This window comes from Nonomuraea sp. NPDC049655 (genome assembly GCF_044465465.1).
Lineage (GTDB): Bacteria > Actinomycetota > Actinomycetes > Streptosporangiales > Streptosporangiaceae > Nonomuraea.
Window position 1 is genome coordinate 395,561 of the sequence record NZ_JBITLS010000008.1, and the last position, 54,293, is coordinate 449,853.

The window sequence follows — 54,293 nt, forward strand, 5'->3', positions numbered from 1 at the left end:
ACCTCGCGGTAGGAGCCCTCCAGCGTCGCCTCGAACCCCTCCTCGCCGACGAGCGTCGCGCGCCACCGGCCGCCGGGACGGGCGTCGAGGGTGATCCGGCCGACCGGCGTGGCCAGCATGCGGGGGCCGAACCAGCGGGAGAAGCGCTCGGGCTGGGTCCAGGCGGCGTAGACGTCCTCGCGGGGGGCGTCGAAGGTGCGGACGATCTCGTACTGCGCGGTCTGCGTCGTTGTCATGCCTCTACGATGCGGGAGCGGCCTTACGGTCCTCTTCCCGTGGCCTTACGGTGATCTGCCGCACCGGCCGCAGGGACAGCAGCGCCAGGCAGCCGGCGACCGTGACCAGCGCGGAGAAGCCCAGCACCTCGCGGGAGCCCGCCAGGGCGGCCACCGGCCCGGCCAGCGCCTGGCCGATCGGGAGCGACATGGTCGAGCCGCCGATCTCGTACGCGCTGACCCGGTTCAGCGCCTCGGCGGGCACCAGCGTCTGCACGCTCGTCGCCCACATCACCGACCAGAACGCCCACCCCGCCCCGCCCACCACGTGGCAGGCCATGATCACGCCGAGCGGCACGCCGGCCGCGAAGCTCAGCGGCTCCAGCGCGAACAGGAACATGCCGATCCCGCCCGCGACCAGCGGCCTGGCCGGCCTGATCCGCAGCGCCACCAGGCCGCCCACGATCGTCCCGGCCCCGCTCGCCGACATGACCAGCCCGTACGCCGTCTGCCCGTACGCGTCGGTCACCAGCACCGAGCCCAGCGGGATCAGCGGCCCGAACAGGGCGATCCCGAAGGCCACCCAGATCAGGATGACGCTCCACATCCACGTGCGCGACCGGAACTCCCGCCAGCCCTCCCGCAGCCGCACCAGCACCGGCTCCTCGCCGGAGCCCGCCACCCGCACCCGCATGAGCAGTAGGCACGCCGCGCTGATCGCGAACCCGGCCGAGTCGGCGGCGAACACCACGCCCACCCCGGCCAGCCCGACCAGCGCCCCCGCCAGCCCCGGCCCGAGCAACTGCATGATCGCCTCGGACATGCGCAGGGTGGCGTTGGCCCGCTGCACGTCGGCCGCGATCCGCGAGATGGTGCCCGCGACGCCCGGCGTGTACATGGCGGCCGCCGCCCCGGCGACCGCCGACAGGGCCACGACCTGCCACAACTCCGGCCGGCCCAGCCCGAACAGGGCCGCCGTGCCCGCCTGCGTCGCCGTCCTGGCCAGGTCGGCGCCGACCATCATGCGGCGGGGCGTGAACCGGTCCATGAGCACGCCGCCGAACAGGATGAGCCCGGCCATCGGCACCATCCAGGCGGCCAGCGCCAGGCCGACGCCGGTGGCGCCGTAACCGGCGTCGTGCATGCCGAGCGCGGTGGCCACCGGCATCATCGCCGAGCCCAGCATCGACACCGTGCGGGCGGTGAAGAAGAGCACGAAGTCGCGCGTCCACATGGACGGCCATCATGCCGTAATAAGTAAACCTTCTTATCGATTGGGGTGGTCCTGTTTCCGGCGGGGCCGCCTGTGGCACTGTGGAGGCATGCGGATCATCCGTGCCGGCACGGTGCTCACCGGGCGTCCCGGAGAGGTCATCACGGACGGCGAGGTGCTGATCGACGGCTCGCGCATCGTCTCGGTGGGCCCCCGCGGCAGCGCGGGCCAGGCCGCGGAGACGCTCGACCTGCCCGGCCACACCTTGCTGCCCGGCCTCGTCGACGCGCACGTGCACCTCGGGTTCGACGGCACGGTCGACCCGGTGACCGGGCGCAGCGCCGTGAGCGACGGCCAGCTGCTGCTGCGCATGGCCGAGAACGCCCGCAAGCTCGTCTCCGCGGGCGTCACCACGGCCCGCGACCTCGGCGGACGCGGCTTCCTCGACCTCACCCTGCGCGACGCGATCGAGGACGGCCTCGCCGTCGGCCCCCACCTGATCGCCGCGACCCGGCCGATCACGGTCACCGGCGGCCACTGCTGGTACATGGGCGGCGAGGCCGACGACGAGCCGTCCGTCCGCCGGGTTGCCAGGGAGAACCTGCGGGCCGGCGCCGACTGCCTCAAGGTGATGGCCTCGGGCGGCGAGATGTCACCCGGCTCGGTGCCGAGCTGGCGGGCCCAGTACCCGGCCGCGCTGATCAGGGCCGCCGTGGAGGAGGCCGCGACGCGCGGCAGGACCGTCGCGGCCCACGCCCACGCCCCCGAGTCGATCGGCAACGCGCTGGAGGCCGGGGTCACCACGATCGAGCACTGCACGTTCCACACCCCGGCGGGCCCGGCCTACGACGCGCGGCTGGCCGACCGCATCGCCGCAAGCGGCACGTACGTGTGCCCGACCGTGCACGGCCAGTTCTGGAACCTGCGCGCGCTCGTCGGCGCCGAGCCGATGGACCGTTGGCTGGGCAACCTCGCCGCCATGCGCGAGGCCGGGATCAGGCTCGTCGCCGGGACCGACACCGGGTTCGCCATCGCCGGGCTCGACAAGCGCACCGACGACTACGTGTCGGGGCTGGAGGTCTTCGCTGAGGCGGGGTTCGGCAACGCCGAGATCGTCGAGCTGGCCACCGTACGCGCCGCCGAGGCGTGCGGGGTCGGGGCCGAGACCGGCAGCCTGGAGGCCGGGAAGCGCGCCGACGTCATCGCGGTCCGCGGCAACCCGCTCGACCGCCTGGCCGACCTGCGCGCGCTCGACCTCGTGCTGGTGTCGGGGCGTTCGGTCAGCCAGAAGCACGTGGACACCGTGACCTCGTCCGTCGGCTGAGCCGGAGGGGGAGGCCCGGCAGCTCCGGTTCCTGGCGTGGCTCGCCCGCGGCCTGTCCGCCTGACGGGACGCCGGGCGCTAGGCTGCCGCGTGTGGAGTTGAAGGATCAGGTACGCGAGCTGCGCGCCCAGGGCAGGTCTCCCAAGGAGATCGCGCGGGCGCTCAAGGTGTCGCCGTCGGTCGTCGCGCCCCTCGTGCGCGCCATCGCCGCCGAGAACGTGACGTCGGCCGAGCCCGAGGTGGTCGGCTGCTGGATGAACGTCGGCTGGAGCGCCGGGCTGGGCGTCGACCCGTCCAAGGGCTGGATCGACGAGGCCCCGGAGTCGGGCGCCGGCGGCATGGTGTGCGTGCTGGTCGCCCGGCGCCACACCTGGGACCGGATGACGGTCTGCGGCTACCTCGCCGACGTCTACTGCCTCGGCATCAAGAACACCATCGGCCCCGACGTGCTCGACGAGCGCGACCTGCGCAGGTTCCGCGAATACTTCTTCGGCGAGTACGCGGGCTACCAGGAGGTGCCGATCGAGCTGGCCCAGCACCTGGTCTTCGGCTCGATCGACTACGCGCGCACCCTCGGCTTCGAGCCCCACGAGGACTTCTCGCCCGTCAGCGACCTGCTGGGCAAGTGGGAGGGCGGCTCGGCCATCACCTTCGGCCGCGACGGCAAGCCCTTCTACACCCCGGGCCCGCACGACGACCCGGGCAAGGTCCTGCGCATCCTGCGCCGCACCCTCACCGACGACCAGTTCGACTACTTCATCGAAGACCCGTCACCCGCATCGTCACGTTGAGGCGCCCGGCGGCCAGGCCCGTGGCCGGGTCGCCGGTGCCCGGGTAGACCTTCGGCACGCCGTGATAGGCGAAGCGGGACGCGCCGCCGAACACGAACAGATCACCCGAGGCCAGCTCGACGTCCGTGTACGGCTTGCCGCGCGTCTCGGTGTTGCCGAAGCGGAACAGGCACGTGTCGCCGACGCTCAGGGACACCACCGGGGCGTCGGAGCGCTCGTCCTTGTCCTGGTGCATGCCCATCCTGGCCTGGCCGTCGTAGAAGTTGACCAGCGCGGTGTCGGGGGCGTAGCCGTCGTCCGGGCGGCCGTAGGCGTCGGCCAGCGCGCGGCGGCCGAGGTCGCCGAGCCACGTGGGGAAGGCGGCGACCCGCCGCCCGTTCACGTCGTGGGCCAGCCGCGTGTACCGGTACGGCTGCCAGTGCCAGCCGACGCACACCGTCCGCACCGACATCACGCCGCCGCCGGGGAGCACGGTGTGCCGGATCGGCACCGGGCCGGTCGCCCACGCGCGGCAGGCGCGCACCAGGTCCTGCTGCTCGGCGAGGGACAGCCAGCCGGGGACGTGCACCGCGCCCGGGGCGATCTCCCGCATGGGCAGGGGGATCACGATGGTTCCCGAAATATCAGGTTTCGTCCTATTCGCCAGGTCGTGCCGTCGGTGTCGGCTCCGCGCATGCCTTCCAGTGTCCCAGGAGCGGCCAGGGCGACCGCGCGGGCCGTTGCCGCCGAACCGTACGTCCGGCGCGGATCCCAGTCGGTGCTGCGGCGCAGGCGCTCGCTCATCCCGGCCCATCCCGCCGGCGCGCCCGCGACCACCCAGGCGTCCGGTTCGCCCGCCGTGAACCGCCTGGCCTGGCGCAACCACGACGCCGCCGTCTCCGGCCAGGCGACCACCGCGAGCACCGTCCCGTCCCAGGCGTCGGCGAACGCCTCGGCCAGGCGGGCGCCGTCCCGGCCGTGGCCGACGACGACGGCCCGCGCCCGTGGGCGCTGGGCCCGGACGAGGGTGAGCAGCGCGTCCAGCTCGGCCGTTCGCACGCTGGTCATGTCGCGTCGTGCAAAACCAGGCCGAGGGTGTGCCGCAGCCCCGAACGCACGGTGCTGACCCCGTGCCGCACCGGCGAGGCCGACCAGCCGCGCGAGGAGCGCACCGGCCGGTCGCGGGTGGTGAAGATCAGCCCGTGACCCTGCGGCAGCGCGGTCACCGTGCCCCGCGACTGGGCCCTCGGCCGCTGCTCCACCAGCAGGAACTCGCCCCCGGTGTAGTCCTCGCCGGGCCGGTCGAGCCCGATCACGACCTGCAGCGGGAACACGAGGTCGCCGTACAGGTCGCGGTGGAGCGCGTTCCAGTCGTTCTCCCGGTAGCGCAGCAGGATGGGGGTCGGCTTGGTCTGTCCCGCCGCGTGGCACATGTCCAGCCACTCGGCGAAGTCGTCCGGCCAGGGCGCGGGCTGCCCCAGCCGGGCCGCCCAGTCGCGGGCGATCGGCAGCAGACGCGGATAGAACGCCGCCCGCAACTCCTCGACCAGCGGCGGGAACGGCCGGCGGAAGTACCGGTACTGGCCGGAGCCGAACCGGTGGCGGGCCATGTCGACCGTCGAGCGGAACCGGCCGGCCTCGTCGTACAGGCCGGAGATCTCCGCGCACTCCCCGGGCGAGAGCAGCCGCGGCGTCAGCGCGCAGCCGTGGGCGTCGAGCTCCCCGGCCAGCCGCTGCCAGTCGGCCCCGTCGACCTGCGGCGTCATGACGACACGCTCCAGAGCTGCGGCTGCAGGACGCCTTCGAGGGTGAGCAGGTCGCACTTGCGTTCCAGGCCGCCCGCGTAGCCGGTCAGCGCGCCGTCCGCGGCGACCACCCGGTGGCAGGGGACCACGACGAGCAGCGGGTTCGCGCCGATCGCCGCGCCGACCGCGCGGACCCGGTCCCGCGCCACGCCGGCGCGGGCGGTCAGCTCGCCGTAGCTGGTCGTCGTCCCGTACGGCAGCGCCGCCACCTCGGCCCACACCCGCTGCTGGAACGCCGTCCCGCGGGTGGCCAGGGGCAGGTCGAACGAGGTACGCCCACCCGCGAAGTACTCGCCGAGCTGCCGTTCGGCCTCCCCGAAGGCGGCCAGCTCCCGGCGTCCGGGCGGCGCGCCCACGTCGAACGACACGCGGGTCAGCCGTCCCACGCCGTCGCCGACGAGGAGAATCTCGCCCAGCGGACTGTCGATGATGGTGTGGATGTCCATACTCTCTACAACACCGGCGCGCCCGCGGAAGTCAGCGGTTTTCGGACGTCGTGGCTGGATGGGAGAGGAAGTTCATGGCCGAGTCGAGAGAGCACACCTTCACCGGCACGCGGGGGCTGAACGTCGTCCGCGAATGGCCGCACGACCGGCCCCGCTACCTCGCCCTCCTGGTCCACGGATACGGCGAGCACATCGGCCGTTACGAGTACGTCGCCGACCGTCTCGTCCGGCACGGCGCCGCCGTCTACGGACTCGACCACATGGGCCACGGCAGGTCGGCGGGCGAACGCGTGTTCGTCGAGGACTTCGAGGACGTCGTCACCGACGTGCACGCCGTCGAGGAGCGCGCCAGGGCCGACCACCCCGGCGTCCCGGTCGTGCTGATCGGCCACTCCATGGGCGGCATGATCGCCGCCCGGTACGCCCAGCGCCACGCCGAGGGCCTGACCGCGCTGGTGCTGTCGGGCCCGGTGATCGGCGAGTGGGCGGTCATCCCCGCGCTGATGGCGCTCGACGAGCTGCCCGACATCCCCATCGACCCGGCCACGCTCTCCCGCGACCCGTCGGTGGGGGCGGCGTACGCGGACGACCCGCTGGTCTGGCACGGGCCGTTCAAGCGGGCCACGGTGGAGGCGTTCGCCGCGATGCTGGACGCCATCGCCAAGGGCGGCACGTTCGGCGCCCTGCCCACGTTGTGGGTGCACGGCGACGACGACCAGCTCGTACCGCTGGCCGGCAGCCGGGCCGGGGTGGAGGCGGTCAGGGGCACCGACCTGACCGAACGCATCTACGCCGGCGCCCGCCACGAGGTCTTCAACGAAACCAACAAGGACGAGGTCCTCACCGACCTCCAAACCTTCGTGGACCGAGCCCTGAGCAACCGGTAACGAGGGCTACAGCGTCTGGTGGGCCCCTGACTGCTGGGCCACCGGGCTTGCTGGACGCTGACCGGCCGGTAGTCGGGCGTAGTTGTGCGGTGGGTCGCCGGGTGGTGTCAGGCGACCGGTAGCCAGAGGTGGCCCTTGCCGTGGGTGCGGCTGAGTTCGATCTTCCAGCAGCCGGGCTTGGGGAAGACGAGGCCGGTGCCCCATTCGTCCCCCGGCCGGTGCCAGGACGACCCGCCGTGCTCCTCGGGCCCCCAGGCGAGGCGGGCGGCGGCGCCGTCAGGAAGGGACGCCCTGACCGTCAGCGGCCCGTCCCCGGTCATCCGCCACACGATCTTGGTGGTCTCCTTCCGGCGAAGCGGCAGCTTGGACACGAACAACAACCCCCACACCTCGGCGTCCGCCGACACCCCCCGCACCTCCGGAAACCCACCCCCGCCGACCACCGACGCCCCCCGGCACCCCACCCGCTCACCCTCCGCGCTCGCCCTCCCCCTGTCACCAGACCCCACTCCAGCTCCAGGGCTCGGGCGGCCGCCGGTGCTCAGTGTGGCGGCGGGGCTCAGGCTTGAGCCAGGAAGGGTGCCGGCATCGGTGCTCAGTCCAGAGCCCGAGTCCGGGGCCGGGCTGACGTCGGTGCTCAGGCTGGGGACGGAGGTCGGCTCGGAGGGGGCGCCTGCGCTGGGGGCGGGCGCCGGGGCGGCATCGGCGGCCGGGCTCGGGCTCCCAGTCTCGCTCGGTGTGATCCCCGCAGCCCCGCTCACCGAGGAATCCGCTTCGCCGCCCGCACCTGCGAACGAGGCCCCGGTGCCACCACTCGCGCCCACCCCCTGCCCAGGACCGCCACCTCCGGCACATCCAACCCCTGCCAGCAGCACCGCCACCGAAATCACCGCCATCTTCCTCATGCCCTCACCTACCCCCCACCCGCCTGAAAGGTTCCAGCGGGACATAAGCCCCCACATCGCCCGCACCCCGAGCTCCCCGCGCGGTAGCGATCCAAGAGCACCAGGCCCGACCGGCGGCACCCGCTCGCGCCGGTCGGGCCTGGTGCAGCGAAAGCCCGCACGCGCTCCTCTCGGCGTCCTCCGGACCGTGTCGGCGTGCCGCCGCGTGGTGCGCCCGCTGATGTGACGGATCTCCTCAAACGAAGCACTTGCCGAACCGCTTCCCGTGGCAGGGGTGATCTCCAATATGGTGTCCAGTGAAAGTCGGTTATGTCCAAAGGTGGTTCGGTGATGGACAGGTTCAAGGCGCGGTTCGAAGTCGTGGACGAGCGGTTCGGGTTCGACGGTGGTGACGAGTATGTGGAGGTGCTGCATCGGGGCAGCCGTAAGGCCGAGGGGCCGGCCTACTTCCCGGCCGGGCGCTACCTGGTGTGGAGCGACATCCCCAATGACCGGCTACTGCGCTGGGACGAGACGACCGGCGCCGTCGGCGTGTTCAGAAGCCCGGCGGGCAACGCCAACGGCAACACGGTCGATCGCGAAGGCAGGCTGGTCACCTGCGAGCAAGGGGCGCGCCGGGTGACCAGGACCGAGCACGACGGGTCGATCACCGTGCTCGCCGCGAGCTATCGGGGCAAGCGGCTCAACAGCCCCAACGACGTCGTCGTCCGACACGACGGCACCATCTGGTTCACCGACCCGCGCTACGGCATCACCGGCTACTACGAAGGCAGCCCGGCCGAGAGCGAGATCGGCGCGGACCACGTGTACCGGCTCGATCCGGAAAGCGGTGAGCTGACCGTCGTCGCCGACGACTTCGTCCGCCCCAACGGGCTGGCCTTCTCACTTGACCAGAGCCGGCTGTACATCGTGGACACCCGCGAGCGCCACATTCGAATCTTCGACGTCGGCGACGACGGCACGCTGTCGGGCGGCAAGGTCTTCGCCGAGGACTGGTTCGACGGGATCAGGCTCGACTGCTACGGCCGCGTCTGGGCCGCCGCCCTGGACGGCCTGCACTGCTACCACCCCGACGGCGCCCTGCTCTGCAAGCTCCTGCTGCCTGAGTCGGTCTCGAACCTGACCTTCGGCGGCGCCAAGCGCAACGACCTGTTCGTCACCAGTTCGGCCGGCGACCTGTACGCCATCCGGGTCACCTTCGCCGGGGCCGGCGACCGCTAGAGGGCCCGTCCGGACCGTGGATCGGCGAAGGGCCCGCGGGACCGCCGGACGGGCTCCTCGGCCCGGACGGACGGCGAGTCGCGCGAAGCGGCCACCCGTGGCCGGAAGGCATGCCCATCCGCTCCGCTCGCCGGGCGCGAACGGCACCCCGTCCCCAGGGCCGATGATTTTCCGCTTCCCTCAAGGTCTACATGGGTCGAGGAGGCGACATGGACGAACGGGCGCGGGCGTTGACGGCAGGGGTGGCGTTGCTGGAGAGGGCCATCCACTACACCTTGGGCAGCCTGCGCGTGGTGAGCCCACACGTCCTGTGCCGGCCCACCCCGTGCTCCCGCTGGAACCTCCAGGAGCTCCTGGACCACATGCAGGACTCCTTCGAGGCCCTGAACGAGGCCGCGCTCGGCCGCATCGCCCCCGCCCGCAGGCCCGTACCGGTCGGCGGGCCGGTGTGCGGGAACCCGGCGCTGCTGCTCAGGGACGGCGCGACGGAGGTGCTCGGCACGTGGACGGGCACGATCCAGGCCGGGATGGTCGCGGTGGGGGACGTGCCCATGACGACGCCGATGGTGGCCGCGGCGGGCGCCATCGAGATCACCGTGCACGGCTGGGACATCGCGCGGGCCTGCGGTGAACACCGCCCGATCCCGCACGCCCTCGCCGAAGAGCTGCTGGACCTGGCCCATCTCTTCGTCACCGACGACGACCGTCCGTCCCGGTTCGCCGCCAGGCTGCGGCCGCCCCCGCTGGGCACCGCCCAGGACCACCTCCTCGCCTACCTCGGCCGCCGGCCGAACTGACGGCATGACCGGCCCCCCACCAGGCGGCGGCACCCCGTACGATCAAAGAGGGACACCGGGGCCCGGCATCCGTCCGGCCGGTCGCGGGCCACGCGCCTCGACCAGGTCGGCCAGCGTGATGGCGACGACCGTTCTTCGTGCGGCCGTCGCCATCACCCCGAACCGTGGCCCTCCCGAAGCTGAGCGGGACGGCGTCAGGCGTCTTCGGTGGCCGCCGACCCGACGACCTCCAGGACCTGGTCCCCGTATTTGGCGAGTTTGTTCTCCCCGACCCCGTTGACCCTGCTCAGCTCAGCCAGCGAGGACGGCGACAACGTGGCGATCTCCCGCAGCGTGGCGTCGTGGAAGATGACGTACGCGGGCACGCCCTGCTCCTTGGCGACCGCGCCCCGCCAAGCCCGCAGCCGCTCGAACAGCGGCGCCGCCTCGGCGGGCAGCTCGGCGGCCGGCTGGCCCTTCGCCCCGGACGCCCCGGACGACGACCTGGACGACCGGGACGCCGGACGGGCCGTGTCGCGGCGCAACGGCACCTCCCGCTGCCCGCGCAGCACGTCGGCGCTGGCGTCGGTGAGCACCAGCGTGCCATGGTCGGACTCCACCGCGAGCAGGCCCTGCGCCAGCAGTTGCCGGGCCACGCCGTGCCACTCGGCGTTGCCCAGGTCGGTGCCCACGCCGAAGACGGTCAGCGAGTCGTGGCCGTGCTGGAGCACCTTGGCCGTCTTCTTGCCGAGCAGGATGTCGACCACCTGCCCGACGCCGAACTTCTGGCCGCGCTCCCGCTTCAGCCGCAGCACGGTGGACAGCACCTTCTGGGCGGCGATCGTGCCGTCCCAGGACTCGGGCGGGCTCTGGCAGGTGTCGCAGTTGCCGCAGGGCTCGGCGCCCTTCTGCCCGAAGTAGTCGAGCAGCATGACCCGGCGGCAGCCGGCCGTCTCGCACAGCGCCAGCATGGCGTCGAGGTGCAGGACCTGGCGGCGGCGGTGGGCCTCGTCGCCCTCCAGGGCCATGCGCCGGTGCTGGACGACGTCTTGCAGGCCGTAGGCCATCCAGGCGGTCGCGGGCAGGCCGTCGCGCCCGGCGCGGCCGGTCTCCTGGTAATAGCCCTCGACCGACTTGGGCAGGTCGAGGTGGGCCACGAAACGCACGTCGGGCTTGTCGATGCCCATGCCGAACGCGATGGTGGCCACCACGATCAGCCCGTCTTCCCGCAGGAACCGGGACTGGTGGGCGGCGCGGGTGCGGGCGTCGAGCCCGGCGTGGTACGGCACCGCCGCGATGCCGTGGTCGGCCAGGAAGGCGGCGATCTTCTCCACCGACGAGCGCGACAGGCAGTAGACGATGCCGGAGTCGCCCGGGTGCTCGGTGCGCAGGAAGTCGAGGAGCTGCCGTTTGGGGTCGCTCTTGGACGTGATGCGGTAGTGGATGTTGGGCCGGTCGAAGCCGGCCACGAAGTGACGGGCCTGGTCGAGGCCGAGCCGGGTGGAGATCTCGGCGTGGGTGGCCGGGGTGGCGGTGGCGGTCAGCGCGATGCGCGGCACCTGCGGCCAGCGCTCGCGCAGCTCCGACAGGGCGAGGTAGTCGGGGCGGAAGTCGTGGCCCCACTGCGCCACGCAGTGGGCCTCGTCGATGGCGAACAACGAGATCTCGCCCTTGGCCAGCAGCCGCATCGTGGCCTCGACGCGCAGCCGCTCGGGGGCGAGGTAGAGCAGGTCGAGCTCGCCGGCCAGGAACTCGGCCTCCACGAGCTGGCGCTCGTCGAAGTCCTGGGTGGAGTTGAGGAAACCGGCCCGCACGCCGAGCGCGCGCAGCGCGTCGACCTGGTCCTGCATGAGCGCGATCAGCGGCGAGACGACGACCCCCACCCCCGGGCGCACGAGCGCCGGGATCTGGTAGCACAGCGACTTGCCGCCGCCGGTGGGCATGAGCACCAGCGCGTCGCCGCCGCCGACGACGTGGTCGATGATCTCCTGCTGACCCGCCCTGAACGAGTCGTAACCGAAGACGCGGTGGAGAGCCTCGGTGGGGGTATCCATGCGGCTACCTTACGTGGTCGTCGGCCGACGTTCCGTCAGTTCCGCCGACGGCGGACCGCGGGTCTCAGGTCGGCTCGGCGGGCAGCGCGGCCTGTCGCTCCGGCGCCCGCCCGTACCGATCGTAGGCCACCAGCGAGAGCGCTCCGAGCACGCAGGCCGCCGCCACCGAGGCCATCACCGCCGGGTATCCGGCGACCTGCGCCACCGCCGCCGACAGCAGCGGGGCCACGGCCTTGGACACCGTGACGGGCAGTGCGAGCGCGCCGCTCAGCGTCGCGTAGGCGGCCGTGCCGTACCGGTCGGCCAGCAGGGCGGGACGGGCGATCGTGGCCACCCCGAACCCCAGCCCGAACAGCACCACCCCGGCGATCGCCCCCGCCACGCTGTCGCCCGCCAGCGGCAGCAGCAGCGCCGCCACCCCCTGGACGGCGAACATCGCCGCCGTGACCAGCGCCACCGGCCACCGGCTCTGCAGCCCCGTCGTGACCAGCCGCCCGGTCACCGACAACACGCCGAGCAGCCCGGCCACGCTCGCCGCGAACAACGGCGGATGCCCGAGCGCGATCAGGTACGTCACCAGCAGCACCCCCATGACCGCCACCGCGCCCGTCTGGGCCAGGAAGGCGGCCACCAGCAGCCAGAACGGCCGTTCGCGCAGCGCGGAGCCGACGATCGCGCGACGCCGGGCCGGCGGCGCGGACGCCCCCCGCCCCCGCACGGCCAGCGCGTGCAGCGGCACGGCCGTCAGCGCGTACCCGGCGGCCAGGACGACCAGCGCCTGCCGCCAGCCGTACCGGTCCACGAGGAACCCCGTCAGCGGCAGGAAGATGCTGGAGGCGAACCCGGCCACCACCGTCACGGCGAGCAGCGCGCGCGCCCGCCGGGCCGGGTCGAAACAGGCGACGATCACCGCGAAGGCGGCCTCGTAGAGCACCATGGCCGAGGCGATCCCGAGGGCCGCGCACACCAGGTAGAGCTGCGTCACGGTGCGCACCTGCGACCAGGCGAGCACCGCGAGCCCGCCCAGCAGCGACCCGGCCGTCATCAGCGCGCGCCCGCCGTGCCGGTCGAGCCAGCGCCCGACGAAGGGCGCCACCAGCGCGGACACCAGCACCGACACCGTGATCGCGCCGGTGAGCTGGGCGACCCCCGTCCGCAGGTCGTGCGCCATCGGCGGGATGAACACCGAGAACGCGTAGTAGAGCACGCCGTAGCCGGCCGTCTGCGTGATCGCGAGCGCCCCGACCACGCGGGCCGGCGACCTCGGACCGGGTATGGCGATCACGCATTGGTTCGTTCCCGTTCACCAGCCGGACATACGGTGACAAGGGTCACTCCGGGACGGAGTAGCGTCGGACGCATGAGTCTTTCCTACGTGGTGACCGGCGGCGGGCGTGGCATCGGGAAGGCCGTGGTCCAGCGGCTCCTGGGGGAGAAGGACACCGTCGTCGTCATCGACCGCGACGGCGGCTCGCTGTCCTGGACGGGCCCCCGCGTCGTCCCCGTGGTGGGCGACGCGGCCGACGAGGAGCTGGTCTCCTGGGCCGCCGACCGGGCCGAGGAGGCCGGCACGCTGGCGGGCTGGGTCAACAACGCGGCGATCTTCCGTGACGCCTCCGTGCACGACGCCCCGATCGCGGAGGTCAGGCAGCTGATCGCGGCCAACCTGGACCTGGCGCTGGTGGGCTGCGCGGTCGCCGTCCGCCGCTTCCTCGCGGCGGGCACGCCGGGCGCGATCGTCAACGTCACCTCCCACCAGGCCACGCGGGCGGTGCCCGGCAGCCTGCCCTACGCCACCGCGAAGGCCGCGACCGAGGGCCTGACCAGGTCGCTGGCCGTCGAGTACGGCCGGTACGGCATCAGGGTCAACGCCGTCGCGCCCGGCTCGGTGGCCACCGAACGCTACGAGGACTTCCTGGCCTCCAGGACCGCCGACGAGGTGGTGGACGTCGAGCGCCAGATGGCCAGGGTGCACCCCCTGGGCCGGGTCGCCTTCCCCGGCGAGGTGGCCGCGGTCGTGGCGCACCTGCTCTCGCCGGACGCCTCGTTCGTCAACGGGGCGACGATCCCCGTGGACGGCGGCCGGACCGTCCTCGGGATGGACCCCGAAGCGAGGGAATGAAAACCATTGCCACTCGGTTGAGAGGGGCATGAAGAAGAACCTGCACCCCTCGTACCGTCCGGTCGTCTTCCGCGACCCGAGCGCCGGCTTCGCCCTCCTCACCCGCTCGACCCTGACGAGCGGCAGGACCGTCGAGTGGGAGGACGGCAGGACCTACCCGGTCGTGGACGTCGACGTGTCGTCGGCCAGCCACCCGTTCTACACCGGCCGCAGCCGCGTCCTCGACACCGAGGGCCGCGTCGAGCGCTTCAACCAGCGCTACGGCAAGAAATGACAGCCAAGGCTTGACCCGCCCTCGTCCGTTCCGCGCCTTCCGGCCGGAACGGCCGGGGGTTTCGGCATGTCACGCCAAGGAGGCGCCGGGCGGGCATGCTGGGGCTACTGGTGGGTACAAGGCTTTCACCGGCGTGGGAGCAATGGTGATCGCGATGGGTCTCTCTGGAAGGGAACGCCGCATCCTCGCTGAGATCGAGCAGGGCCTCGAACGGGACGACCCCGAACTGGCCCGGCGCGTGGCGGCGATCAACAGGATCGAGTCCGACGGTATCGACTACCCGCAGGCCTGCGGTGACCGGCTACGGGTGTGGGCGCTGACCCATGTCTGGATCATCTTCGGGGTGGCCGCCGCGGTGATCCTGCTGCTCCTGCTGGCCGTGCTCACCACCTGACCCACTGTGCTCACCACCTGACCCACTGTGCTCACCACCTGACCCGCCGTGCTCCCCGGCCGGCCGAGCGTGCCCGCCGCCTGACGGCCCGGCGCGCCGGCGTCTGAGCACCGCCAGGTCCACGGCGGCCACCACGGCCACCGCGGCGGCCAGGGCGGCCTCCCAGACCCACACCTGCTGGCCCGTGGCCATCGCGCGGGTCACGAAGAAGACCGCCGCGGCCGCGGCGACGACCAGGGCGATCCACGACAGCACCCGCCTCGCGCGCAGCGGGCTGCGCGCCGTCACCGGCTCGGTGCCCGCGCGGTTGCGCAGCCACATCCCGCTCTCCTCTCAGGCCAGGCACCGCAGCGCGGCGGCGACCCGCGGGTCGAGCCCGTCGGTCGGCAGCCGTCCCACCGTGGCCTCCACGAACTCCGGGTACGACAGCGACGCGCTGCCCTGGTCGACGCTCACCCAGATCTGCTCGGCCGTCTGCTCCACCTGCGCCCTCGACTCCTGCTCGGCCAGCACGAACCGCCCGACGGCGACCCGCCAGAACGTCCGGCCGTCGATCTCCTCCGGCGCCACCGGCGCGCCGACGTCGTCGGCGTGGGTGGCGTACTCGGAGTCGTAGTGGAAGGTCTGCAACCCCACCGGGTACGGGCCCGCCGTCGTGTCGATCAGCGCGTCGGGGCCGAGGGCGCGCATGCGCTCGCGCGTCTCGCCGTTCTTGGTGCGCCACTCCTGGAGCACCTCCTCGACGGGCACGTCGCGGCGCTGCCGTACGGACCACTCGTTGAAGTCGTTGAACCCGGTCACCCCCTCGGCGGCCACCCGGGTCAGCAGCTCCTGCACGGTGCCGTCGAGACAGGCGTGGTTGTACGCCTCCTCACCCGCCAGATGGGCCAGCACGTCGCGCACCGACCACCCGGCGCAGCGGGACGGACGCGCCCAGCCCGCCTCGTCGAGCCCGTCGAAGAACCGGTCGAGCCGGGCCGCCTCGGTGTCGAAGATGTCGAACGGGTCGAAGTCTCTGAGCAGCTCCTCAGCCATACATCCGGACGTACCCCTCAGGCCCCGACTTTCACTGCCAGTGACCCCAGTTCCGCCCTGGCCCGCTCGTACTCGGCGCGGCACGACGGCACCCGCTCGGCCGGCACCCAGCCGCCCTTGGCGATGCGGGCGTACTTGACGGGGTCGGCGCCGTACAGGAGGCAGGCGAACGTGGCGGAGGCGGCCGTCCCCGACAGATGGTCGGCATGGGTGTGGGCGGCCAGCAGGTGGCGGGCCTCGGCGGCGGCCACGACGTGGCCGCCGTCGCGCGCCGCGAGCGTCAGCGCGGCGAACCGGTCGGCCTGCGCCTCGTCGGCGGGCAGGCCGTTGAGCGCGGCCAGGGCGTGGCCGAACTGGTGGTGGTAGAGGGCGGCCAGGGCGCCGTCCACGCGGGCGGCGGCGGTGCGCCGGTCGGCCTCCTCCGTCTCGGAGACGCCGGTGAGCGTGCGGTCGATCTTGGCGACCAGCGAGTAGCAGATCGTGATCCGCCGCAGGTCGCCGTTCCAGGTGGCGCGGGGCGCGTCGCAGCCGCGGGCGACGACCTGGACGCCGCCGAGCCGGGTGCGCAGCACGCCGCTGTCCTTCAAAAGCTTCCTGGCGTGCTGCTCGCGGGCCGTGCCGGCGGGTTCGTAACGGACCGAAGGGGCCGCCCCCAACGTGCTCGTCAGGCTCAGGACGAGGGCGATCAGGGGGTGGGGCATATGGGGGCTCCTGTCGGATCGACGCGGTGTCCGCGAGGCGGCGGGCCGCCTCCTTTGCAAATGGGACAGTCCATGCGGCGATCCGCTGATCGATAAACCTCTCCGGCGGCAAAAGAATCCGGAAAAGCCGGAGGCCCGGCTCCCACCAGGGGAACCGGGCCTCGGCGATCAATCAGCGGTGGTGCCAGGAGCGGTAGACCTTGACGTAGTCGCGACGGCTCTCGGAGCTGTTGAGCTCGTCGTCACCCTCGAAGACGGCCTTGAACGTGCCGCTCTTCCAGGCGCGGGTCTTGGTGGCGAACTTGCCGCCCCAGGACGTCTTGGCAGAGGCGACCCACTTCCAGCCGCTGGAGCCGTTGGCGCGGTAGTAGACGCTCACCTTCTCGCCGCGCAGACCCTCCCAGCCTTCGTCATCGACCTGAAGGCGACCGGAGAAGTAGATCGAGCGGCCCTGACGGACCTTGTAGGGGTCGGCCGTGAAGCGCGTGATGCGGGTGTCGGCCTTGCCCTTCTGGATCTCGACGTTGAAGAACGCGGAGTCGGTGGCGACCTGCTTGTTGTCCTTGTCGAAGGCCACAGCGGTGGCCTTCCACTTGCCGGCGAAGTCGCCCTCGTTGAACGGGACGGCGAAGCGCCAGCCCTCGAGGTCCTTGACGTCCTTGGCACGGAAGGTGCGGACGTCGCCCTCCGGCGACACGCTCAGCGTGACCTTCTGGACGTCGGAGCTGGCCCCGATGTCGAAGTACGCGGTGGTCTCGCTGCCGGCCTTCACCACGACCGGGTTGGGGGTGATGTCACGGATCTTGAGTTCGGTGGCGTGCCTGGTCGCGGTGGCGGAGGCGGCGCCCGCGCCGGAAACCAACATGGCCCCGCCGACGAAGGCGGTGATGATTCCTACTGCGATCTTTCTCATGAGGGTGCTGATTCCTCTCCCCGTATCGACTCGAAGCCGGCGCCGGGGCGCGCCGGCTTCCTCTACTACTTTGAGGCACGAGTTGGGGAAAAGGTTCGCTAAAGATACAGAAAATATTTGATCACGGTCCTAACCAGGACTTATGCGAAAAAATCATTCGGCGTAGTCGTGACCAACTACAGTCTGGCTCATGACGGACGTCTACGCGCTGGGAGAGCCGCTCGGGGTGGTCTCCAGCGGCCGGGTGCGGCACGAGAACGAGGCCAGGCTGGACGTCTGCGGCCCCGAGTTCACCCTGGTGATCGCCCTGTCCAGGCTGGGCCACCGATGCGCGTACGCCGCCCGGGTGGGGGACGACGAGCTGGGCGCCAGGGCGCTGACCGTGCTCAGGGGCGAGGGCGTGGACGTCGAGGACGTGCGGGTGGTCGAAGGGGCGCGGACCGGGATGGTGCTCAGGGAGGTGCGCGTCGGCCGCGAGCCGGTGACCGCCCAGTACCGCACCCGCTCGGCCGGGTCCCGGCTGTCGCCCGGCAACGTGCCGATGGACCGGGTGGGCGCGGCCAAGATGCTGCACGTGACCGGCGTCACGGCGGCCCTGAGCAGGGACGCCCTCGACGCCGTGCACGCCGCCATGAGCGCGGCGCGGACGGCCGGGGTGATGATCTCCTTCTCCGTCGACTACGTGCCCGAGCTGTGGCCCTCGGTCCGGGAGGCCGAGGAGGTCCTCGGCGAGCTGGCCTGCCGGTCCCACCTGCTCTTCCTCGCCCAGGACGAGCTGGACCTGGTCAAGCCCGCCCTCACCCCCGAGCGCGAGGTCGTGGTGGACCGGGGCGCCAAGGGCGCCAGCGTGCGCGCCGACCGCATGCGTTACGACGTGGCCGTCCCGCAGGTGCCCGTCGTGGACATGGCGGGCGCGGGCGAGGCGTTCGCGGCCGGTTACATCAGCGCCGCGCTCGACGGCCTGACGCCGCAGGAACGGCTGCACCGGGGCGCGCTGCTGAGCGCGGCGGCGATGACGAGTGTGAGCGACTGGCAAGGCTTGCCGTCCAGGGCGGAGCTGTGACGCAGAATTTCGCAACCGCTTGACGTGATTGCGCAAACATTTGACTGGCCATTGTCGTGCGGCACCCCGCATTTCCTCCGTCCGATGCGCCGAAATTGCCGGGAAGGCCGTCCTGGGCGGGAGTGGGAAGGGGCGGCGGAGGCTACGTAAGTGATCGCAAGCGCTTGCGCGTAAGGCCGTATAGTTTGCGCATGACGCGACGACTCGCAGAGGTGGCGAAGAAGGTCGGGGTGAGCGAGGCGACGGTCAGCCGCGTGCTCAACGGCAAGCCGGGAGTCTCCGACGCCACCCGCGAGGCCGTGCTGACCGCGCTCGACGTGCTCGGCTACGAACGTCCCACCCAGTTGCGCGGCGACCGGGCCCGACTGGTCGGCCTGGTGCTCCCCGAGCTGCAGAACCCGATCTTCCCCGCCTTCGCCGAGGTCGTCGGCGGCGCGCTGGCCCAGCAGGGTTTCACCTCCGTGCTCTGCACCCGCACGGTCGGCGGCGTCTCCGAGGCCGACTACGTCGATCTGCTGCTCCAGCAGCAGGTCAGCGGCGTGGTCTTCGCCGGCGGCCTCTACGCCCAGGCCGACGCCTCGCACGACCACTACGAGCTGCTGCACGAGCGCAAGCTGCCGACCGTCCTGGTCAACGCGGCCGTCGAGCGGCTGGACTTCCCGCAGGTCTCCTGCGACGACGTGGTGGCCGCCGAGATGGCCCTGTCCCACCTGCGCGCGCTCGGCCACGAACGCGTCGGCATGGTGCTCGGCCCTAAGGACCACATGCCCTCCCGGCGCAAGCTGGAGACGTTCCAGGCCCGGGGCGGCGACCCGAAACTCGTCGAGCACACGATGTTCTCCCTGGAAGGCGGGCACGCGGCCGCGTCCAGGCTGGTCAAGCAGGGCGTGACCGGCGTGATCTGCGCCAGCGACCTGCTCGCGCTCGGCACGGTCAGGGCGGCCAGGCGGGCCGGCCTGACCGTGCCGGGGGACGTCTCGGTCATCGGCTTCGACGACTCGGCGCTGATGAACTGCACCGAGCCGCCGCTGACCACGGTCCGCCAGCCGATCGACGCGATGGGCCGGGCCGCCGTCGACCTGCTGGTGGCCCAGATCGACAAGGCCGTGGTGCCCGCCGACGAGCTGCTGTTCGAGCCGGAGCTGGTGGTCAGGGCCTCGACGGCGCGGGCCCGCGGCTGACCGGAGCCGCCGTGAACACCCTTGGTCACGGCGTCGACTTCCCGTACATTCGGGCGAATGTGGATCGAGCGGGCCAAAGGGCTCTACGAACGCGGGATCTACGCAGGTGACGACGCCGCGCTCGCCGCGTCCGACCGTGAACTGGACGCGGTCGAGGCCGCGTTGTGCCTGGCCAGGGGCCGGGTCCTGCACGTGCGCTTCGTGCAGGGCGGCGAGGCGGACCCGCGCGAGCTGCCGCTGTTCGAGCGGGCCGGCGCGCTGTTCAAAGCGGTCGGCGACCGGCGCGGGGAGGGGGAGTCGGCGTTCTGGGAGGGCTGTTACCACCAGGTCGTCGCAGGCGATCTCGACCGCGCGCTGCCCTGCTCCGGCGTGCCGGGGAACTGGCCGCCGAGACGGGGGACCTGGTCACGCTCGCCGAGGTGCTCAGGCACCAGGGGATCGCGGCCCACCGGTCCGGGCGGCTCGACGAGGCGCGCGAGAGGCTGACGGAGTCGTCACAGCTGCGCCGGGAGCTGGGGTCGCCGGCCGGGGTCGCGTCCAACCAGGTCGGGCTGATCCACATCGCGGTCGCCCAGGGGCGGCACGACGAGGCCCTGGCGCTCGCCGACGAGGCCCGCGCCCTGGCCGAGTCGTGCGGCGCCGACCGCGTCGCCGCCCACGTCGAGGAGGCCCGCGCCACCATCCCGGCCTGACCCTGGGCGCCGTGTCACGGGCACAGGCAGCGGACGAACTCCCGTACCAGCGCGCGCACCGACGGCCTGCGGTCGTCGGTGCGCCAGACGATGGCCAGCCTGCTCGGCGGCAGCCCGGTCACCGGCCGCGCCACCACGTCGTCGCGCCGGTAGAGCTCGGCGTTCCCGGCCGAGACCAGCGCGACGGCCCGCCCGGACGCCACCACCTCGAACGCCTCCTCCGCCGTCTCCGCCTCCGCCCCGACCAGCGCCGGGCCGGTGCGCCGGTCGGCGGCCAGCCAGAAGTCCCGCATCGGCCCCGCCGTGCGCGGCAGCGCGACGAACGGCTCGCCGGCCAGCTCGGCCATCCCGACCTCCGCCCGCCCGGCCAGCGGGTGCCCGGCGGGCAGCGCCACCCACCGCTCCTCGGTGCTCACCACCGTCCAGTCGTAGACGCCGTCGCCGGGGACGGGCAGCCAGGCGACCGCGACGTCCACCTGCCCGTCGCCCAGCCCCACGGTCGGGTCGGCCCAGCTGATCTGGCGGAAGCGCAGCTCCCACCCCGGCAGCGCCTCCACGATGGACGGCACCAGCCCCCGCCCGATCCGCGTCTGGAACCCCACGGTCAGCGTGCGCTCCTCGCGCGCCGAGGCCACCGCGCGCCGCGCGTCCTCCCACTGCTCGATGATCTGCCGGGCCAGCGGCAGCAGCGCGGCCCCGGCGTCGGTCAGCGCGACGGTCCGCCGGTCGCGGTCGAACAGCCTGGCCCGCATGGACAGCTCAAGCTGCCTGATCTGCCTGCTCAGCGAGGGCTGGGAGATGAACAGCCGTTCGGTGGCCGCCCGCGTGAAGCTCAACTCCTCCGCGACCGCCACGAAATACCGCAGATCCCGGATATGGGCATCCATAGCAAGAAGCTATAACAGCCGGTCTTGGACGCCCGTGACGTCCCCGCCGCACGATGGAGCTCCACCGATGAAGGAGCACGTCATGAGTGAGTTCGCAGGCAGGACCGCGCTGGTCACGGGGGCCTCGCGCGGCATCGGACGGGCCGTGGCGCGCCGCCTGGCCGCCGGCGGCGCCCGGGTGATCGTCCATTACGCCACCAACGACGACCTGGCGAAGGAGACGGTCGCCGAGATCGAGAACGCCGGCGGACAGGCGTACGCGGTCAAGGCCGCCTTCGAGGACGGCGTGGACGCCCTGTTCGACGGCCTGCGCGACGACCGGCTGGACATCGTGGTGAACAACGCCGCCATCCTGGGCGGAGTGCTGAACTCGGTCACGCCCGAGCAGTTCGACCGGGTGTTCGCGGTGAACGTGCGGGCGCCGTACTTCGTCATCGAACGGGCGCTGCCGCTGCTGAACGACGGCGGCCGGATCATCAACGTGTCCTCGGCGGTCGTGCGCATCGCGCTGCCCGACGTCGTGTACTCGATGACCAAGGGCGCGCTGGACACGCTCGGCTTCACCCTGGCCCCGCTGCTCGGCCCGCGCGGCATCACCGTGAACACCGTCTCCCCGGGCGTCACCGAGACCGACATGAACGCCTGGCTGCGCGAGGACCACGACGGCGTCGCCGAGCGGCGCGTCACCGAGGTCACCGCGCTCGGTCGCATCGGCCGTCCTGAGGACATCGCCGACGCCGTGGCGCTGCTGGCCCGGCCGGACGCCCGGTGGATCACCGGCCACGTGCTCGACGCCACCGGCGGCTACTTCCTCGGCCCGGCGCAGGGCGTCGTGCCGGTCTGAAACGGGCCTGAGACCGGGTCTGGGAACGGGCCTGAGAACGGGCCTGAGAACGGGCGGGTCAGCGGGCGCCGGGGTCGCGTAGCCAGCCGTCGAGGACGGCGCGGGCGGCGGCCCGCTCCTCGGGGAAGCGCCGCGCCCTGACCAGCGTCCACAGGACGGCCTGCAGGGCCCGCGCCTCGGCGAACACCGCCAGGGCCGGGTCACCGGGGTCGGCGCCGTAGGCGCGCACGGCCGCGCGGCCGTCGAGCCGCACGGTGCCGAGCAGGCAGGCCAGGTCCCAGCCCACGGGCCCGTACGTGGTCTCCTCGAAGTCGTTCCACAGCAGGCCGGCGGGCGTGACCAGCAGGTTGCCCGGATGGGCGTCGCCGTGCACGGCCTGCCCCCCGTCCGGCAGCCGGGCCGCCAGCCCGGCGCGGGCCTCGGCGAGCCGGGCCGACACCGCCGGCTCCAGGTCGGCGGAGAGCACCCGGAGCAGGTGCCCGGTCTCGTCGAGGACCGGCCCGAGGCGCGGCAGCACGCCGGGATAGCCGCGCAGCGCCTCGTGCAGCTCGCGCAGCGCCCGCCCGAACACCTCGGGCGTCACCGGCCCCGACCCGTCGTGCTCGACGTGCCGCCAGAACGACACCAGCGCCCCGCCGCGCTCGTGCACCCGCGCGGGCAGCAGATCGCTCGGCGGCACGACCGGCACCCCCAGCTCGTGCAGGAACGACACGACCGCCAGCTCGCGCCGCATCGCCTCCTCGGGCCGGAGCCGGGCGAGCGCGGTGACCGTGGGCACCCGCGCCACGACCGGCGCCGGCCGCAGGTGGATCCGCAGGTTGTAGGAGTCCTTCAGCACGACGGGCTCGCGCACCGTGACGCCGTGCGCCTCGGCCACCGCGACGGCGGCGGCCACGGCCTCGCCGGCGGAGATCACCCGGGCGGTTCGGGCGGGCTCAGGCCGACTCACGGACCACCAGCTCGGTCGGCAGGATCACCGGCTCCCGCGAGCCGCCCTCGAACAGGCCGAGCAGCAGCCGGACCATGGCCGCCGCCTGCTCGGCGATCGGATGGCGCAGCGTGGTGAGCGGCGGCTCGGTGTACTTGGCCGCCTCGATGTCGTCGAACCCCACCACCGCGACGTCGTCGGGCACCCGCCGCCCGGCCTGGCGCAGCGCCTGCAGCGCGCCGACCGCCATCAGGTCGTTGCCCACGAACACGGCGTCGAGCGCGGGGTCGTCGCCGAGGAGCTGGCGCATCGCGATCGCGCCCGACTCCCGGGTGAAGTCGCCCACGGCCACGATCGAGCGGCGGTCGGAGTCGCGCAGCACGTTGCGGTAGCCGGTCAGGCGGTCCTGGCCGGCGATCATGTCCTGCGGGCCGGCGATGGTGGCGATCCTGCGCCGCCCGGACTCGACCAGGTGCCGGACGCCCGCCTCGGCCCCGCCCACGTTGTCGTTGTCGACGAACGGGATGTCGACCGGCACGGCCGGTCGCCCGTAGGAGACCACGGGCACGCGCAGGCGCGACAGCGCGGCCGGCAGCGGGTCGGCGCCGTGCATGGAGATCAGCATGACGCCGTCGACGTGACCGCCCGAGATGTACCGCTCCACCCGGGCGTGGCTCTTGGGCGAGGAGGCCAGCATCAGCACGACCTGCTTGTTGACCGCCTCCAGCTCGTAGCTGGCCGACCTGATCGCCGTGGAGAACATCGGGTCCTCGGAGAAGACCCGGGTGCCCGGCTCGCTGACGACCAGCGCGACCGAGTCGGTGCGCTGGGTGACCAGGCTGCGCGCCGCCGAGTTGGGGATGTAGCCCAGCTCGTCGATCGCGCGCTGCACGGCGTCGCGGATGTGCGGCGCGACGGTCGTCTGGTTGTTGACGACCCTGGAGGCGGTCGCGCGGGAGACGCCCGCGCGGGCGGCGACCGCCTCCAGCGTCGGGCGTCTCATGACTGCACCAAGAGGGAGAGCACGGAAAAAATCTACAGGCCGTTCCTGCTGATCACGTCGCGGTACCACAGGGCGCTGTCCTTGGGCACCCGGGTCTGCGTCGCGTAGTCCACGTGCACGATGCCGAACCGGCGCCGGTACCCCTCGGCCCACTCGAAGTTGTCCAGCAACGACCACACCAGGTAACCGCGCAGGTCGGCGCCTGCCTCGACGGCCCGGTGCAGCTCGCGCAGATGCCCGTCCAGGTACGCCACGCGCTCGTCGTCGTGCACCCGGCCGTCCTCGACCAGGTCGTCGAAGGCCGCGCCGTTCTCGGTGACCATGAGCCCGACCTGCGGATAATCCTTCGAGAGCCGGACGAGCAGCCGGGACAGGCCGTCGGGCACGATCGGCCAGCCCATCGCGGTGACCGGGGCCTCCGCCGTGGTGAAGCGCACGCCGTCGGAGCCGGGCCAGGCGGCGTCGGCGGGCAGCCCCGGGCCCGACTCGACCACGCACGGGTTGTAGTAGTTGACGCCGACCAGGTCGATCGGCGCGTTGATCAGCTCCAGGTCGCCGTCGTGGACGTGCGCCGTCCCGCCGTTGCGCGCCGCCGCCGCGAGGACCTCCTCCGGGTACCTGCCGTGCACCGCGGGGTCGAGGAACTGCCTGGTCAGCAGGGCGTGGACGCGTTCGGCGGCGGCCGCGTCCGCCTCGCCGGCGACCGCCGTGGGATCGTTGACCTGGGCCGGGGTGAGCACCGGCGCGGAGTTGACCACGAGCATGATGCTGCGCGCCCCCGCCGCCCGCAGCCGGCGCGCCGCCAGGCCGTGGCCGAGCAGCAGGTGGTGGGCCGCGCGCATGGCCTGGCCCGGGTCGCGGCGGCCGGGCGCGTGCACGCCGTTGCCGTAGCCGAGGAAGGCCGACACCCAGGGCTCGTTGAGCGTCGTCCAGTGGGTCACCCGGTCGCCGAGCCGGTCGTGCACGGCCTGGGCGTAGTCGGCGAAACGGTAGGCCGTGTCGCGGTTCGTCCAGCCGCCGTGGTCTTCGAGGGCTTGGGGAAGATCCCAGTGATAAAGCGTGACATAGGGCGAAATTTCGGCGGCCAGTAGTTCATCTACGAGCTTGTCGTAGAAGGCGAGGCCGCGCGGGTTGATCGGCCCCGCCCCCTCCGGCTGCACGCGCGGCCACGCCACCGAGAACCGGTAGGCCCGCAGCCGCAGCTCGCGCATCAGCGCGACGTCGTCCTTGTAGCGGTGGTAGTGGTCGCAGGCCACGTCACCGGTGTCGCCGCCGGCGACCTTCCCGGGGGTGTGGGAGAAGGTGTCCCAGATCGAGCGGCCGCGCCCGTCCTCCTTGACCGCCCCCTCGATCTGGTAGGAGGCCGTGGCGGCTCCCCAGACGAATTCCTCGGGAAACTTCATCCCTTAACAGCTCCTTGCATGATTCCACCGATGATTTGCCTGCCGAACAGGGCGAAGACCGCTACAAGCGGCAGGACGCCGACCGCCGTGCCCGCCAGGCCCAGCACGTAGTCGTTGACGTAACCGCTGGCCAGCGTGGACAGAGCCACCTGGACGGTCGGGTTGTCCGGGTTCAGCACGACCAGCGGCCAGAAGTAGTCGTTCCACGCCGACATGAACGTCAGCATGCCGAGCACGGCCGCCGCCGGCCGCGCGGCGGGCAGCACGACGTGCCAGAACAGGCCCCACGTCGTGCACCCGTCCACCCGCCCGGCCTCCAGCAGCTCGTCCGGCAGCGCCCGGGTCAGGTACTGGGTCATGAAGAACACCCCGAACGCGTTGACCAGCGCCGGCACGATCAGCGCGTAGTCCGTGCCGGTCCACTCCAGTTTCACCATGAGCAGGTAGAGCGGGATGATGCCGAGCTGGGCCGGGACCATCATGGTCGCCACGGTGATCACCAGCATGGCGTTCCTGCCCCGGAACCTCAGCTTGGCGAAGGCGAACCCGGCCAGCGTCGAGAAGAACATCACCGCGACCGCGATCGAGCCCGCCACGATGACCGAGTTCAGCAGCGCCAGCCCGAAGGGCACGGTGTCGAACACGCGGGCGACGTTGGCCAGGAAGTTCCCGCCGGGCAGCAGCGGCGGCGGGACCTCGGCCAGCGCCGAGTTGTGCCGCGAGGCCACCACGACGCTGTAGTAGAGCGGGAAGGCGGAGAAGAAGGCAACCGCGATGAGGGTCAGGTAGCGCAGTCTCATGTCGTGCCGCCCTTCACCCGGCGGCTGATCAGGAAGTTGATCCCGGCGGCGACCACCACGACCAGGAACATCAGCCAGGACGCCGCCGAGGCGTACCCGAAGTCGAACTTGGTGAAGCCCTGCTCGTAGACGAACAGCGCGAGCGTCTGGTACTGACGGTCCGGGCCGCCGCTGGCCGCGCCGCCGCCCGCGCCGCTGCTCTGGCCGAACAGCAGGGGCTCGGCGATGATCTGCATCGCGCCGATCGTGGAGACGATGACGACGAAGATGATCGTGGGCCGGATCATCGGGATGGTGATCCGGCGCAGCTGGGTGAAGCTGCTCGCGCCGTCGAGGGTGGCGGCCTCGTACAGCTCGCGCGGTACGGCCTGCATGGCGGCCAGGAAGATGAGCGCGTTGTAGCCGGTCCAGCGCCACATGATCATCACGGAGAGCGCGATGTGCGAGGTCGCGGTGCCGGCCGCCCAGTCGATCTTCCCGATTCCGACCCACGACAGCACCCAGTTGATCAGCCCGAAGTCGCGGCCGAAGAGCTGGCTGAAGATCACCACCACGGCCACCACGCTGGTGACGTTGGGCAGCAGCATCGAGATGCGCAGCAGCGTCTGGAAGCGCAGCCGCCGGTTCAGCAGGTGGGCCAGCCAGACGGCCAGCAGCAACTGCGGCACGGTGGACAGCACGCCGATGGACAGCGTGTTGAAGGTGGCGTTCCAGAAGTAGCCGTCGGCCAGCAGCGTCTGGAAGTTCTTCGCGCCGACGAACGTGTGCTCCTCCGACAGCAGGGTCCAGTCGTGCAGGCTCACCCAGGCCGTGTAGATCAGCGGGAACAGCCCGAAGGCGCAGAAGAGCAGGAAGAAGGGGGCGACGTAGGCGTACGGCGACACCCTCACGTCGAGGGTGTGCCGCACGCCACGCCGCCGGTGCCGGGCCGGCGCCGACAGCGGGAGCGTACTCATTTGATCTTCTGTACGTCCTGGAGGACCTGTGCCCACGCCTCGTCGGGCGTCTGCTTGCCCTGCTCGACCCGGCCGAGCCCGTTGCCGATCGCCACCCGGACGTCGGCCTCCTTGGGGCCGAGGTGCTGCGGCTTGAGCGCCTTGGCGGCGTCGGAGTAGATCTTGCCGATGGGGGCGTCACCGAAGAACGGCTTGGTGAAGTTCTGGATCGAGGGGTCGTCGTACAGCGACGGGATCGACGGGAACGTGCCCTCCTCCTTGAACACCTTGGCCTGGTTCTCCTTGGAGGTCAGGAAGTCGATCAGCTCGGCCGCCTCCTTCGGGTGCTTGCTCTGCTTGGGCACCATCAGGTGCGAGCCGCCGCTGTTGCCCGAACCGCCCGGCACGGTCGCGATGTCCCACTTGCCGGAGGCGTCCTTGGCCTGCTCCTGGATGAACCCGGTCATCCAGGCCGGGCAGATGATCGTGGCGAACGAGCCCTTGGCGAAGCCGGTGTTCCACGGCGGGGTGAAGGCGGCCAGCTTGGCGGTCAGGCCCTCCTGGGTGAGCTGGTTGGACAGGTCCCACGCCTTCTTCACGTCGGGGTTGCTGTCCACGATGATCTTGTCCTGGGCGTCGTACAGACCGACCGGGGCCTGGTTGACCATGGCGCGGAAGATCTCGCCGGGGGAGTCGACGAACTTGGCGCCGGCGACGTTCGCGGCGCCGAACTTCTTGCCGGTCTCGATGTACTGCTCCCAGGTCGGCCAGAGAGCGCTCACCGCGGCCCGGTCGCTCGGCAGCCCGGCCTTCTTGAACAGGTCCTTGCGGTAGCACATGGCCAGGCCGCCGACGTCGGTGCCGAGGCCGAGGAGTTGCTGCCCGTCCTTGCTGAGGCCCTGCTGCCACTTCCAGTCGAGGTAGTCGCCCTGGCGCTTGTCCAGCCCGTACTGCTTGAGGTCGACGAACTTGCCGGGCTGGGAGGTGAACGTGCTGATGTAGCCCACCTCGACGGCCTCGACGTCACCCGCGCCAGCGTTCGTGGCCAGGCGCTTGACCAGGTTGTTGTGGTGGTCGTTGAACTGGGTGACGGCCTCGGTGATCTCGATGTTCGGGTGGGTCTTCTTGTACTCCTCGTAGAGCGGCTTGAAGCCGAAGTCGCCGAAGAGGCCGATGGACAGCTTGATCTTCTCGCCGGGCTTGGCGCTCGCCTCGGTGGTGGGGCTGCCGCCGCCGCCACCGCAGGCCGTCGCCAGCGCGAGCAGGGACGCGGTGAGCACGGGCAGGGCGAGCCGCCGGACACGAGGGGTCATGGAAACCCTCCTGGGGGAGAACGGGGGATGTGAGAGAGCGCTCTCTCGCCAGATTCGCGGCCGTCACGCCGCCCTGTCAACGGTGTCCGCATAACGATCGGTGTTACCAAGAGAGCGCGTTCAGAGCCGGTCGAGGGCGAGTGGGGTAGGGTGCTGCAACGTCTCCGACCGGACTGAGGAGCGGCCCGCCTTGACGAGCGACCTTCCGCCCGAGACCCTGCCGGGTCCGCGCCCCGGCGCGACCGTCACGCCCGTCGTCACCCGGCTCGACGACGAGCACGACACGGTCACGTTCCTGTGGCACGGCCCCGCCCGCGAGGTGCGCGTCCTGGCCGGCAGGCTGCGTCCCGACGGCGCCGACGCCCTGCTGGAGCGCGAACCGGGCCTGTGGAGCCGCACCTTCCGCGTGCGGCGCGGCTGGCGTGCCTCCTACCACCTCCAGGTGGACGGCGCGCAGGTCGCCGACCCGCTCAACCCCCGCCTGTGGCGGGGCTTCTCGATCGCCGAGACGACCCCCTCCTCACCGTGGCTGGTCCCCGGCCGGCGCCGCCACCGGCTCGTCCGCGAGCCCGCCGGGTTCCGGTACGAGCCCGCGCTCCCGCCGGTCGGCTCGCTGGTCGCGCTCGACGGCGAGGAGTGGACCGAGGACCTGCCCGTCATCCTCGACAACCTCATCGCGGCCGGCCGCATCCCGCCGGTGCGGGCCTGGCTGGTCGAGTCGGGCCCCGAGCGCACGGCCCGGCTCACCTGCGACCCCGGCTTCGTGGACGCCCTGCCCCACGACGGCTTCACCGTGATCGCCGGTCAGAGCCTCGGCGGGCTCACCGCCGTCTACGCCGCACACCGGCATCCCGGCAGGTTCGCGGCGGCGGTGTCGCAGTCGGGCTCGTTCTGGTGGCCGGACGGCCCCGAGCCCGAATGGCTGACGGGCGAGCTGGCCAGGGGCCCGGTGCCGCGCGTGCACCTCCAGCTCGGCAGCCTGGAGGACGACGACATGCACGGCCCGACCGAGCGGCTGCGGGCCGTCCTCGGCGCGGCGGCGGACTACCGGGAGTTCGACGGCGGCCACGACCGCTACTGCTGGCGCGACCGCCTGGGGGACGCCCTGATCGCCGCCTTCGCCGGGCTCCGGGGCGCTACGACCGGCGGCTGAGCACGCGGCCCACCATGCGGGCGTACATGCGGCCGGGGCTGGGCGCCTCGGTCAGGAAGCCGGGGAGCATCGGCAGCTCGACGGCGAAGGGGGCCAGCCGCTCGTACAGCTCGTCGGCGTCGGCCGGACGGTTCTCCGGCTGCTTCTCCAGCAGCTCGGCCAGCAGCGCGCCCAGCTCGTCGGGAAGCCCGGGGATGGCCGGCGGACGCTCCTTGACCTGCTGCTCGAACACCACGTAGTCGGTCGGCCCGGTGAACAGCTGCCGCCCGGTCAGCATCTCGTGCAGGACGCAGCCGAGCGAGTACAGGTCGCTGCGCGGCTCGGCCACGCCGTGCTGGATCTGCTCGGGGGCCATGTACGCCGGCGTGCCGAGGATCTGGCCGATGCGGGTGAACGTGGTGACGTCGGCGTCCCGCAGCAGCGCCAGCCCGAAGTCGAGCACCTTGACGCTGCCGTCGGGGCAGAGCATGAGGTTGGTCGGCTTGAGGTCGCGGTGGCAGATCGCCAGGGCGTGGGCCGCCGACAACACCGCGCACGCCTGCGCCGCGATGGCCGCGGCCCAGGGCACCGGCAGCGGGCCGTGCTCGCTGACCACGTCGGCCACGGTGACGCCCTCGATGAACTGCATCACCTGGTAGAGCCGCTGCTCGTGGGTGCCGAAGTCGTAGAGCACGGGCGCGCCCGGATGCTCCAGCCTGGCCAGGATGCGCGCCTCGCGGATGAAGCGGCGTTCCAGCTCGTGGTCGGGGCCGCTGGGCAGCCTGAGCAGCTTCACCGCCACCCTGCGGTCGAGGTGGCGGTCGTGCCCCGCGTAGACCGCGCCCATCCCGCCCTGCCCGAGGGGGAGGTCGTCGAGCTCATAGCGGTCGCCGATGACCATTCGCCCCTCCACGCAGCCTTTCGGGAAAAACTACACCGTCAGGACTGCGGGTGCAGATGGCCGTCGGCCAGCCCGTCGAGGCCGAGCCTGATCAGCGTGCGGCCGAGGGTCGAGGTCTCGCGCAGCGCGTCCTCCAGCACGGCCAGTTGCCTGAACGCCTCCCCGTACGCCTTCTGCTCCTTCAGCGACAACCGCGGCACGCGGGTGCGGCGCACGTCGAACCTGCTGGACCCGGTGGTCACCCGGCCGCCCGCGGCCCGCAGGAAGCCGGCCAGGAAGTCGGGGTCGAGCCGGCGGGCGTCGACCCGGTAGAGGGTCAGGTGGGGGCCGAGCACCGCGCCGCCCTCAGCGATCACCCGCACCCCGGAGTAGGAGGCCACCACGTCGCCCGGACGGATCACGATCAGGCCGGGCTGCATGGTGGTCAGGCCGGAGGGCGCGCCGCCGCTCAGCACGTCGTCGGCCGTGAGCACGGCCACGTCGCCCCCGTCGGCGGCCATCTTGGGCGGCGCCTGGGACGTGCTCACCAGGCCCTCCTTGATCAGGTCGCCCAGCGTCGTGGACGGCTGGTCGAGCGGCTGGTCGAGCACCTTCAGGTCGGGCGGGACGGCCGCGGCGGCCAGGAACCGGTCGCGGGCCTGCGCGAAGGCCCGGCCGACGTCGTCGCGGCGCTGGTGGCGGGCCGGGGTCATGTCGACCTCGTCGGCCAGCAGGTCGATGATGCGCACGGTCTGGTCGGAGCGGTCGTCGAGGTAGGCCAGCCAGGCGGGCTCGACCGGCGCCAGGTCGGCCGTCGCGTCGAGGATGAGCACCTCCGACGGCGGCCGCTCGCCCGCCCTCGGCCGGCGCAGCAGCCACAGGTCGGAGCCGGGCAGCGCCACCACCGCGCGCAGGGCTCCGGCGCGCAGCAGGTTGGCCCTGATCCGGCGGCCCGCCTTGCGGCTCGCGGCGGCCGGCGGCATGAGCACGGCGACCAGGCCGCCGGGCCGGACGTGGGTGAGGCAGTGCTGGACCCAGGCCAGCTCGGGCTCGCCGCGCGGCGGCAGGCCGTGCTCCCAGCGCGGGTCGCCGGTCAGCTCCTCGTAACCCCAGGCCCGCTCGTTGAACGGCGGATCGCACACCACGGCGTCGGCCTTGAGCTCGGGGAAGCCGTCGAGCCGCATGGAGTCGCCGGCCACGATGTCGGCCTCGATGCCGCGCAGCCGCAGGCGGGCGGCGGTGATGGCGGCCGAGGTCTCGCTGAGCTCCTGCCCGAGCACCCGGGCGGGCCGGCCCGGCGGCGGGTCGTCGCCCGCGGCGGGAGCGGGGTCGCCGGGAACGGCTCCGGACCGTTCCGCCCCGCCGGGCAGCGCGGCGGGAAGCGCGGCGGCCGGCGGCAGGAGCAGGGTGCCGACCCCGCAGGCCGGATCGAGGACGGTGGCCCCCTCGGCGCGGACCAGCCGCAGCATCAGCTCGGCCACGTCGTGGCGGGTGACCGAGAGCTGACGGGAGTGGGCCTCCAGGTATCGCTCGCAGAGGAACTCGTAGGCCGTCAGCGCGCCGTGGCGCTCGGCCAGCTCCGACACGAGCCCGGCCAGCTCGGGCTCCAGCTCGCTCTTCCCGCTGGTCAGCAACGTTCCAGCCTGGGCGACCAGATGGCCCAGCCGCAGATCGCCGGCGGCTTTCAGGCGTTGCCACACCCGATCTCCCAGCGAGACCTGGTAGGACTTCCCATAGCGGCGCAGCCAGGACTCGACCTGCCGCAGCGAGAACAGCGGCTGGTTCGCGGTTCCGCCGATCGGCTGGGGGAAGTCGTCGTGGCGGCGGCGCCAGTTGCTCACCGCGGCACGCCCGACACCGGCGAGCCGGGCGATGTCCCCGGCGTTCACGGTCGGGTCGTGGCTCATGAGGCCACAGTAGTTCACAAGAGTCTTCAGCGCATCTGCTTGTGAAGTCTTTCAACCAATGATTTACTGCTGGGTATGAAGCACAACATCCGCTATGCCGCCGGATCAGACGTGGGCCGTCGCAGGGAGCAGAACGAGGATTCCGGCTATGCGAGTGGCCGGTTGCTCGTGGTTGCCGACGGCATGGGCGGGCACGCGGCCGGCGAGCTGGCGAGCTCGGCGGCGATCGCCGTCATGCGCGAGCTGGATGCCACGCTTCCCGAGACCGGCTCGGACCTGGAGGCGGCCCTGGAGGGCGCCGTGCACGAGGCGGCCCGCAGGCTGGTCGAACTGGCTGACATCGACCCCGCCCGCCGGGGGATGGGGACCACGGTGACCGCCATGCTGTGGGACGGCTACCGGTTCGCCCTTGCTCATCTGGGTGACTCCCGCGGATACCTGCTTCGTGATGGTGCGCTCTATCAGATGACCAAGGATCACACACTTGTGCAGTCGATGGTGGACGAAGGGCGGATAACGGAGGATCAAGCCGCCGTGCACCCCCGGCGGTCCATGGTGCTGCGCGTCCTGGGCAGCGAGGGCAGGGCCGAACCGGACATGGCGCTGCGCGAGGCCGAGCCTGACGATCGTTACCTCCTCTGCTCCGACGGGCTCACCACCGTGCTCGGGCCCGAGGTCCTGCACGAGGTGCTGACCACGGTGGCAGACCCGGCGGCGGCCGTCCAGCGGCTCATCGACCTGGCGAACGAGGGCGGCTCGCCGGACAACGTCACCGTGATCGTGGCCGACGTGGTGGCGCCGGGCGCGGGCGAGGTGAGCGTCTACCGCGTGGGCGCCGGAGCCTGACGAGGGACGCACCACCCGTCACATGCGTCCCAATGCCGAAATTTGGGCCTATAAATAGACACTTTCTGAATGATTCGAGCAATTTCGCGATGGCGCTACTACAGTCCATCGTGATTTGTCGGTTTTTCGGGGAGGAGTCACCCTGGACCCGATCGCGGACGCGCTGCTGAAGCAGGTACGGCAGGAACTCGGTTACAAGGAGAAGAGCGGCCAGAGCACCAAATTCGGCCAGTGGTACGCGGATCGCGTCCAGGACACCCAATACCGCAACGCGCCCTGGTGCGACATGTTCATCGCCTGGGCGGCCGACAAGACCGGCCTCGGCCCGTACGTCGGGCAGTTCGCCTGGACGCCGTCCCACGCCGCCTGGTTCATCAAGCAGAAGGCCTGGGCGCAGCGGCCCGAGCCCGGCGCGCTGGTCTTCTTCGACTGGGGCGGCGGGAAGAGCTACAAGGGCGTCGACCACGTCGGGATCGTGGAACGGGTCGAGGGCAGGAAGATCCACACCATCGAGGCCAACGTCGACCGCGTCTGGCTCAAGCGCAAGGTCAGGGACACCGACAAGGTCGTCGGCTACGGCCTTCCCCGGGTGGTCAAGGCCGCGGCCGACCAGGCGACCGAGATCCGGTCGACCGAGCGGCCGTTCGTGCCCGCGCCGCGCACGGAGGCGGGCCGGTCCTCGCCGCTCGACGTCCTGGGCACGCCGCCCGCGTTGCTGGTCGCGATGGTGCTGGTGACCGTCGTGCTCTCCTTACGTGTGACCGGCCGTCGTCGTGGCGTCCACCGCCGCTTCGGCTGGCTGCGGTTCTGGAACGCGCCAGAGGGCCGCGGCGCCGGCCGGACGAGGGACGACGAGGAATGGGCGCCGCGCGTGACCGTGCTGACCCCCGCGCCGCCGCCGCGCGAGGCCGCCGGAATCCGCGTGGGCACCGCCCCCGCCCCGCCTGCCGGCCCTCCCGCGCAGACACGGCCGTCCTCCTCCGCCGCGCTCCGGCCCCGCGCCGTCCCGGCGGCGGCGCCCGAGGTGCCCGCCCCGCGCGACGGCAGGACGGGCGCGGGCCGTGTTCCCGCCAACCGCCGCAGGCCCTACACCCCGAAGAGCTGAAGCCACGGGGATCAGGAGGTCAGGTCGAGGACCACCTTGACGTCGCCCGGCTCGTGGCTGAAGGCGTCCTTGGCCTGGGTGAGGGGGACGCGCCGGGTGACCAGGCGTTCGAGCCAGCTCCGGTCCGCCTGGGCCAGGGCGGTGGCGGCGTCCCGGAAGTGGCGGAGGTTGGCGTTGACCGTGCCGAAGATCGCGTCGTTCTCCAGGACGATGTCCCGGTTGATCTCGCTGACGTCCAGCCGGTGGGTGCGCCCGCCCGCGCCGAGCCCGGCCAGGCAGACGATCCCGGCCGCGGACGTGCAGGTCAGCGCCTCCATGACGAGCTGCCCCACCCCGGTGCCCTCGATGATGATGTCCGGTTTGGCGTCCATGAAGGCCTCCAGGCCGCTGCCCACGTGGTACGTCGCCCCCAGGTCGGCCACCAGCGCGGGCTTGGCCCCGCCCGCCGCCCGGTCCAGGACGTGCACCTCCAGCCCGCGCTGCCGGCCCAGCAGCGCCGCCAGCAGCCCGATCGGCCCCGCGCCGGTCACCAGCACCGTGCGCGGCTCGAACCAGGCGCGCGAGCCGATCCGCTCGATGTGCTCCCACGCCTTGGCCACCACGGACGTCGGCTCGACCAGCATGCCCACGCTCTCCAGCGACGGGTCCAGGCGCACGGCGTACCCGGCCTCGACCGCCCACCGCTCGCTGGCGTAGCCGTCGATCTCCTTGATGCCGCGCTCGGTGTAGCGGCCGTTGCGGCACATGTCGAACTCGCCCCGCGCGCAGGCCCCGCACGGCTCGGGGTCGGGCCGGCGCACCACGCCCACGACCAGGTCGCCGGGGGAGAAGGCGGACCCGTCGGGCACCTGGAGCACCCGGCCGAGCGACTCGTGGCCGATGACCATGCGGCTCCTGCCGGGGGGCGCCCAGCCGTACTCGGCGTCCGCCAGTTCCCTGTCGGTGCCGCAGACCCCCAGGGCCAGCCCCTGAACGAGCAGTTCCCCTGGCCCCGGCTCCGGATCGGGCACCTCTTCCACCTCCAGCGTCCCCTGCCGGCCCGGCTCGAATGTCAACGCGCGCATCGGCGTCACCCCCTGGGGCAGTCCTTACCCAGACCGGAAGGAGCTACGAGGACGTCCTACTATCGAAATAGTTGGACGTCCTAGTATCTTTCGCAGGAGGGTCCCCTCACAAAGGAGTGATCAGGCGTGCACGTTCCGGCGTACCCTGTTCGTTTCGTGACCGCCGCGGCGCTGTTCGACGGCCATGACGCGGCGATCAACATCATGCGGCGCATCCTCCAGACGCAGGGGGCCGAGGTGATCCATCTCGGCCACAACCGGTCCGTGGACGAGATCGTCACGGCCGCCGTCCAGGAGGACGTCCAGGGCGTGGCCATCAGCTCCTACCAGGGCGGCCACGTCGAGTTCTTCACCTACCTGGTCGAGCTGCTGCGCGAGCGCGGCGCGGGCCACGTCAAGGTGTACGGCGGCGGTGGCGGCGTGATCGTCCCCGAGGAGATCGAGCTGCTGCACGAGCGGGGCGTCACGCGCATCTTCTCGCCCGAGGACGGCCAGCGGTACGGCCTGCCCGGCATGATCAACAAGCTGATCGAGGAGTGCGACCACGAGCTCGGCGACCCGCCGTCGGTCGAGGCCGTGCTCTCGGGCGACCAGGCGGCGCTGGCCCGCGCGATCACCTTCATGGAGTCCGGCCGCGCCCCCGCCGAGCTGGCCGAGGGGCTGAAGGCGGCGGTCGCCCTCCAGGAGCGTCCGGCGCGGGTGCTCGGCATCACCGGCACGGGCGGTTCGGGCAAGTCCTCGCTCACCGACGAGCTGGTCCGCCGGTTCCGGGTGGACAACGACGACAAACTGCGCATCGCCATCCTCGCCATCGACCCCACCCGCCGGCGCGGCGGCGGCGCGCTGCTCGGCGACCGCATCAGGATGAACAGCCTGGGCCCCCAGACCTACTTCCGCTCGCTGGCCACCCGCGGGGCCGCCAACGAGGTCCCGGCCTGCCTCGACGACGTGGTCACCGCGTGCCGCGCGGCCGGCTACGACCTGGTGATCGTGGAGACCCCCGGCATCGGCCAGGGCGACGCCGGCATCGTCCCGCACGTCGACGTGCCCATCTACGTCATGACCCCCGAGTTCGGCGCCGCCTCCCAGCTGGAGAAGATCGACATGCTCGACTTCGCCGAGGCCGTCGTCATCAACAAGTACGAGCGCCGCGGCGCCGAGGACGCCCTGCGCGACGTGCGCCGCCAGCTCGTGCGCAACCGGGAGGCGTTCGGCCGGTCGCCCGAGGACATGCCGGTCTTCGGCACGATCGCCGCCCGCTACAACGACGCCGGCGTCACCGCCCTCTACCAGCACCTCAAGGGCCTGCTGCTGGAGGACGTCGGGCCGGGGCTGCTGCCCGTCGTGACCGAGCGCACCTCCAAGGCGGCCGCGGCCATCGTCCCGCCCGCCCGCGCCCGCTACCTGTCCGACATCGCCGACTCCGTCCGGACCTACCACGCCGAGACGCTGGCCCAGGCGGAGGTCGCGCGCCGCCGTCAGCAGCTCGCCGCCGTGCGGGAGCTCCTGGACGGCGAGGACGCCCGGCTGGCCGGGCTCGCCGAGCAGGCCGAGGGCGAGCTGAGCGAGGAGAGCCGCCGCCTGCTCGACGGCTGGCCCGCGATCAAGGAGGCGTACCGCAGCGACGAGCTGGTCGTGAAGATCCGCGACCGGGAGATCCACACCCCGCTCTGGCGCGAGACGTTGTCCGGCAACCGCATCCCGCGGGTGGCCCTGCCGCGCTTCAGCGACCACGGCGACCTGCTGCGCTTCCTGCGCTCGGAGAACCTGCCCGGGTCGTTCCCGTTCACCGCCGGGGTCTTCCCGTTCAAGCGCGACGACGAGGACCCGACCAGGATGTTCGCCGGCGAGGGCGACCCGTTCCGCACCAACCGGCGCTTCAAGCTGCTGTCGGAGGGCCAGCCCGCCACCCGGCTGTCCACCGCCTTCGACTCGGTCACCCTGTACGGCCACGACCCCGACCTGCGTCCCGACATCTATGGAAAGGTCGGCACCTCGGGCGTGTCCATCGCCACGCTCGACGACATGAAGGTGCTCTACGACGGGTTCGACCTGGCGGCGCCCAACACGTCGGTGTCCATGACGATCAACGGCCCGGCGCCCACGATCCTGGCCTTCTTCCTCAACGCCGCGCTCGACCAGGCCCTCGACCGCTTCCGCGCCGAGCAGGGCCGCGAGCCCGACGAGCAGGAGGCCCGCGACCTGCGCGCCCGTACGCTGGCCACGGTCAGGGGCACGGTCCAGGCCGACATCCTGAAGGAGGACCAGGGGCAGAACACCTGCATCTTCTCCACCGAGTTCTCGTTGCGGATGATGGCCGACATCCAGGAATGGTTCATCCAGAACGGGGTCAGGAACTTCTACTCGGTCTCCATCTCCGGCTACCACATCGCCGAGGCGGGGGCCAACCCGATCAGCCAGCTCGCGTTCACGCTGGCCAACGGGTTCACGTACGTGGAGGCGTACCTGGCCAGGGGGATGCGGATCGACGACTTCGCGCCGAACCTGTCGTTCTTCTTCTCCAATGGCATGGACCCCGAGTACAGCGTGCTCGGCCGGGTGGCGCGCCGGATCTGGGCGGTGGCCATGCGCGAGCGTTACGGCGCGGCCGAGCGCTCCCAGAAGCTCAAGTACCACATCCAGACCTCGGGCCGGTCGCTGCACGCCCAGGAGATGTCCTTCAACGACATCCGCACCACCCTGCAGGCCCTGATCGCCATCTACGACAACTGCAACAGCCTGCACACCAACGCCTTCGACGAGGCCGTCACCACCCCGTCGGCCGACTCGGTGCGCCGGGCGATGGCGATCCAGCTCATCATCAACCGCGAGTGGGGCCTGGCCAGGAACGAGAACCCGCTGCAGGGCTCGTTCATCATCGACGAGCTGACCGACCTGGTCGAGGAGGCCGTGCTGGCCGAGTTCGAGCGGCTGTCGGACCGGGGCGGCGTGCTCGGCGCGATGGAGACCGGCTACCAGCGCGGCAAGATCCAGGACGAGTCGATGCTGTACGAGATGCGCAAGCACGACGGATCCCTGCCGATCATCGGCGTCAACACCTTCCGCAACCCCGGCGCCGAGCAGTCCGACCCGCACAAGCTGGAGCTGGCCAGGGGCACCGAGGAGGAGAAGCAGTCGCAGCTCGACCGCCTGCACGCCTTCCACGAGCGCAACCGGTCGCAGGCGCCCGCGGAGCTGTCCCGGCTGCGCGAGGTCGCGATGTCCGACGGCAACGCGTTCGCGGTGCTGATGGACGCGGCCCGGGTCTGCTCGCTCGGCCAGATCACCGAGGCCCTGTTCGAGGCGGGCGGCCAGTACCGGCGCAACGTCTAGGCACAGCGACGGACGACGGCCCGGCGGGCGGCGGCCGCCGCTTCCGGGCCGCCGCTGTGCCCTGCCCGAGCCGCTACGGCGTGGGGGAGATCGCGCCGCTAGGATCGCTGGTCGGGGAACATCGCTATCAGGAGGCTTTCATGTCCGACGTCACTTTCAAGGGCAACCCGATCACCGTGGGCGGCGCCTTCCCGAAGCCCGGCGACGCCGCGCCCGCCTTCAAGCTGGTCGGCACCGACCTGTCCGACCGCACGCTGGCCGACTTCGCCGGCAAGACCAAGGTGCTCAACATCTTCCCGAGCGTCGACACCGGCGTCTGCGCGGCCTCCGTGCGCCGCTTCAACCAGGTCGCGTCCGAGCACCCCGACGCGGTCGTGCTCTGCGTCTCGGCCGACCTGCCCTTCGCCCAGAACCGGTTCTGCGGCGCCGAGGGCCTGGACAAGGTGACCATGCTGTCGCTCATGCGCGGGCGCGAGTTCCTCGCCGACTACGGCGTGGCCCAGGAGTCGGGCCCGCTGGCCGGCCTGGCCGCGCGCGCCGTCGTCGTGATCGACGCCGACGACAACGTGGTCTACTCCGAGCTGGTGCCCGAGATCACCCAGGAGCCCGACTACGAGGGCGCGCTCTCCGCGCTCAAGTAACCCGCGCTCAAGCGGCCCGCGCTCAAGCAGTCCGCGCTCAAGTGGCCCCGCTCAGGCGGCGCGAAGGCGTTCACGGAAGTCGGCGGCCAGCTCCAGCAGGTGGTCGTCGTCGGCGGCGGTGTGCTGGAGGTCCAGGATGACCTCGTGGACCCCGGCCTCCGCCGCCTGCGACAGGTACGCCGCGATCTCGGCCACCGTGCCGCTGCGCGGCGGGGCGCCGTCGGGGGTGATCACCGGGTTGGAGCGCAGGATCATGCGCAGGGCATCGGGGTCGCGTCCGGCCTGCTCGGCGCTTTCCCTGACCGTCTCCCACATCGACAGGAGCACGGGCACGGGCAGCGCGGCCGTCAGCCAGCCGTCGCCCCTGCGCCCGATCCGGCGCAACGCCTCCGGGGCGAACCCGGCCAGCAGCAGCGGCGGGCGGCGGGCGGGCTTGGGGCCGATGTGACTGGGCGCGATCGTCCACAGCTCGTGCTCGAACGTCACGGGGTCCGCGCCCCAGATCGCCTCCAGGGCGTCGAGGGTGGCCTCGTAACGTTCGGCCCGGCCCTTCCAGGGCACGCCGACGGCGGCGTACTCGTCGGAGGACCAGCCGAGGCCGAGGCCCGCCGCCAGCCGGCCGCCGCTCAGGTGGTCGATCGTGGTGAGCGAGCGGGCCAGCACCGGCGGGGGGTACCAGCAGGCGTTGAGCGCGCTGGTGCCCAGCCGGACCGACGAGGTCACGGACGCGGCCACCGCCAGCACCGCGAACGGGTCGAGGAACACCCGATGGGCCTGCGGCACGCTGCCGTCGCCCCCGGGATAGCGGTCCTTGGGCCGCAGCGGCGTCAGCAGCCGGTCGCCCGCCCACAGGCCGGCGAAGCCCATCGCCTCGGCCTCGCGGGCCACCCGCGTCACGCTGCCCAGCGCGGCGAACCTGCCGTACTGCGGGACGGCGAGGCCGAGGTCCATGGGCGCGTCCTAGACCTTCCTGGCCACGCCGCACACGATGAGCGACGACTCGGGGCGGTCCATGAAGTCGATCGTGTCCGCCTGGTCGGGATGCCATTCGGGCAGCCACACCAGACCGGGCTCCACCAGCTCGAAGCCCTCGAACAGCTCCCTGATCCTGGCCCGGCTGCGCAGCGCCAGCCGCGCGGTGGCGTTGCGGTAGACCTCGGTGCCCGCGCTGACCGCGTCGGGACGGGCGTCGCTGGTGCCGTGGGACATGACCAGGTAACTACCCGGCGCCATGGCCTCACGCAGGGTCTTGAGAATGCCCTCGGGATCGTCGGACTCCTCGATGAAGTGCATGATCGCCACCAGCAGCACGGCGACCGGCCGGCTGAAGTCGATGGTCCGCAGCACCTCCGGGTCGCGCAGGATGTCGCCCGGGCTGCGCAGGTCGCCCTCGACCACCGTGGTGTCCTCGCCGTGGCCGGTGAGCAGCGCCCTGGCGTGCACCAGCACCACGGGGTCACGGTCGACGTAGACGACGCGGGAGCCCGGGGCGACCTTGGCGGCCACCTCGTGCACGTTCCCCTGGGTCGGCAGCCCCGTGCCGATGTCGAGGAACTGCCTGATCCCGGACTCGGCGAGGTGGCGTACGGCGCGGCCGAGGAAGGCGCGATTGGCCCGCGCCGCCGCCCGTACCTCGGGCGCCACCGTGAGGATGCGCTCGGCCGCCTCGCGGTCGACCGGGAAGTGATCCTTGCCGCCGAGGTAGTAGTCGTAGAGCCGTGCCACGTTCGGCGTGTTCGGATCGAAATCCGATGCCTCGTGCTCCAACCGTCGAGCCCCCGATCACAGAGTTTTAACGATCTTTACCGGGATTCTACGGATCTATACCGACATAAGAGTGGTGCTACGCATATTTCAGGAAAACGCAACCTAAGGTGGTGCCGTGGTCCACGATGACACAGGGATCCCTGTGGAGGTACCCCAGACCGTCCGGCGGATCGTGTCGCTGGTGCCGTCGCTGACCGAGTCCGTGGCGGCGACCGTCCCGGAGGCGCTGGTCGGGGCGACGGACTGGTGCACGCATCCGGCCGACCTCGACGTGGCCCGGGTCAGGGGCACCAAGAACCCCGACCTCGACGCCGTCCTGCGCCTGCGCCCGGACGTCGTCCTGGCCAACGCCGAGGAGAACCGCGCACCCGACGTCGAGGCCCTGCGCGAGGCGGGCGTGGCGGTGTGGGTGACCAGGATCGAGACGCTGGAGCAGGCGTTCGCCTCGCTGGAGCGCATGTTCGCGCACGCCTGCCGGACGGACCTCCCGGACTGGCTGACGGAGGCCCGCCAGGCGTGGGGAGCCCCGGCGGACGGCCCGCGCCGCACCGCGATCGTCCCGATCTGGCGCCGCCCCTGGATGGTCGTGGGCCGCGACACCTTCACCGGGGACGTGCTGCGCCACCTCGGCGTGGACAACCTGTACGCCGCCCACCCCGACCGCTACCCGAAGATCCCCCTGCCCGAGCTGACCGGCAACCGCCCCGACCTGGTCGTGCTGCCCGACGAGCCCTACGCCTTCAGCGCGGACGACGGCCCCGAGGCGTTCCCCGGCCTGGACTGCGCGCTGGTCAGCGGCCGCCTGCTGACCTGGTACGGCCCCTCGCTCACCGAGGCCGCCACCGCCCTGCCGCGCGCGCTGGCCTGATCAGCCGACGGCGGCCAGCGCGGCGTCCACGGCCGCGGGGGAGAGCACGTGCTCCATCACGATCACCGCCATGCCCACGATCCCGGCCCGGTCGCCGAGCCTGCTGGTGACGATCTCCAGGTTGCGCGTCGTGTACGGCAGGCTCCGCCGGTAGACGATCTCCCTTATCCCGGTCAGGTAGTGCTCCTCCGTCTGGGCCATGTCCCCGGCCAGCACCAGCACGCCGGGGTTGAGCAGGCTGACCGCGGTGGCCAGCACCACGCCCAGCGTGCGGCCCGCCTCCTGGACGCGCGCGATCGCCGCCGGGTCGCCGGCCTGCACCAGGCGCACGACGTCGCGGCTGGTCTCCCGGCCCAGGTCGGCCGCGAGCGCGTGCCCGCTGGCCAGGGACGCCACGCAGCCGCGCGAGCCGCAGGTGCACACCCGGTCGTCGGTCTCCCGGATGCGGACGTGCCCGATGTTGCCCGCGGCCTCCTCGACGCCCCGGTAGATCCGCCCGTCGAGGACGATGCCGGTGCCGATGCCGGTGGACACCTTGACCAGGATCAGCGAGTCGGTCTCCCGCCAGGACGACCACCACTCGCCGAGGGCCATCGCGTTGGCGTCGTTCTCCACCAGGATGGGCACGTCGTACGTGCGCCCGACGGCCTCCCTGATCGGATGGTCGTCCCAGCCCGGCATCAGGAACGACCTGATCACCCGTCCGCGGGTGTGGTCGACAGAGCCGGGCAGGTCGAGCCCGATGCCGCACACGTCGCCCGCCGGCCGCCCGGCCCTGTCCAGCAGGCGCTGGAACGCCTCGCGCACCCACGTCAGCACGGGCTCGGGCCCGCGGTCGATGCGCATCTCGGCGCGTTCCTCGGCCATCGGACGGGCGGCGAGGTCGGTGAGCGCCACCCTGGCGTGGGTGGCGCCCAGGTCGGCCACGAGGATCAGCCGCCGGGCGGCGTCGACGTCGAGCACCGAGGGCGGCCGGCCGCCGCCCGAGGCGCCGACGCCGGACTCGTGCAGGTAGCCGGCGGCGATGAGCCGGTCGACCCGGTCGGTGACGGTCGACCGGGACAGGCCGGTGAACTCGATCAGGTCTTTGCGGGTACGGCAGGAGCCATCGCGGATGAGCTGGAGGACCTGCCCTGCCGTCAGCATGTCTATCCCTTCTCCGCTCCTGCCGTGAGGCCCTCCGTCAGCAGCCGTTCACTGGCGAAGAACACGATCACGATGGGCAGCGTCAGCACCACGGATCCTGCCATCAGCACCGTCGTGGGGATCTCTATGCTCCCCGCCAGCTGAGAGAGCCCCAGGGAGACCGTCCAGCTCTCCCGCCGCTCCACGAGGAACAGCAGGGCGAACAGGAACTCGTTCCACGCGATCATGAACGCGTAGAGGCCGGTTGCCATGAGCGCGGGCTTGGACAGTGGCAGCACCACCCGCCAGATGGTCGACAGCCGCGAGCAGCCGTCGATCGCGGCCGCCTCCTCCACGCTCTGCGGCACGGTCTCGAAGTAGTTGCGCAGCATGTATACCGTGACGGGCACGGTCTGCGCGATATAAACCAGGATCAGTCCGACCAGAGATCCCCTGAGGCCCAGCATGGTGAACAGCACGAACAGGGGGATGGCCAGCACGATCGCCGGGAACAGGTAGACGGCGAGGAACAGGAAGTGCACCTGCCGCCGGCCGAAGAAGCGCAGCCGCGCGACGGCGTAGGCGCCCGGGATCGAGATCAGCAGCGTGGCGGCCACCGAGGCGACCGCCACGACCGCGCTGTTCCTGATGAACGTGAGGAACCCCTGCGTGGTCAGCACGTTCACGTACGTGTCCAGGGTGAAGTGCCGCGGCCACACCGAGCCGGGCTCCAGGATGAGCTCCTGGATGTCCCGTACGGACAGCGTCACCATGTACAGGAACGGCAGCCCGGTGACGGCGAAGAGGAACACGATGACCACGGGCCGCAGCGCCGCGAACAGCGCGCGCTCGAACCTATCCCTGCTCACGGTCGCCTCCCGAGAAGAAGCGCAGGTACACGGCCAGCAGGACGACGAGGACGACGGCCAGCACGATCGCCTGCGCGGCCGAGGCGCCGATGTCGTCGCGGGCGGTCAGGAAGTTGTAGACGCGCACGCTGACCACCTCGGTGCCGGCGCCGCCGCCGGTCAGCAGGTAGACGTCGTCGAACTTGGTGAAGGTGAACACGAACCGCAGCACCGCCAGCAGCGCCACGATGCGCCAGAGCTGCGGCATGATCACGTGCCGGAAGCGCTGGGTGGGGGTGGCGCCGTCCACGACCGCGGCCTCCTCCAGCTCGGCCGGCAGGGCCTGCAGCCGGGCCAGGATGAACAGGAACGCGAACGGGAAGTACCGCCACGCCTCGAACGCGATCACCGTGAGCAGCGCGACCGGCACCTTCAGCCCCAGGAAGTCGCCCTGAGCCTGGGTGAGGAAGGCGATCGGCTCCTTCAGCCAGGTGTTCACGATGCCGTACTGGGGGTTCAGCATGGTCTCCCACAGGAAGGCCACGGCCACCACCGGCGCCACGTACGGGATCAGGATCGAGGCCCTGACCAGGGTGCGGCCGGGGAACCGGTCGCGCAGGGCGAGCGCGGTCACCAGGCCGATCGCGATCGACAACGCCGTGCCGGCCACCGTGTAGATCAGGGTGTTGACCAGCGACGCCCAGAAGCCCGGCTCGGAGATCACGTACGTGAAGTTCTCCAGCGTGTAGTGCCCGAAGACGCCGGCCCGGCGGATGTTGATCAGCCGAACGTCCTGGAAGGCCAGCATGATCGCCCACAGCAGCGGCAGCACCACCACGACCAGCGTGATGACCAGCGTGGGCGAGATCAACGCCAGCCCGGCCCGCCCTTCCCGCTGCCGCAGGGTGCGGGGTGCGCTCATTGCCGGATCCCGCGCTTGATGGTCTCCACGTCCTTCTTGGCCTGGACGGCGGCGGCCTGCGGGGTCAGCGAGCCGTCGGCCACCTGGCTCAGGGCCTTGGGCACGGGCAGCTCGCCCATCGTGGCGCCGACCAGCTTGCCCTGGCCCTGCGGGATGCCCCAGCGGGCGAAGGTGTCGGGGCTCTTGCGCAGCGCGTCGAGCACGTCGGCCGGGTAGACCTCCGACAGCGGCTTCTTGGCGTCCACGCCCGCGGGCAGCTGCTTCCACTTGTCGGCGAAGCCCTTGCGGGTGGGGAACTTGCCCTCGGGCGCCATCCCGATCCAGCGCTCGTAGCCCTCGTCCATCATGTACCTGACGAACTTGGCGGCCGGATCGGCGGCGGCGTCGCGCAGCACCGCCCAGGAGACGATCTCGCCGTACTGGGCGGGCGCGCTCGCGCCGGGGCCCTTCAGCGCCGTGACCACGCCGGTGTTCTTCGCCAGCCACTCGGGGTCGGCGCGGCACTCGGGGCAGCTGGGCAGCGCGTCCTTACGCAGCCCCGCCAGCTCGTCGAGGATGAACGACGACCAGATCATCATGGCCGCCTTCCCGGAGAAGTACGTGGCCCTGGTGGAGTCGACGTCCTGTTTGCCCTTGACCGAATAGTTCTTCGCCAGCTTTGCGTAGAAATCGAAGGCTTTCACGCACTGTGGGCTGTCTAGCGTGACATTTCCGGAATTGTCGACCAGTTGGCAGCCGTTGGCCAGCGCCACGTGCTCGAAGCTCTGCGCGGTGAAGGAGTCCTTGGGCGCGATCGCCAGCGTGATGCCCGCCACCCCACCCGCGTTCAGCTTCGCCGCCGCCGCCTCCAGCGCCTCGTAGGTGTCCGGCGGCGCCAGCCCGGCCTTGTCGAACAGGTCCTTGCGGTAGAGCAGGAGCTGCGCCCACCCGTCGCTGGGCACGGCCAGCAGCCTGCCGCCCGAGGAGTCCAGTTCGAGCGCGCGCGGCGAGAAGGAGTCCCTGCCGAGCCCGTCCACGATCCGGCCCGGCGTCTCGGTGTCCAGCAGGTCGTTGGCCTCCAGCTCGCGGACGGAGGCCAGCGGCAGCGCGCCGATGACGTCGGGGAGGTCGTCCGCGGCGGCGGCGGCCGTCACGGTCTGGCTGAACTGGTCCTCCCCGACGCCGACCAGCTTCACCTTGATCCCGGTCTTCCTGGTGAACTCGGCGATGATCTGGTTCTGCACAGCCATCCGGTCGCCGAGGTTCTCCTCGGTCCAGACGGTGATCTGGTTCGCGCCGGACTGCTGCTCGCCGCCGTCGCCGCAGGCCGTGAGGGCGGCCGAGGCCAGCAGTGCGACGGAGAGGACGGCGGTGACCCGGTTCGGCATGGCACGCTCCTCTGGTTGGGGATATGCCGCACTTACCCGTAGATAAGGGGCAGGCACCTGGCGTAGGCGAGAACGAGACCGGTCCGTTCTCTCGCCGTGCCGCCGCCGCCCGTCACCAGGGCCTTCGGTAAAAGGTTGCTCGGCGTTCCGGCAAATCTTCCCCAGAACCGATCACGGACGCCCACCTCGAAACGACCTGGTCTGATGTCATTTCGGTCATCCGGCTGCTGCCCGGGCAAGCACTTCTGGCGCTTCCGGATCAGGTGGACAGACAGGGCGTGACATGTCGGTAAGGTCTCTTTCCAGAACGCGCCCTCCCGGAAACCTGGATTCCATCGGCCGCGATCGACGGAAGTCGTAGACTTACGAGTGTTTCGAGCGCAACTATGGTGTGCAAACAAACACTAAATCTCTGACTTTTGTTTGATCAAAAAGCGTAAGTGTGGGGTATGCGCGTCATCACCTTCCAAGAGCCAGGCCGTGTCAGCGTCAGCCTGGAGTCGCCCGCCCAACTCGTGCCGGGCTCCGTCCGGGTGCGGACCCTCTATTCCGGGGTCTCCGCGGGCACCGAGCTGACCGCATATCGCGGCACCAATCCCTACCTCACCCGTAAGTGGGACACCGAGCGCCGGCTCTTCCTCGAAGGCCAGACGCACGCCTACCCCCTGTCCGGCTGGGGCTACCAGGAGGTCGGCGAGGTGGTGGAGGCGGCCCCCGACGTCGCCGAGCCGCCCGTCGGCAGCCTCGTGTGGGGCATCTGGGGCCACCGCGCCGAGGCCGTCGTCCCCGCCGAGAAGCTGGCCGGGCACATCCTGCCGCCGGGGGCCGACCCCGTGGCGGGCGTCTTCGCCCGGGTCGGCGCCATCGCGCTCAACGCCGTCCACGCCGCCGACGTGCACCTGGGCGACCAGGTCGCGATCTTCGGCCAGGGCGTCATCGGCCTGCTCGCCACCCGCATGGCGGTGCTCAGCGGCGCCCGGGTGGTGGCCGCCGACGCCATCCCCGACCGGCTCGAACTCGCCAGGAAGTTCGGCGCCGCCGAGACGTTCGACGTGCGGTCGGGGTCGGTCGCCGAGTTCCTGCGCAAGCGCATCGAGGGCGCCGACACCGCGATCGAGCTCAGCGGCAACCACCTGGGGCTCCAGGAGGCCATCAGGAGCGTGCGCAAGGGCGGCCGGGTCGTCGCGGCCGGCTTCTACCAGGGCGACGGCATCGGGCTGCGGCTGGGCGAGGAGTTCCACCACAACCAGGTGCAGCTCGTCTCCTCCCAGATCGGCGGCGTCGCCTCCTGGCTGGCCCACCGTTGGGACGTCGAACGCCTCCAGCGCACGTTCATGGAGCTCGTGCACCGGGGCGAGGTCGAGGTCGGCGACCTGGTCACCCACCTCGTGCCGGTCGAGCAGGCGGCCGAGGCGTTCGACCTGATCGACAAGCACCAGTCCGAGGTGCTCCAGCTCGTCTTCACCTTCGAGGAGTCACGATGAAGCTCGCCGCCCAGGAGCAGCTTCTGCCCGGCCGCAGCCTGCAGGAGAAGTTCGCGTTCGCGGTGGAGGCCGGGTTCGACGCGATCGAGCTGAGGGGGAAGGGCGACTTCCACTTCGCCGGCCGGCTGACCGAGCTCAAGCGGGCGCTGGCCGACGGCGTCGTGATGCCGACGGTGTGCGTCGAGATGCCGCACTTCATCGGCGACTTCGACCCGGCCAAACGCAAGGACGCCATCCAGCAGCTCAGGTCGCAGCTCACGGTGATCGCCGAGCTGGGCGGCATCGGCGTCATGACCCCGGCCTCGTGGGGCCAGTTCTCGCTCCGGCTGCCGCCGTTCGAGCCGCCGCGCACCGCCGCGGACGACCGGGAGGTGCTGGCCGAGGCGCTCGGCATCCTCGGCGAGCACGCCCAGCGCAACGGCGTGCTGATCATGCTCGAACCCCTCAACCGGTACGAGAACCACATGGTCAACACGCTGGCCGACGCGGTCTCGTACTGCTCGATGGACTCGATCAGGATCGTCGGCGACACCTACCACATGAACATCGAGGAGGACGACCCCTGCCGGGCCCTGGCGGAGGCGGCCCCGTACCTCGCGCACATGCAGATCAGCGAGTCCAACAGGAACCAGCCCGGCACCGGCCACCTCGACTGGGGTGCGCAGCTCGCCACGCTCGACGCCGTCGGCTTCGACGGCTACCTCGCCCTCGAATGCCGGCTGCGGGGCGAGCCCGAGATCGTGCTCCCGCAGACGGCGGCCTTCATCAGGAAATTCCTATGATCCTCCGCGACGCCGTACGCGTGCTCGTCGCCAACTGGGACGGCAGCCACACGGTTCCCTCCCGCCGTCTGTACCCCCACCAGTGGAGCTGGGACTCCGCCTTCATCGCGATCGGCAACGCCCGCTGGTCGCCGCGGCGGGCCAGGGCGGAGCTGCTGTCGCTGTTCGGCGCCCAGTGGGCCGACGGCCGGGTGCCGCACATCGTGTTCAACCCCGTCGTGCCCGAGGGCGCCTACTTCCCCGGCCCGCAGTTCTGGGGCGCCCGCGCGCCGTCCGGCTCGGCGACCTCCGGCATCGTGCAGCCGCCCGTGCACGCGCTGGCCGCCTGGAAGGTGCACCAGGCCGAGCCCGACCCGGCGTTCCTGGCCAGGATCTATCCCAAGCTCGTCGCCCAGCAGGAGTTCCTGCGCGCCTCCCGCCGCTCGCCCGAGGGCCTGATCTCGATCGTCCACCCGTGGGAGTCGGGCATGGACAACAGCCCGGCCTGGGACCTTCCGCTGCGGGCGGTCGAGACCGGCGCGACGGGCTTCGTCCGCCGGGACCTCAACACCGTCAGCGCCGACGAGCGCCCCACCGACCGCGACTACGAGCGGTACGTCGCCCTGGCCGGCGCCTACCGCGACAGCGGCTACCGGCGGGCCGGCTCGTTCGAGATCGAGGACCCGCTGTTCAACGCCGCGTACGGCGTGGCCGAGTCGGCGCTCGCCGAGATCGCGCAGGTGTGCGGCCACGATCCCGGCCCCCACCGGCGCGAGGCCGCCGCCGTCACCGCCGCCATGGTCGACCACCTCTACCAGGACGGCCACTTCCGCCCCCGCGACCTGCGCACCGGCCGGCTGATCCGCTCGGGCAGCGCCGCCGGCCTGGTGCCGCTCATGCTTCCCGGGCTGCCGCCGGAGATCGCCGAGGCGCTGATCGGCACGGCCCTGGACAAGTTCTCACTCAAGGACGGCGTGCTGCCCAGCCACGCCCCGGCCACGGCCGAGTTCGACCCGGCCCGCTACTGGCGCGGGCCGAGCTGGATCAACCTGACCTGGCTGGTCTGGCAGGGGCTGCGGGACCGCCGTCCCGACCTGGCCGACCTGCTCGCCGAGGGCATGATCCACGCCGTCGCCCACTCCGGCTTCCGCGAGTACTTCAACCCGTTCACGCTGCGCGGCCACGGGTGCCGGGACTTCAGCTGGTCAGCGGCTCTCATCCTCGACGTCGTGGCTGAGCACGGCCTGGACGGCCTGCCGCCGTCGGGCCGCGAGATCGGTCAGAAGTTCGGGAGCCTCCCCGAAGCCGACGACGTCGGTGACCAGGTGCTCGCGTAGCAGCCTCCCGCGCTCCCTGAGCAGGCCGATCGTCTCGTGCGACAGGCGTTCCCGGTCCCAGGCGTGCGCGAGGCCGCGCGGCACCCGGCCGATCTGGGCGCAGCGCAGCGCCAGCCCGTTGTGGTGGAACTCCTCGCCGAGCCGCACCTCGTCGGCGCCCTGGGTGTAGAACGCGAGGTCGATCAGCGTGCCCTGCGGGCGCAGCAGCCGCAGCCCCAGAGCCAGCGCCCGCGGTTGACCGCGGCACTGGAAGACCAGGTCCGCGCCGCGGTCGCCCGGGGCGTGCCGCCAGCGGCGCTTCAGCGTCACCGCCGGGTCGTCGTCGGGGGCGGCCAGGACCTGCGCGCCGATCGCCTCGGCCACCGCGAGCCTGGCCCGGGTCTCGTCCACGACCACCACCTCGGCGGCCCCGCAGGACAGGGCGAAGGACGCGGTCAGCAGCCCCACCACGCCCGCCCCGACCACCGCGACGCGGCGGCCGCGCACGCCGTCGCCCAGGTGCTGGACGGCCGGGCCGTGCAGGTCGGCGGCCGCGTGCAGCAGGCCGTTGGCGCAGATCGGGCCCATGTGGGCGACGTAGATGCCGAGCAGCGGGTCGAGGTCGCCGGGCAGCACGACGAACCGGTCGGCCATCGGGTCGGCCACGTACGCCGTGCGGTGGCCGTAGGCCATGGCGACCCGCGCGCCCTCGGCCACGGCCCGCGTACGGGTCTCGGCGACCACGCCCACCTGCATGTAGCCGATGCCGCGCACCGGGTACGCCACCGACGGCGTGCCCGGCAGGAACAGCCCTAGCGCCGGGTCCCAGGCCGAGGTGAGGTAGGGGTTGGCGCCCTTGAGATAGGTCAGCTCGGTGCCCGCCGAGACGCCGCTGTGCGTGGTGGCGACCATGAACCCGCCGTCGGGCAGGCCGGCCAGCTTCTCCTCGACCAGGCGCACCTCGCCGGGCGCCTCGATGCTCAGGATCGTGCTCGTCGCCTCAGTCATCCAGCATCACCGGCCTCCGTTCCGCCGCGGAGCGCGCCAGCGCGACGGCCAGGCGGTGGGTTCGCAGGGCTTCGCCGTACGGCGCGCGCACGTCGGCGTCCTTCCCGCGCACCGCGTCGATGAACGCGCGGTCCACGAGGGTCTTGGCGTGCCCGCCGTCCTCGACGGCCTCCTCGCCGTCCACGAGCAGCCGGGTCTCGCTGAGCTCCAGCGCGATGCCGTCGGCGCACACCTCCAGGCCCACCCGGTGCTTGTGGCGCAGCAGGCAGGAGGTGGCCAGCAGGCCGGTCGCGCCGCCCGCGAAGCTCATGACGGCCGACGTGGCCCGGTCGATCTCGCCGTCCACCGCGTTCCCGGCCGGTACGGCGTGCACCATCGACACCTCGCCCACCAGCAGCCTGGCCAGGTCCAGGACGTGGACCGCCTGCTCCAGGATCTGGCCGCCCGACATGCTCGCCTTCAGCCACCAGCCGACCGGCGGGACCTTGTCCAGCCAGTGCCCGAGCGCGAGCTGCACGGGACGGCCGTCGAGCCGCTCCCGGGCCCGGTCGACGATGTCGAGGTAGCGCCAGTGGTGGCCGACGGCGGACGGCAGCCCGCGCCGGTCGATTTCGGCTGCGATGTTTTCTGCGGTTTTGAGGTCGAGAGAAAGGGGTTTTTCCACAAAAATCGGCAGATTGTACGACAAGACGTCGTATTCAGGGTTACCGTGCGCGAAAGGAGGCACACAGACGTAGACAGCGTCGAGACCGCCGGCCTCCAGCAGACCGGCATGGTCGCCGTAGGCGGGGGCGCCGTGCGCGGAGGCCAACGCCTCAGCCTTGTGGAGATCGGTGTCGGCTACCCCGGCAATCGTCACATCGGGGAAGCCGGACAGGACATCTGCGTGGCGAGCGGCGACATTTCCGGCACCAATGATGCCGACACGGGTAATTGGGGACACAACCCGACATATGCCACGTCTAGGGGTTAACAAACAAGGATGTTCGAAGGCGCATAGATCGGGCAGGGGTCGTGCCCCTATGAGATGGGGCTGACTGCATGGAGACAGATGTGCGAGCCTTTGCCAGGGCCCAGGAGTGGTGCGGCCCGCATTCCAGTACGGCCGCGGAATGGCCGGTGGATGCCTTAATCGAGGCCAAGGGCAACACAACGGTGAGCGTCGTCCTGCCGGCGCGCGACGAAGAGCGCACGGTCGGGGACATCGTCACCGTGATCAGACGTGAACTGGTGGAGCAGGCGCCACTCGTCGACGAGATCCTCGTCGTCGACTCCAACTCCACCGACGCGACGGCGGAACGGGCACGCGCGGCGGGCGCGCGCGTCGTGGCGCAGAACGAGGTGCTGCCCCACCTGCCGCGCCTGTCGGGCAAGGGGGAGGCGCTGTGGAAGGGCCTGGCCGCCTCCCACGGCGACATCGTCGCCTTCGTCGACTCGGACCTGCTCAACTTCGGCGCGCACTTCGTGTCGGGGCTGGTCGGTCCGCTGCTGGTGAACCCGGGCACCCAGTTCGTCAAGGCCACGTACGAACGGCCCTTCACGGGCGAGGACGGCGTGCCCCGGCGCGGCGCGGGCGGCCGGGTCACCGAGCTGGTGGCCAGGCCCCTGCTCAACCTGTTCTGGCCGGAGCTGGCGGGCTTTCGCCAACCCCTCGGCGGCGAGTACGCCGCCCGGCGCGACGTGCTGGAACAGGTCCCCTTCGTCACCGAGTACGGCGTGGAGTTCGGCCTCCTCGTCGACCTCCTCCAACTGGTGGGACTCGACGCCATGGCCCAGGTGGACCTGGGCACCCGCGCGCACGGCCACCAGTCCGTGCACGCTCTCGGCCGGATGGCCGGGCAGATCATGCTCACCGCGTGGTCCCGGCTGGAACGCCAGGGCCGCGTGGTGTCCTCGGTACCCCCGGCTCACACGCTGCTGCAGTTCGGTCTCGACGGGCGGGCCGGCCTGGTGGACGTGGGAGTGGCGGAACGGCCGCCGCTCGCCTCGCTCATGCTGGAGGAGGACGTCGCGTGAAGGTGTTGATCAACGCGGGACCGTGGCTGGCGGTCCCGCCGCCCGGCTACGGCGGCATCGAGAACGTGGTCGCCACCCTGGTCCCCGCGCTGCGCGAACGCGGCGTCGAGGTCGTGCTGGCCTCCGTGGCGTCGAGCACGCTGGAGGTCGACGAGCTGATCGCCGTCTACGACGAGGGCCAGTTCGCGGAGTTGCAGAAGCCGTACAACCAGGTCATGGGGATCGCGCACGCGCACCAGGCGCGGGTGGCCGCCGAGCTGCGCGGCCGCGACGACATCGACCTCGTGCACGACCACGTGGAGGTCGTCGGGCCGGCGGTGCTGGCCGCGCTGGGCGGGCCGCCGGTCCTCCACACCCTCCACTGGGACCTGCGCAAACACCCGGCGTTCTACGGCGCCTTCCCGCGCTCGATCGCGGTCAACGGGGTGTCGGACTCGCAGCTCGCCCGCGCCCCGGAGGCCCTGCGCGCGGCCTCGCTGGGCGCCGTCCACCTGGCCACGCCGCTGGCCGGCCAGGACGTCCGCGCCGAGCGCGGCGAGCACCTGGTGATCATGGGACGGATCTGCGGGCTCAAGGGCCAGCACGTGGCCGCCCGGATCTGCCAGAAACTCGGCCTGCCGCTGGTCGTGGCCGGGCCGGTCTGCGGCCGGGACAGCCAGGCCGAGCTGGACGTCGTCCTGCAGGACCCCTACCACCCGCTGCACAGCCACCCCGACGTGCGCTACCACCTCGACCAGGTGTCCCGCTACCTCGACGGCGACCTGGTCAGGTGGGTCGGCGCGGTCGGCGGCCAGGAAAGGGACGAGCTGTACGCCTCGGCCCGCGCCGCGCTCTTCCCCATCCAGTGGGACGAGCCGGGCGGCACGGCGGTAGTCGAGGCCCTGGCGCTCGGGGTGCCGCCGGTGGGCCTGCGCCGCGGCTGCCTGCCCGAGATCATCGACCACGGCCGCACCGGCTTCCTCGCCGACACCGAGGAGGAGCTGGCCGAGTACGTCCAGCGGGTGGACGAGATCGATCCGGAGGAGTGCCGCCGCGAGGCCCGGCGCCGCTTCTCGCCCGGCGTGATGGCCGACCGCTACCTGGACCTGTACGACCGGGTGCTGCGCGCCGACTGATAGACATGTCCGATGATTCGCGTACTTCTGGCCGAGGACCAGGCCGTGATCAGGCACGCGCTCGCGACCCTGCTCGGCCTGGAGGCCGACTTCGAGATCGTGGCCGCGGTCGAGTCCGGTGACGCGGCCCTGGCGTCGGCCGCCGCGCACCGGCCGGACGTGGCCGTGCTGGACATCGACATGCCCGGCACCCTCGACGGGCTGGCCGCCGCGGCGGAGATCCGGGCCAGGGTGCCCTCGTGCCGCACGCTCATGCTCACCGCCTACGGCAAACCCGGCCATCTCAAGCGGGCCCTGACCGCCCAGGTGGACGGCTTCCTGCTGAAGACCGCGCCGCCGGAGGACCTGGTCGCGGCGATCAGGGAGGTCACCCGGGGCGGCCGGGTGCTCGACCCGTCGCTCGCGGTCACCGCCTGGGACCTGGCCGACAACCCGCTCACGCCGCGCGAGGCCGACGTGCTGCGGCTGGTGGCGGGCGGCGCCGAGGCCCCCGACATCGCCCGGCGGCTGCACCTGACCGCCGGGACCGTGCGCAACTACCTGACGGCCATCGTGGCCAAGCTAAACGCGCGCAACCGCACCGACGCCGTGCGCATCGCCACCGAGGCCGGCTGGATCTAGCGGGGCGCGCGCGTCGAGCCGGAACCAGCCGTCCGCGGCGGCGGTCGTGAGCCGGCCGCCCAG

General features: G+C 71.8%; 56 protein-coding genes and 1 pseudogene (2 of these 57 running past the window's edge). 25 read left to right on the forward strand and 32 right to left on the reverse strand.

Going from position 1 to position 54,293, the window contains the following annotated elements:
- On the reverse strand, positions 1–236 hold the 5' portion of the coding sequence (locus ACIBQ6_RS27055; protein ID WP_358283260.1) for an SRPBCC domain-containing protein. 217 nt of this gene lie to the left of the window's left edge; only the first 236 of its 453 coding nucleotides appear in the window; the start codon lies at positions 234–236; its stop codon lies beyond the left edge, outside the window.
- Between the two features lie 4 nt (positions 237–240).
- Entirely contained in the window at positions 241–1,449 is a 1,209-nt protein-coding gene (locus ACIBQ6_RS27060) for an MFS transporter (protein WP_397215237.1), read from the reverse strand.
- Between the two features lie 88 nt (positions 1,450–1,537).
- On the opposite strand from ACIBQ6_RS27060, the gene ACIBQ6_RS27065 reads away from it, so the two are divergent.
- On the forward strand, positions 1,538–2,752 hold the full coding sequence (locus tag ACIBQ6_RS27065; protein ID WP_358283264.1) for an amidohydrolase family protein: 1,215 nt from the start codon (positions 1,538–1,540) through the stop codon (positions 2,750–2,752).
- A gap of 92 nt (positions 2,753–2,844) precedes the next feature.
- Positions 2,845–3,543: a helix-turn-helix domain-containing protein gene (locus ACIBQ6_RS27070; protein ID WP_358283265.1), complete on the forward strand. Its 699-nt coding sequence runs from the start codon at positions 2,845–2,847 to the stop codon at positions 3,541–3,543.
- Here the strand turns inward: ACIBQ6_RS27070 and ACIBQ6_RS27075 are convergent.
- From ACIBQ6_RS27075 to ACIBQ6_RS27090, 4 genes are read right to left on the reverse strand one after another with little or no spacing between them, the layout of a single operon-like run.
- The gene (locus ACIBQ6_RS27075) at positions 3,509–4,135 is read right to left on the reverse strand and encodes an alpha-ketoglutarate-dependent dioxygenase AlkB family protein (RefSeq protein WP_397215375.1); all 627 of its coding nucleotides are present in this window, start codon (positions 4,133–4,135) and stop codon (positions 3,509–3,511) included. The genes ACIBQ6_RS27070 and ACIBQ6_RS27075 overlap by 35 nt on opposite strands.
- An 11-nt stretch (positions 4,136–4,146) precedes the next feature.
- Positions 4,147–4,590: a hypothetical protein gene (locus ACIBQ6_RS27080; protein WP_397215239.1), complete on the reverse strand. Its 444-nt coding sequence runs from the start codon at positions 4,588–4,590 to the stop codon at positions 4,147–4,149.
- Positions 4,587–5,288, reverse strand: a complete 702-nt coding sequence (locus tag ACIBQ6_RS27085; protein ID WP_352349817.1) for a 2OG-Fe(II) oxygenase — start codon at positions 5,286–5,288, stop codon at positions 4,587–4,589. The genes ACIBQ6_RS27080 and ACIBQ6_RS27085 overlap by 4 nt, the downstream gene beginning before the upstream one ends.
- Positions 5,285–5,773 (reverse strand): methylated-DNA--[protein]-cysteine S-methyltransferase, encoded by a 489-nt coding sequence (locus ACIBQ6_RS27090; protein WP_397215242.1) that lies wholly within the window; start codon positions 5,771–5,773, stop codon positions 5,285–5,287. The genes ACIBQ6_RS27085 and ACIBQ6_RS27090 overlap by 4 nt, the downstream gene beginning before the upstream one ends.
- 74 nt (positions 5,774–5,847) lie before the next feature.
- Here ACIBQ6_RS27090 and ACIBQ6_RS27095 point away from each other — a divergent pair, with 74 nt between their 5' ends.
- Complete coding sequence (locus ACIBQ6_RS27095; protein ID WP_397215244.1) at positions 5,848–6,660, forward strand: lysophospholipase; 813 nt, start codon at positions 5,848–5,850, stop codon at positions 6,658–6,660.
- Positions 6,661–6,767: 107 nt separating this feature from the next.
- Here ACIBQ6_RS27095 and ACIBQ6_RS27100 read toward each other — a convergent pair whose 3' ends face one another.
- Positions 6,768–7,067 carry a hypothetical protein gene (locus ACIBQ6_RS27100; protein WP_358283272.1) on the reverse strand — a complete coding sequence of 100 codons (300 nt, stop codon included), beginning with the start codon at positions 7,065–7,067 and terminating at the stop codon, positions 6,768–6,770.
- A gap of 828 nt (positions 7,068–7,895) precedes the next feature.
- Here ACIBQ6_RS27100 and ACIBQ6_RS27105 point away from each other — a divergent pair.
- On the forward strand, positions 7,896–8,786 hold the full coding sequence (locus ACIBQ6_RS27105) for an SMP-30/gluconolactonase/LRE family protein (RefSeq protein ID WP_397215246.1): 891 nt from the start codon (positions 7,896–7,898) through the stop codon (positions 8,784–8,786).
- A gap of 209 nt (positions 8,787–8,995) precedes the next feature.
- Positions 8,996–9,583 carry a TIGR03086 family metal-binding protein gene (locus tag ACIBQ6_RS27110; RefSeq protein WP_397215248.1) on the forward strand — a complete coding sequence of 196 codons (588 nt, stop codon included), beginning with the start codon at positions 8,996–8,998 and terminating at the stop codon, positions 9,581–9,583.
- A gap of 194 nt (positions 9,584–9,777) precedes the next feature.
- Here ACIBQ6_RS27110 and recQ read toward each other — a convergent pair whose 3' ends face one another.
- Positions 9,778–11,616, reverse strand: coding sequence for a DNA helicase RecQ (gene recQ / locus ACIBQ6_RS27115; protein ID WP_397215250.1), 1,839 nt, complete (start codon positions 11,614–11,616; stop codon positions 9,778–9,780).
- 64 nt (positions 11,617–11,680) lie between these two features.
- Complete coding sequence (locus ACIBQ6_RS27120; protein ID WP_397215252.1) at positions 11,681–12,901, reverse strand: MFS transporter; 1,221 nt, start codon at positions 12,899–12,901, stop codon at positions 11,681–11,683.
- A gap of 75 nt (positions 12,902–12,976) precedes the next feature.
- On the opposite strand from ACIBQ6_RS27120, the gene ACIBQ6_RS27125 reads away from it, so the two are divergent.
- The 3 genes from ACIBQ6_RS27125 (at position 12,977) to ACIBQ6_RS27135 (ending at position 14,406) form a co-directional block, all read left to right on the forward strand.
- Entirely contained in the window at positions 12,977–13,738 is a 762-nt protein-coding gene (locus tag ACIBQ6_RS27125; RefSeq protein ID WP_397215255.1) for an SDR family NAD(P)-dependent oxidoreductase, read from the forward strand.
- 28 nt (positions 13,739–13,766) lie between these two features.
- On the forward strand, positions 13,767–14,012 hold the full coding sequence (locus ACIBQ6_RS27130; RefSeq protein WP_358283284.1) for a type B 50S ribosomal protein L31: 246 nt from the start codon (positions 13,767–13,769) through the stop codon (positions 14,010–14,012).
- Positions 14,013–14,166: 154 nt separating this feature from the next.
- On the forward strand, positions 14,167–14,406 hold the full coding sequence (locus ACIBQ6_RS27135; protein ID WP_358283286.1) for a DUF3040 domain-containing protein: 240 nt from the start codon (positions 14,167–14,169) through the stop codon (positions 14,404–14,406).
- On the opposite strand, the gene ACIBQ6_RS27140 is transcribed toward ACIBQ6_RS27135, so the two are convergent.
- From ACIBQ6_RS27140 to ACIBQ6_RS27155, 4 genes are all read right to left on the reverse strand, one after another.
- A complete protein-coding gene (locus tag ACIBQ6_RS27140) occupies positions 14,314–14,727 on the reverse strand; it encodes a DUF6343 family protein (RefSeq protein WP_397215257.1) in 414 nt (137 codons plus the stop codon). The genes ACIBQ6_RS27135 and ACIBQ6_RS27140 overlap by 93 nt on opposite strands.
- A 12-nt stretch (positions 14,728–14,739) precedes the next feature.
- Complete coding sequence (locus ACIBQ6_RS27145; protein ID WP_397215259.1) at positions 14,740–15,441, reverse strand: maleylpyruvate isomerase family mycothiol-dependent enzyme; 702 nt, start codon at positions 15,439–15,441, stop codon at positions 14,740–14,742.
- Between the two features lie 17 nt (positions 15,442–15,458).
- A complete protein-coding gene (locus tag ACIBQ6_RS27150) occupies positions 15,459–16,142 on the reverse strand; it encodes a DUF4344 domain-containing metallopeptidase (RefSeq protein WP_397215261.1) in 684 nt (227 codons plus the stop codon).
- A gap of 172 nt (positions 16,143–16,314) precedes the next feature.
- Positions 16,315–17,055 (reverse strand): hypothetical protein, encoded by a 741-nt coding sequence (locus ACIBQ6_RS27155; RefSeq protein ID WP_358283294.1) that lies wholly within the window; start codon positions 17,053–17,055, stop codon positions 16,315–16,317.
- 190 nt (positions 17,056–17,245) lie between these two features.
- Between ACIBQ6_RS27155 and ACIBQ6_RS27160 the strand changes: the two genes are divergently transcribed.
- The 4 genes from ACIBQ6_RS27160 (at position 17,246) to ACIBQ6_RS27175 (ending at position 19,991) form a co-directional block, all read left to right on the forward strand.
- A complete protein-coding gene (locus ACIBQ6_RS27160; protein ID WP_358283296.1) occupies positions 17,246–18,118 on the forward strand; it encodes a PfkB family carbohydrate kinase in 873 nt (290 codons plus the stop codon).
- 191 nt (positions 18,119–18,309) lie between these two features.
- Positions 18,310–19,299 carry a LacI family DNA-binding transcriptional regulator gene (locus tag ACIBQ6_RS27165; RefSeq protein ID WP_358283298.1) on the forward strand — a complete coding sequence of 330 codons (990 nt, stop codon included), beginning with the start codon at positions 18,310–18,312 and terminating at the stop codon, positions 19,297–19,299.
- A 57-nt stretch (positions 19,300–19,356) separates the two neighbouring features.
- The gene (locus ACIBQ6_RS27170; RefSeq protein ID WP_397215264.1) at positions 19,357–19,785 is read left to right on the forward strand and encodes a hypothetical protein; all 429 of its coding nucleotides are present in this window, start codon (positions 19,357–19,359) and stop codon (positions 19,783–19,785) included.
- Entirely contained in the window at positions 19,719–19,991 is a 273-nt protein-coding gene (locus tag ACIBQ6_RS27175) for a tetratricopeptide repeat protein (protein WP_397215266.1), read from the forward strand. Before ACIBQ6_RS27170 ends, ACIBQ6_RS27175 begins: the two co-directional genes overlap by 67 nt.
- A 14-nt stretch (positions 19,992–20,005) precedes the next feature.
- Here the strand turns inward: ACIBQ6_RS27175 and ACIBQ6_RS27180 are convergent, their stop codons facing one another.
- Positions 20,006–20,878, reverse strand: coding sequence for a LysR family transcriptional regulator (locus ACIBQ6_RS27180; protein WP_397215268.1), 873 nt, complete (start codon positions 20,876–20,878; stop codon positions 20,006–20,008).
- A gap of 82 nt (positions 20,879–20,960) precedes the next feature.
- On the opposite strand from ACIBQ6_RS27180, the gene ACIBQ6_RS27185 reads away from it, so the two are divergent.
- A complete protein-coding gene (locus ACIBQ6_RS27185; protein ID WP_357991269.1) occupies positions 20,961–21,722 on the forward strand; it encodes an SDR family oxidoreductase in 762 nt (253 codons plus the stop codon).
- A gap of 58 nt (positions 21,723–21,780) precedes the next feature.
- Here ACIBQ6_RS27185 and ACIBQ6_RS27190 read toward each other — a convergent pair whose 3' ends face one another.
- Genes ACIBQ6_RS27190 through ACIBQ6_RS27215 form a run of 6 tightly spaced genes read right to left on the reverse strand, consistent with a single transcriptional unit; the run spans position 21,781 to position 28,104 of the window.
- Entirely contained in the window at positions 21,781–22,671 is an 891-nt protein-coding gene (locus ACIBQ6_RS27190; RefSeq protein ID WP_397215270.1) for an aminoglycoside phosphotransferase family protein, read from the reverse strand.
- Complete coding sequence (locus tag ACIBQ6_RS27195; protein ID WP_358283308.1) at positions 22,658–23,653, reverse strand: LacI family DNA-binding transcriptional regulator; 996 nt, start codon at positions 23,651–23,653, stop codon at positions 22,658–22,660. The genes ACIBQ6_RS27190 and ACIBQ6_RS27195 overlap by 14 nt, the downstream gene beginning before the upstream one ends.
- Before the next feature lie 32 nt (positions 23,654–23,685).
- Positions 23,686–25,056: a GH1 family beta-glucosidase gene (locus ACIBQ6_RS27200; RefSeq protein ID WP_358283309.1), complete on the reverse strand. Its 1,371-nt coding sequence runs from the start codon at positions 25,054–25,056 to the stop codon at positions 23,686–23,688.
- The gene (locus ACIBQ6_RS27205; protein WP_352349853.1) at positions 25,053–25,856 is read right to left on the reverse strand and encodes a carbohydrate ABC transporter permease; all 804 of its coding nucleotides are present in this window, start codon (positions 25,854–25,856) and stop codon (positions 25,053–25,055) included. Before ACIBQ6_RS27205 ends, ACIBQ6_RS27200 begins: the two co-directional genes overlap by 4 nt.
- Complete coding sequence (locus ACIBQ6_RS27210; RefSeq protein ID WP_358283311.1) at positions 25,853–26,812, reverse strand: sugar ABC transporter permease; 960 nt, start codon at positions 26,810–26,812, stop codon at positions 25,853–25,855. The genes ACIBQ6_RS27205 and ACIBQ6_RS27210 overlap by 4 nt, the downstream gene beginning before the upstream one ends.
- Positions 26,809–28,104, reverse strand: coding sequence for an extracellular solute-binding protein (locus ACIBQ6_RS27215; RefSeq protein ID WP_397215273.1), 1,296 nt, complete (start codon positions 28,102–28,104; stop codon positions 26,809–26,811). The genes ACIBQ6_RS27210 and ACIBQ6_RS27215 overlap by 4 nt, the downstream gene beginning before the upstream one ends.
- 190 nt (positions 28,105–28,294) lie before the next feature.
- On the opposite strand from ACIBQ6_RS27215, the gene ACIBQ6_RS27220 reads away from it, so the two are divergent.
- Positions 28,295–29,257, forward strand: coding sequence for an alpha/beta hydrolase-fold protein (locus ACIBQ6_RS27220; RefSeq protein ID WP_397215275.1), 963 nt, complete (start codon positions 28,295–28,297; stop codon positions 29,255–29,257).
- Here ACIBQ6_RS27220 and ACIBQ6_RS27225 read toward each other — a convergent pair.
- Both ACIBQ6_RS27225 and ACIBQ6_RS27230 read right to left on the reverse strand, forming a co-directional pair.
- Positions 29,241–30,137, reverse strand: a complete 897-nt coding sequence (locus tag ACIBQ6_RS27225; RefSeq protein ID WP_352349861.1) for a serine/threonine-protein kinase — start codon at positions 30,135–30,137, stop codon at positions 29,241–29,243. The two genes, ACIBQ6_RS27220 and ACIBQ6_RS27225, sit on opposite strands and share 17 nt — an antisense overlap.
- 38 nt (positions 30,138–30,175) lie before the next feature.
- Positions 30,176–32,023: a class I SAM-dependent DNA methyltransferase gene (locus tag ACIBQ6_RS27230; protein ID WP_397215277.1), complete on the reverse strand. Its 1,848-nt coding sequence runs from the start codon at positions 32,021–32,023 to the stop codon at positions 30,176–30,178.
- 75 nt (positions 32,024–32,098) lie between these two features.
- On the opposite strand from ACIBQ6_RS27230, the gene ACIBQ6_RS27235 reads away from it, so the two are divergent.
- Positions 32,099–32,869 carry a protein phosphatase 2C domain-containing protein gene (locus tag ACIBQ6_RS27235; RefSeq protein ID WP_352349865.1) on the forward strand — a complete coding sequence of 257 codons (771 nt, stop codon included), beginning with the start codon at positions 32,099–32,101 and terminating at the stop codon, positions 32,867–32,869.
- 115 nt (positions 32,870–32,984) lie between these two features.
- The gene (locus ACIBQ6_RS27240) at positions 32,985–33,974 is read left to right on the forward strand and encodes a CHAP domain-containing protein (protein WP_397215279.1); all 990 of its coding nucleotides are present in this window, start codon (positions 32,985–32,987) and stop codon (positions 33,972–33,974) included.
- A gap of 11 nt (positions 33,975–33,985) precedes the next feature.
- On the opposite strand, the gene ACIBQ6_RS27245 is transcribed toward ACIBQ6_RS27240, so the two are convergent.
- Complete coding sequence (locus ACIBQ6_RS27245; protein ID WP_397215281.1) at positions 33,986–35,038, reverse strand: glucose 1-dehydrogenase; 1,053 nt, start codon at positions 35,036–35,038, stop codon at positions 33,986–33,988.
- A 126-nt stretch (positions 35,039–35,164) separates the two neighbouring features.
- Here ACIBQ6_RS27245 and icmF point away from each other — a divergent pair, with 126 nt between their 5' ends.
- Positions 35,165–38,371: a fused isobutyryl-CoA mutase/GTPase IcmF gene (icmF, locus tag ACIBQ6_RS27250; RefSeq protein ID WP_397215283.1), complete on the forward strand. Its 3,207-nt coding sequence runs from the start codon at positions 35,165–35,167 to the stop codon at positions 38,369–38,371.
- A gap of 140 nt (positions 38,372–38,511) precedes the next feature.
- Positions 38,512–39,012: a thiol peroxidase gene (gene tpx / locus ACIBQ6_RS27255; protein WP_352324335.1), complete on the forward strand. Its 501-nt coding sequence runs from the start codon at positions 38,512–38,514 to the stop codon at positions 39,010–39,012.
- 51 nt (positions 39,013–39,063) lie between these two features.
- Here the strand turns inward: tpx and ACIBQ6_RS27260 are convergent, their stop codons facing one another.
- Together ACIBQ6_RS27260 and ACIBQ6_RS27265 are read right to left on the reverse strand one after the other, a co-directional pair.
- Positions 39,064–39,963 (reverse strand): TIGR03619 family F420-dependent LLM class oxidoreductase, encoded by a 900-nt coding sequence (locus ACIBQ6_RS27260; RefSeq protein WP_397215286.1) that lies wholly within the window; start codon positions 39,961–39,963, stop codon positions 39,064–39,066.
- A 9-nt stretch (positions 39,964–39,972) separates the two neighbouring features.
- Complete coding sequence (locus ACIBQ6_RS27265) at positions 39,973–40,779, reverse strand: SAM-dependent methyltransferase (protein ID WP_358283328.1); 807 nt, start codon at positions 40,777–40,779, stop codon at positions 39,973–39,975.
- 142 nt (positions 40,780–40,921) lie between these two features.
- Here ACIBQ6_RS27265 and ACIBQ6_RS27270 point away from each other — a divergent pair, with 142 nt between their 5' ends.
- Complete coding sequence (locus tag ACIBQ6_RS27270) at positions 40,922–41,647, forward strand: helical backbone metal receptor (RefSeq protein WP_397215289.1); 726 nt, start codon at positions 40,922–40,924, stop codon at positions 41,645–41,647.
- Here ACIBQ6_RS27270 and ACIBQ6_RS27275 read toward each other — a convergent pair whose 3' ends face one another.
- From ACIBQ6_RS27275 to ACIBQ6_RS27290, 4 genes are read right to left on the reverse strand one after another with little or no spacing between them, the layout of a single operon-like run.
- Positions 41,648–42,793: an ROK family transcriptional regulator gene (locus ACIBQ6_RS27275; protein ID WP_397215291.1), complete on the reverse strand. Its 1,146-nt coding sequence runs from the start codon at positions 42,791–42,793 to the stop codon at positions 41,648–41,650.
- A 2-nt stretch (positions 42,794–42,795) separates the two neighbouring features.
- Positions 42,796–43,641, reverse strand: coding sequence for a carbohydrate ABC transporter permease (locus ACIBQ6_RS27280; RefSeq protein WP_352349881.1), 846 nt, complete (start codon positions 43,639–43,641; stop codon positions 42,796–42,798).
- On the reverse strand, positions 43,628–44,542 hold the full coding sequence (locus ACIBQ6_RS27285) for a sugar ABC transporter permease (protein ID WP_364324946.1): 915 nt from the start codon (positions 44,540–44,542) through the stop codon (positions 43,628–43,630). The genes ACIBQ6_RS27280 and ACIBQ6_RS27285 overlap by 14 nt, the downstream gene beginning before the upstream one ends.
- Positions 44,539–45,909, reverse strand: coding sequence for an ABC transporter substrate-binding protein (locus ACIBQ6_RS27290; RefSeq protein ID WP_397215294.1), 1,371 nt, complete (start codon positions 45,907–45,909; stop codon positions 44,539–44,541). The genes ACIBQ6_RS27285 and ACIBQ6_RS27290 overlap by 4 nt, the downstream gene beginning before the upstream one ends.
- A 449-nt stretch (positions 45,910–46,358) precedes the next feature.
- Between ACIBQ6_RS27290 and ACIBQ6_RS27295 the strand changes: the two genes are divergently transcribed.
- The 3 genes and pseudogenes from ACIBQ6_RS27295 to ACIBQ6_RS27305 all read left to right on the forward strand — a co-directional run.
- Complete coding sequence (locus ACIBQ6_RS27295; protein ID WP_397215297.1) at positions 46,359–47,393, forward strand: zinc-binding dehydrogenase; 1,035 nt, start codon at positions 46,359–46,361, stop codon at positions 47,391–47,393.
- Positions 47,390–48,175, forward strand: coding sequence for a sugar phosphate isomerase/epimerase family protein (locus ACIBQ6_RS27300; RefSeq protein ID WP_358283340.1), 786 nt, complete (start codon positions 47,390–47,392; stop codon positions 48,173–48,175). The genes ACIBQ6_RS27295 and ACIBQ6_RS27300 overlap by 4 nt, the downstream gene beginning before the upstream one ends.
- Positions 48,172–49,350: pseudogene (locus ACIBQ6_RS27305) on the forward strand (MGH1-like glycoside hydrolase domain-containing protein); the annotation flags it as partial. The gene ACIBQ6_RS27300 and the pseudogene ACIBQ6_RS27305, both read left to right, overlap by 4 nt.
- A 9-nt stretch (positions 49,351–49,359) precedes the next feature.
- Here the strand turns inward: ACIBQ6_RS27305 and ACIBQ6_RS27310 are convergent.
- Both ACIBQ6_RS27310 and ACIBQ6_RS27315 read right to left on the reverse strand, forming a co-directional pair.
- Complete coding sequence (locus tag ACIBQ6_RS27310; protein ID WP_397215299.1) at positions 49,360–50,478, reverse strand: zinc-binding dehydrogenase; 1,119 nt, start codon at positions 50,476–50,478, stop codon at positions 49,360–49,362.
- The gene (locus ACIBQ6_RS27315; RefSeq protein WP_397215302.1) at positions 50,471–51,421 is read right to left on the reverse strand and encodes a Gfo/Idh/MocA family protein; all 951 of its coding nucleotides are present in this window, start codon (positions 51,419–51,421) and stop codon (positions 50,471–50,473) included. Before ACIBQ6_RS27315 ends, ACIBQ6_RS27310 begins: the two co-directional genes overlap by 8 nt.
- A 98-nt stretch (positions 51,422–51,519) precedes the next feature.
- Here ACIBQ6_RS27315 and ACIBQ6_RS27320 point away from each other — a divergent pair, with 98 nt between their 5' ends.
- The 3 genes from ACIBQ6_RS27320 to ACIBQ6_RS27330 are packed head-to-tail and all read left to right on the forward strand — an operon-like array spanning position 51,520 to position 54,230.
- Complete coding sequence (locus ACIBQ6_RS27320) at positions 51,520–52,494, forward strand: glucosyl-3-phosphoglycerate synthase (protein WP_397215304.1); 975 nt, start codon at positions 51,520–51,522, stop codon at positions 52,492–52,494.
- On the forward strand, positions 52,491–53,609 hold the full coding sequence (locus ACIBQ6_RS27325; RefSeq protein ID WP_397215306.1) for a glycosyltransferase: 1,119 nt from the start codon (positions 52,491–52,493) through the stop codon (positions 53,607–53,609). Before ACIBQ6_RS27320 ends, ACIBQ6_RS27325 begins: the two co-directional genes overlap by 4 nt.
- A 12-nt stretch (positions 53,610–53,621) precedes the next feature.
- A complete protein-coding gene (locus ACIBQ6_RS27330) occupies positions 53,622–54,230 on the forward strand; it encodes a response regulator transcription factor (protein WP_358283350.1) in 609 nt (202 codons plus the stop codon).
- Here the strand turns inward: ACIBQ6_RS27330 and ACIBQ6_RS27335 are convergent.
- Positions 54,171–54,293 carry the end of a sensor histidine kinase gene (locus ACIBQ6_RS27335; RefSeq protein WP_397215308.1) on the reverse strand. Its footprint extends 1,980 nt past the window's final position, so the window shows 123 of its 2,103 coding nt (coding positions 1,981–2,103); its start codon lies beyond the right edge, outside the window; its stop codon occupies positions 54,171–54,173. The genes ACIBQ6_RS27330 and ACIBQ6_RS27335 overlap by 60 nt on opposite strands.

Excerpts from the sequence above, each read along its gene's own strand:
- ACIBQ6_RS27060 (WP_397215237.1), bottom strand. The coding sequence starts at position 1,449 with ATGTGGACGCGCGACTTCGTGCTCTTCTTCACCGCCCGCACGGTGTCG.
- ACIBQ6_RS27065 (WP_358283264.1), top strand. The coding sequence starts at position 1,538 with ATGCGGATCATCCGTGCCGGCACGGTGCTCACCGGGCGTCCCGGAGAG.
- ACIBQ6_RS27075 (WP_397215375.1), bottom strand. The coding sequence starts at position 4,135 with ATGCGGGAGATCGCCCCGGGCGCGGTGCACGTCCCCGGCTGGCTGTCC.
- ACIBQ6_RS27080 (WP_397215239.1), bottom strand. The coding sequence starts at position 4,590 with ATGACCAGCGTGCGAACGGCCGAGCTGGACGCGCTGCTCACCCTCGTC.
- ACIBQ6_RS27085 (WP_352349817.1), bottom strand. The coding sequence starts at position 5,288 with ATGACGCCGCAGGTCGACGGGGCCGACTGGCAGCGGCTGGCCGGGGAG.
- ACIBQ6_RS27090 (WP_397215242.1), bottom strand. The coding sequence starts at position 5,773 with ATGGACATCCACACCATCATCGACAGTCCGCTGGGCGAGATTCTCCTC.
- ACIBQ6_RS27095 (WP_397215244.1), top strand. The coding sequence starts at position 5,848 with ATGGCCGAGTCGAGAGAGCACACCTTCACCGGCACGCGGGGGCTGAAC.
- ACIBQ6_RS27105 (WP_397215246.1), top strand. The coding sequence starts at position 7,896 with ATGGACAGGTTCAAGGCGCGGTTCGAAGTCGTGGACGAGCGGTTCGGG.
- ACIBQ6_RS27110 (WP_397215248.1), top strand. The coding sequence starts at position 8,996 with ATGGACGAACGGGCGCGGGCGTTGACGGCAGGGGTGGCGTTGCTGGAG.
- recQ (WP_397215250.1), bottom strand. The coding sequence starts at position 11,616 with ATGGATACCCCCACCGAGGCTCTCCACCGCGTCTTCGGTTACGACTCG.
- ACIBQ6_RS27125 (WP_397215255.1), top strand. The coding sequence starts at position 12,977 with ATGAGTCTTTCCTACGTGGTGACCGGCGGCGGGCGTGGCATCGGGAAG.
- ACIBQ6_RS27130 (WP_358283284.1), top strand. The coding sequence starts at position 13,767 with ATGAAGAAGAACCTGCACCCCTCGTACCGTCCGGTCGTCTTCCGCGAC.
- ACIBQ6_RS27135 (WP_358283286.1), top strand. The coding sequence starts at position 14,167 with ATGGGTCTCTCTGGAAGGGAACGCCGCATCCTCGCTGAGATCGAGCAG.
- ACIBQ6_RS27140 (WP_397215257.1), bottom strand. The coding sequence starts at position 14,727 with ATGTGGCTGCGCAACCGCGCGGGCACCGAGCCGGTGACGGCGCGCAGC.
- ACIBQ6_RS27145 (WP_397215259.1), bottom strand. The coding sequence starts at position 15,441 with ATGGCTGAGGAGCTGCTCAGAGACTTCGACCCGTTCGACATCTTCGAC.
- ACIBQ6_RS27150 (WP_397215261.1), bottom strand. The coding sequence starts at position 16,142 with ATGCCCCACCCCCTGATCGCCCTCGTCCTGAGCCTGACGAGCACGTTG.
- ACIBQ6_RS27155 (WP_358283294.1), bottom strand. The coding sequence starts at position 17,055 with ATGAGAAAGATCGCAGTAGGAATCATCACCGCCTTCGTCGGCGGGGCC.
- ACIBQ6_RS27160 (WP_358283296.1), top strand. The coding sequence starts at position 17,246 with ATGACGGACGTCTACGCGCTGGGAGAGCCGCTCGGGGTGGTCTCCAGC.
- ACIBQ6_RS27165 (WP_358283298.1), top strand. The coding sequence starts at position 18,310 with ATGACGCGACGACTCGCAGAGGTGGCGAAGAAGGTCGGGGTGAGCGAG.
- ACIBQ6_RS27170 (WP_397215264.1), top strand. The coding sequence starts at position 19,357 with ATGTGGATCGAGCGGGCCAAAGGGCTCTACGAACGCGGGATCTACGCA.
- ACIBQ6_RS27180 (WP_397215268.1), bottom strand. The coding sequence starts at position 20,878 with ATGGATGCCCATATCCGGGATCTGCGGTATTTCGTGGCGGTCGCGGAG.
- ACIBQ6_RS27185 (WP_357991269.1), top strand. The coding sequence starts at position 20,961 with ATGAGTGAGTTCGCAGGCAGGACCGCGCTGGTCACGGGGGCCTCGCGC.
- ACIBQ6_RS27195 (WP_358283308.1), bottom strand. The coding sequence starts at position 23,653 with ATGAGACGCCCGACGCTGGAGGCGGTCGCCGCCCGCGCGGGCGTCTCC.
- ACIBQ6_RS27200 (WP_358283309.1), bottom strand. The coding sequence starts at position 25,056 with ATGAAGTTTCCCGAGGAATTCGTCTGGGGAGCCGCCACGGCCTCCTAC.
- ACIBQ6_RS27205 (WP_352349853.1), bottom strand. The coding sequence starts at position 25,856 with ATGAGACTGCGCTACCTGACCCTCATCGCGGTTGCCTTCTTCTCCGCC.
- ACIBQ6_RS27210 (WP_358283311.1), bottom strand. The coding sequence starts at position 26,812 with ATGAGTACGCTCCCGCTGTCGGCGCCGGCCCGGCACCGGCGGCGTGGC.
- ACIBQ6_RS27215 (WP_397215273.1), bottom strand. The coding sequence starts at position 28,104 with ATGACCCCTCGTGTCCGGCGGCTCGCCCTGCCCGTGCTCACCGCGTCC.
- ACIBQ6_RS27225 (WP_352349861.1), bottom strand. The coding sequence starts at position 30,137 with ATGGTCATCGGCGACCGCTATGAGCTCGACGACCTCCCCCTCGGGCAG.
- ACIBQ6_RS27230 (WP_397215277.1), bottom strand. The coding sequence starts at position 32,023 with ATGAGCCACGACCCGACCGTGAACGCCGGGGACATCGCCCGGCTCGCC.
- ACIBQ6_RS27235 (WP_352349865.1), top strand. The coding sequence starts at position 32,099 with ATGAAGCACAACATCCGCTATGCCGCCGGATCAGACGTGGGCCGTCGC.
- ACIBQ6_RS27245 (WP_397215281.1), bottom strand. The coding sequence starts at position 35,038 with ATGCGCGCGTTGACATTCGAGCCGGGCCGGCAGGGGACGCTGGAGGTG.
- tpx (WP_352324335.1), top strand. The coding sequence starts at position 38,512 with ATGTCCGACGTCACTTTCAAGGGCAACCCGATCACCGTGGGCGGCGCC.
- ACIBQ6_RS27260 (WP_397215286.1), bottom strand. The coding sequence starts at position 39,963 with ATGGACCTCGGCCTCGCCGTCCCGCAGTACGGCAGGTTCGCCGCGCTG.
- ACIBQ6_RS27275 (WP_397215291.1), bottom strand. The coding sequence starts at position 42,793 with ATGCTGACGGCAGGGCAGGTCCTCCAGCTCATCCGCGATGGCTCCTGC.
- ACIBQ6_RS27285 (WP_364324946.1), bottom strand. The coding sequence starts at position 44,542 with ATGAGCGCACCCCGCACCCTGCGGCAGCGGGAAGGGCGGGCCGGGCTG.
- ACIBQ6_RS27290 (WP_397215294.1), bottom strand. The coding sequence starts at position 45,909 with ATGCCGAACCGGGTCACCGCCGTCCTCTCCGTCGCACTGCTGGCCTCG.
- ACIBQ6_RS27295 (WP_397215297.1), top strand. The coding sequence starts at position 46,359 with ATGCGCGTCATCACCTTCCAAGAGCCAGGCCGTGTCAGCGTCAGCCTG.
- ACIBQ6_RS27300 (WP_358283340.1), top strand. The coding sequence starts at position 47,390 with ATGAAGCTCGCCGCCCAGGAGCAGCTTCTGCCCGGCCGCAGCCTGCAG.
- ACIBQ6_RS27310 (WP_397215299.1), bottom strand. The coding sequence starts at position 50,478 with ATGACTGAGGCGACGAGCACGATCCTGAGCATCGAGGCGCCCGGCGAG.
- ACIBQ6_RS27320 (WP_397215304.1), top strand. The coding sequence starts at position 51,520 with ATGGAGACAGATGTGCGAGCCTTTGCCAGGGCCCAGGAGTGGTGCGGC.
- ACIBQ6_RS27330 (WP_358283350.1), top strand. The coding sequence starts at position 53,622 with ATGATTCGCGTACTTCTGGCCGAGGACCAGGCCGTGATCAGGCACGCG.